This is a genomic window from Atopobium fossor DSM 15642, assembly GCF_000483125.1.
Classification (GTDB): Bacteria; Actinomycetota; Coriobacteriia; order Coriobacteriales; family Atopobiaceae; genus Atopobium; species Atopobium fossor.
The window spans coordinates 276,954-334,624 of sequence record NZ_KI519553.1; the positions used below are offsets into that span (position 1 = coordinate 276,954).

Annotated in this window: 45 protein-coding genes and 1 tRNA gene (2 of these 46 cut by a window edge); 32 read left to right on the top strand and 14 right to left on the bottom strand. The window is 44.2% G+C overall.

From position 1 onward, the window contains the following. From G469_RS08340 to G469_RS0104155, 11 genes are all read left to right on the top strand, one after another. Window positions 1-159: the 3' portion of a VanZ family protein gene (locus G469_RS08340; protein WP_051353755.1), read on the top strand. Its footprint begins 366 nt before the window's first position; the window shows 159 of its 525 coding nt (coding positions 367-525); the start codon falls outside the window, past its left edge; the stop codon is at window positions 157-159. Between the two features lie 154 nt (window positions 160-313). After that, on the top strand, window positions 314-580 hold the full coding sequence (locus tag G469_RS0104110) for a FeoA family protein (protein ID WP_051353756.1): 267 nt from the start codon (window positions 314-316) through the stop codon (window positions 578-580). Window positions 581-617: 37 nt separating this feature from the next. After that, a complete protein-coding gene (locus tag G469_RS0104115; RefSeq protein ID WP_028263966.1) occupies window positions 618-857 on the top strand; it encodes a FeoA family protein in 240 nt (79 codons plus the stop codon). Between the two features lie 10 nt (window positions 858-867). Beyond that, window positions 868-3,504, top strand: coding sequence for a ferrous iron transporter B (gene feoB / locus G469_RS0104120; RefSeq protein WP_028263967.1), 2,637 nt, complete (start codon window positions 868-870; stop codon window positions 3,502-3,504). 241 nt (window positions 3,505-3,745) lie between these two features. Beyond that, window positions 3,746-4,585: a pirin family protein gene (locus G469_RS0104125; protein ID WP_156908404.1), complete on the top strand. Its 840-nt coding sequence runs from the start codon at window positions 3,746-3,748 to the stop codon at window positions 4,583-4,585. 39 nt (window positions 4,586-4,624) lie between these two features. Beyond that, window positions 4,625-6,283 carry a TerB N-terminal domain-containing protein gene (locus G469_RS0104130; RefSeq protein ID WP_028263969.1) on the top strand — a complete coding sequence of 553 codons (1,659 nt, stop codon included), beginning with the start codon at window positions 4,625-4,627 and terminating at the stop codon, window positions 6,281-6,283. Further along, window positions 6,273-7,637, top strand: a complete 1,365-nt coding sequence (locus G469_RS0104135) for an ATP-binding protein (RefSeq protein ID WP_028263970.1) — start codon at window positions 6,273-6,275, stop codon at window positions 7,635-7,637. The genes G469_RS0104130 and G469_RS0104135 overlap by 11 nt, the downstream gene beginning before the upstream one ends. Before the next feature lie 46 nt (window positions 7,638-7,683). Beyond that, complete coding sequence (locus G469_RS0104140) at window positions 7,684-8,709, top strand: hypothetical protein (protein WP_028263971.1); 1,026 nt, start codon at window positions 7,684-7,686, stop codon at window positions 8,707-8,709. Between the two features lie 212 nt (window positions 8,710-8,921). After that, complete coding sequence (locus G469_RS0104145; protein ID WP_051353757.1) at window positions 8,922-9,656, top strand: ABC transporter ATP-binding protein; 735 nt, start codon at window positions 8,922-8,924, stop codon at window positions 9,654-9,656. A gap of 6 nt (window positions 9,657-9,662) precedes the next feature. Then, a complete protein-coding gene (locus tag G469_RS0104150; protein WP_028263973.1) occupies window positions 9,663-12,113 on the top strand; it encodes an ABC transporter permease in 2,451 nt (816 codons plus the stop codon). A gap of 44 nt (window positions 12,114-12,157) precedes the next feature. Continuing rightward, window positions 12,158-14,479 carry a DEAD/DEAH box helicase gene (locus G469_RS0104155; RefSeq protein ID WP_028263974.1) on the top strand — a complete coding sequence of 774 codons (2,322 nt, stop codon included), beginning with the start codon at window positions 12,158-12,160 and terminating at the stop codon, window positions 14,477-14,479. 3 nt (window positions 14,480-14,482) lie between these two features. Here G469_RS0104155 and G469_RS0104160 read toward each other — a convergent pair whose 3' ends face one another. Next, on the bottom strand, window positions 14,483-16,117 hold the full coding sequence (locus G469_RS0104160; RefSeq protein WP_028263975.1) for a DUF438 domain-containing protein: 1,635 nt from the start codon (window positions 16,115-16,117) through the stop codon (window positions 14,483-14,485). 368 nt (window positions 16,118-16,485) lie between these two features. On the opposite strand from G469_RS0104160, the gene eno reads away from it, so the two are divergent. The 3 genes from eno (at window position 16,486) to G469_RS0104180 (ending at window position 19,149) form a co-directional block, all read left to right on the top strand. Further along, window positions 16,486-17,775 (top strand): phosphopyruvate hydratase, encoded by a 1,290-nt coding sequence (gene eno / locus G469_RS0104170; RefSeq protein ID WP_028263976.1) that lies wholly within the window; start codon window positions 16,486-16,488, stop codon window positions 17,773-17,775. Between the two features lie 176 nt (window positions 17,776-17,951). Further along, window positions 17,952-18,650, top strand: coding sequence for a DUF3793 family protein (locus G469_RS08905; protein WP_028263977.1), 699 nt, complete (start codon window positions 17,952-17,954; stop codon window positions 18,648-18,650). A gap of 94 nt (window positions 18,651-18,744) precedes the next feature. Further along, complete coding sequence (locus G469_RS0104180; protein ID WP_028263978.1) at window positions 18,745-19,149, top strand: flavodoxin domain-containing protein; 405 nt, start codon at window positions 18,745-18,747, stop codon at window positions 19,147-19,149. 130 nt (window positions 19,150-19,279) lie between these two features. On the opposite strand, the gene G469_RS0104185 is transcribed toward G469_RS0104180, so the two are convergent. Continuing rightward, window positions 19,280-21,118, bottom strand: coding sequence for an elongator complex protein 3 (locus G469_RS0104185; RefSeq protein ID WP_028263979.1), 1,839 nt, complete (start codon window positions 21,116-21,118; stop codon window positions 19,280-19,282). Window positions 21,119-21,186: 68 nt separating this feature from the next. On the opposite strand from G469_RS0104185, the gene G469_RS0104190 reads away from it, so the two are divergent. From G469_RS0104190 to G469_RS0104200, 3 genes are all read left to right on the top strand, one after another. Then, the gene (locus tag G469_RS0104190) at window positions 21,187-21,975 is read left to right on the top strand and encodes a class I SAM-dependent methyltransferase (protein WP_028263980.1); all 789 of its coding nucleotides are present in this window, start codon (window positions 21,187-21,189) and stop codon (window positions 21,973-21,975) included. 444 nt (window positions 21,976-22,419) lie between these two features. After that, window positions 22,420-23,667: a metal-dependent hydrolase family protein gene (locus tag G469_RS0104195; RefSeq protein ID WP_028263981.1), complete on the top strand. Its 1,248-nt coding sequence runs from the start codon at window positions 22,420-22,422 to the stop codon at window positions 23,665-23,667. Between the two features lie 159 nt (window positions 23,668-23,826). Beyond that, a complete protein-coding gene (locus G469_RS0104200) occupies window positions 23,827-24,957 on the top strand; it encodes a CobW family GTP-binding protein (protein ID WP_028263982.1) in 1,131 nt (376 codons plus the stop codon). A gap of 14 nt (window positions 24,958-24,971) precedes the next feature. On the opposite strand, the gene G469_RS0104205 is transcribed toward G469_RS0104200, so the two are convergent. The 7 genes from G469_RS0104205 to G469_RS0104235 form a co-directional block, all read right to left on the bottom strand. Continuing rightward, a complete protein-coding gene (locus tag G469_RS0104205; RefSeq protein ID WP_084522299.1) occupies window positions 24,972-26,147 on the bottom strand; it encodes a cation diffusion facilitator family transporter in 1,176 nt (391 codons plus the stop codon). A gap of 4 nt (window positions 26,148-26,151) precedes the next feature. Continuing rightward, on the bottom strand, window positions 26,152-26,622 hold the full coding sequence (locus G469_RS0104210) for a MarR family winged helix-turn-helix transcriptional regulator (RefSeq protein ID WP_051353758.1): 471 nt from the start codon (window positions 26,620-26,622) through the stop codon (window positions 26,152-26,154). Beyond that, complete coding sequence (locus tag G469_RS0104215; RefSeq protein ID WP_028263985.1) at window positions 26,622-27,164, bottom strand: glutathione peroxidase; 543 nt, start codon at window positions 27,162-27,164, stop codon at window positions 26,622-26,624. Before G469_RS0104215 ends, G469_RS0104210 begins: the two co-directional genes overlap by 1 nt. A 168-nt stretch (window positions 27,165-27,332) precedes the next feature. Next, on the bottom strand, window positions 27,333-28,160 hold the full coding sequence (locus tag G469_RS0104220; protein WP_028263986.1) for a GNAT family N-acetyltransferase: 828 nt from the start codon (window positions 28,158-28,160) through the stop codon (window positions 27,333-27,335). Between the two features lie 77 nt (window positions 28,161-28,237). Continuing rightward, window positions 28,238-28,313: transfer RNA gene (locus G469_RS0104225), tRNA-Phe, on the bottom strand. An 81-nt stretch (window positions 28,314-28,394) separates the two neighbouring features. Continuing rightward, window positions 28,395-29,684, bottom strand: a complete 1,290-nt coding sequence (locus tag G469_RS0104230; protein WP_028263987.1) for an Mbeg1-like protein — start codon at window positions 29,682-29,684, stop codon at window positions 28,395-28,397. A gap of 8 nt (window positions 29,685-29,692) precedes the next feature. Further along, on the bottom strand, window positions 29,693-29,986 hold the full coding sequence (locus G469_RS0104235; protein WP_028263988.1) for an RDAC family protein: 294 nt from the start codon (window positions 29,984-29,986) through the stop codon (window positions 29,693-29,695). A 102-nt stretch (window positions 29,987-30,088) separates the two neighbouring features. Between G469_RS0104235 and G469_RS0104240 the strand changes: the two genes are divergently transcribed. Both G469_RS0104240 and G469_RS0104245 read left to right on the top strand, forming a co-directional pair. Then, window positions 30,089-31,921: a subtype A tannase gene (locus G469_RS0104240; RefSeq protein ID WP_028263989.1), complete on the top strand. Its 1,833-nt coding sequence runs from the start codon at window positions 30,089-30,091 to the stop codon at window positions 31,919-31,921. 13 nt (window positions 31,922-31,934) lie between these two features. Further along, window positions 31,935-32,690, top strand: a complete 756-nt coding sequence (locus tag G469_RS0104245; RefSeq protein ID WP_051353759.1) for a peptidylprolyl isomerase — start codon at window positions 31,935-31,937, stop codon at window positions 32,688-32,690. Window positions 32,691-32,703: 13 nt separating this feature from the next. Here G469_RS0104245 and G469_RS0104250 read toward each other — a convergent pair whose 3' ends face one another. Beyond that, a complete protein-coding gene (locus G469_RS0104250) occupies window positions 32,704-33,798 on the bottom strand; it encodes a dTDP-glucose 4,6-dehydratase (protein WP_028263991.1) in 1,095 nt (364 codons plus the stop codon). A 135-nt stretch (window positions 33,799-33,933) separates the two neighbouring features. Between G469_RS0104250 and G469_RS0104255 the strand changes: the two genes are divergently transcribed. Then, complete coding sequence (locus tag G469_RS0104255; protein ID WP_028263992.1) at window positions 33,934-34,230, top strand: ACT domain-containing protein; 297 nt, start codon at window positions 33,934-33,936, stop codon at window positions 34,228-34,230. Window positions 34,231-34,244: 14 nt separating this feature from the next. Continuing rightward, window positions 34,245-35,114, top strand: a complete 870-nt coding sequence (locus G469_RS0104260; protein ID WP_028263993.1) for an HAD-IIB family hydrolase — start codon at window positions 34,245-34,247, stop codon at window positions 35,112-35,114. Between the two features lie 64 nt (window positions 35,115-35,178). Here G469_RS0104260 and G469_RS0104265 read toward each other — a convergent pair whose 3' ends face one another. Further along, window positions 35,179-37,464 carry a KUP/HAK/KT family potassium transporter gene (locus G469_RS0104265; RefSeq protein ID WP_028263994.1) on the bottom strand — a complete coding sequence of 762 codons (2,286 nt, stop codon included), beginning with the start codon at window positions 37,462-37,464 and terminating at the stop codon, window positions 35,179-35,181. A gap of 128 nt (window positions 37,465-37,592) precedes the next feature. Here G469_RS0104265 and G469_RS0104270 point away from each other — a divergent pair, with 128 nt between their 5' ends. Beyond that, the gene (locus G469_RS0104270) at window positions 37,593-39,098 is read left to right on the top strand and encodes a S10 family peptidase (RefSeq protein WP_028263995.1); all 1,506 of its coding nucleotides are present in this window, start codon (window positions 37,593-37,595) and stop codon (window positions 39,096-39,098) included. A 70-nt stretch (window positions 39,099-39,168) separates the two neighbouring features. Further along, on the top strand, window positions 39,169-40,128 hold the full coding sequence (locus G469_RS0104275; protein WP_028263996.1) for a glycosyltransferase family 2 protein: 960 nt from the start codon (window positions 39,169-39,171) through the stop codon (window positions 40,126-40,128). A gap of 55 nt (window positions 40,129-40,183) precedes the next feature. Here G469_RS0104275 and rlmKL read toward each other — a convergent pair whose 3' ends face one another. Next, window positions 40,184-42,490 (bottom strand): bifunctional 23S rRNA (guanine(2069)-N(7))-methyltransferase RlmK/23S rRNA (guanine(2445)-N(2))-methyltransferase RlmL, encoded by a 2,307-nt coding sequence (rlmKL, locus tag G469_RS08350; protein WP_084522302.1) that lies wholly within the window; start codon window positions 42,488-42,490, stop codon window positions 40,184-40,186. Window positions 42,491-42,679: 189 nt separating this feature from the next. Between rlmKL and G469_RS0104285 the strand changes: the two genes are divergently transcribed. Beyond that, the gene (locus G469_RS0104285) at window positions 42,680-44,401 is read left to right on the top strand and encodes a phospho-sugar mutase (protein ID WP_028263997.1); all 1,722 of its coding nucleotides are present in this window, start codon (window positions 42,680-42,682) and stop codon (window positions 44,399-44,401) included. Between the two features lie 125 nt (window positions 44,402-44,526). On the opposite strand, the gene G469_RS08355 is transcribed toward G469_RS0104285, so the two are convergent. Then, complete coding sequence (locus G469_RS08355; RefSeq protein WP_051353760.1) at window positions 44,527-45,654, bottom strand: C39 family peptidase; 1,128 nt, start codon at window positions 45,652-45,654, stop codon at window positions 44,527-44,529. A gap of 140 nt (window positions 45,655-45,794) precedes the next feature. Here G469_RS08355 and G469_RS0104295 point away from each other — a divergent pair, with 140 nt between their 5' ends. The 4 genes from G469_RS0104295 (at window position 45,795) to G469_RS0104310 (ending at window position 48,602) form a co-directional block, all read left to right on the top strand. Next, a complete protein-coding gene (locus G469_RS0104295) occupies window positions 45,795-46,241 on the top strand; it encodes a GtrA family protein (RefSeq protein ID WP_028263998.1) in 447 nt (148 codons plus the stop codon). A 19-nt stretch (window positions 46,242-46,260) separates the two neighbouring features. After that, entirely contained in the window at window positions 46,261-46,833 is a 573-nt protein-coding gene (locus tag G469_RS0104300; protein ID WP_028263999.1) for a hypothetical protein, read from the top strand. Continuing rightward, window positions 46,827-47,987, top strand: coding sequence for an EpsG family protein (locus tag G469_RS0104305; protein WP_028264000.1), 1,161 nt, complete (start codon window positions 46,827-46,829; stop codon window positions 47,985-47,987). The genes G469_RS0104300 and G469_RS0104305 overlap by 7 nt, the downstream gene beginning before the upstream one ends. Window positions 47,988-48,167: 180 nt before the next feature. Next, entirely contained in the window at window positions 48,168-48,602 is a 435-nt protein-coding gene (locus G469_RS0104310) for an arginine repressor (protein ID WP_028264001.1), read from the top strand. A gap of 104 nt (window positions 48,603-48,706) precedes the next feature. Here G469_RS0104310 and G469_RS0104315 read toward each other — a convergent pair whose 3' ends face one another. Beyond that, complete coding sequence (locus G469_RS0104315; protein WP_028264002.1) at window positions 48,707-50,815, bottom strand: transglycosylase domain-containing protein; 2,109 nt, start codon at window positions 50,813-50,815, stop codon at window positions 48,707-48,709. A gap of 271 nt (window positions 50,816-51,086) precedes the next feature. Between G469_RS0104315 and G469_RS08360 the strand changes: the two genes are divergently transcribed. The 4 genes from G469_RS08360 to G469_RS09050 form a co-directional block, all read left to right on the top strand. Continuing rightward, window positions 51,087-52,646 (top strand): hypothetical protein, encoded by a 1,560-nt coding sequence (locus G469_RS08360; protein WP_051353761.1) that lies wholly within the window; start codon window positions 51,087-51,089, stop codon window positions 52,644-52,646. A gap of 141 nt (window positions 52,647-52,787) precedes the next feature. Next, window positions 52,788-54,020, top strand: a complete 1,233-nt coding sequence (gene tyrS, locus G469_RS0104325; protein WP_407637651.1) for a tyrosine--tRNA ligase — start codon at window positions 52,788-52,790, stop codon at window positions 54,018-54,020. Between the two features lie 33 nt (window positions 54,021-54,053). Continuing rightward, complete coding sequence (locus G469_RS0104330) at window positions 54,054-55,418, top strand: glycosyltransferase (RefSeq protein WP_028264004.1); 1,365 nt, start codon at window positions 54,054-54,056, stop codon at window positions 55,416-55,418. Window positions 55,419-55,450: 32 nt separating this feature from the next. Next, window positions 55,451-57,671, top strand: partial view of a DUF4422 domain-containing protein gene (locus G469_RS09050; protein ID WP_028264005.1) — the 5' portion only. The gene runs 824 nt beyond the window's last position; 2,221 of the gene's 3,045 nt are visible here — the first part of the coding sequence; the start codon lies at window positions 55,451-55,453; its stop codon lies beyond the right edge, outside the window.

Here is a 57,671-nt window from a genome sequence, read left to right on the forward strand (position 1 = left end):
GAAGGAAGTCTACGTGATATATGTATTGACTTGAGTGGAATTGCGTTTGGTGTTTTTCTTGCCTTGGTGGTGAGGTTTACATATCTAAACACGTGCTCTAAACAAGCGCAGCTGAACTTGAAACATAAAACTAAGTGTTCAGATGAAGTTAGAAAGTAACGTATTTAATTTGTGTGTGAAACAACACATAAAAATTAGTTAACCATAGTTGCCATTAATGTTTAATCGGGTTAACATCAGAACTTAGATTGAGTTAACAAACTTCAACTTTCTTCTGTTGATTTACTATACCGAATGCTTGTTGGGAGCAGATATGAATGACAACCATGCTGATACAGCACCAACTTCTGCTTCTATCGCACCGCAAATGCCCTTGTCGCTCGTCCACGATGGAGAGGCCGTGCATATTGCACGTGTTAAAGGTGGGCAATCTATTCGTCAACATCTTTCGGAGCTCGGGTTTGTAGAGGGAGCTGAAGTCAAAATTGTATCGCGCGTTAATGGCGATGTAGTGGTAGGTGTCAAAGGTTCAACCTTTGGACTTGACCGCAAAATGGCTTCCCATATTTATGTGAGCTAATGCAATTTGTTTATTAAACGCGATGGAAGGAAGGAAAATGCCAACACTTCGCGACGTACATGTTGGTGAGTCTTGCACGGTAGTCAAGCTTGCCGGTACGGGTGCTATTAAGCGCCGCATTATGGACATGGGCCTTACTAAAGGAACTAAGGTTCTTGTTCATAAGGTTGCACCACTTGGGGATCCAATCGAGGTGACCGTACGTGGTTATGAGCTGACTCTGCGCAAGGACGAGGCTCAGGTAATTGAAGTAAGCGACATTGTTGTAAAGGCGTAGGTAGGGAATTATGGCAGATACGATTAATATTGCACTTGCTGGTAACCCTAACTGCGGTAAAACCACGCTTTTTAATGAGCTTACCGGCTCAAATGGCTATGTTGGCAACTGGCCTGGCGTTACGGTCGAGAAAAAAGAGGCTACCTGGAAGAAGAATAAGAGCGTTCTGTTTACCGACCTTCCCGGTATTTACTCCTTGAGTCCTTACTCTCCCGAAGAGGTAGTTTCGCGCGACTTCGTAATTAACGAGAAGCCCGACGCTATTATCGACCTTATTGATGTAACTAATATCGAGCGCAACCTGTATTTGGCAACACAGATTCTTGAGGCTGGTCGTCCTGTGGTCATTGGCCTTAACATGTGTGACTTGCTCAAGGAACGTGGCGATGTTATTAATACCTCTTTGTTGTCTGAGCGTTTAGGTGTAGAGGTTCTTGAGGTTTCTGCACTGCGTAATACCAACATTACTGAACTTGTAGAGGCAGCAATTGCTGCTGGTAAGCAAGGTAAGATAAGCCAGGGCATTAAGCTGTTTACCCCCGAGGTTGAGTCTGCTTTGGAAGCTATTGCATCAGAGATTAAGTCTGATGTAGAGCCCAATACCTTGCGTTGGTATGCCATTAAGTTGTTTGAGCGTGATGCAGAGGCAATCAAGCCACTTGGTCTTTCTGATGAGCGCCTTGCTAAGATTGAAACTCTTATCACCAGCGTAGAAGAGGCTCGCGATGACGATGCTGAGTCTATTATCACCTCTGATCGTTATGAGTGGATTAGCTCTGTTATGGAGGAGTGCGTAGTCAAAGCTCCTGCCCAGCTCACAACTTCCCAGAAGATTGACAAGGTTATTACTTCTCGCTTGTTGGGTATCCCCATCTTTATTGCTGTGATGACCTTTATGTATTGGTTTGCTCTTGTGGCTGTGGGCACTCCTGCAACCGACTGGGTTAACGATAATCTTTTTGGTGACGGTTTCTTTATCTCTGCTTCTGGTTCCAATGCCTATACTGAGGCTAAGGAGGCTTGGGATGGCGAGTTTTATGCTGACAAAGTAGAAGGCTTTATTGCTGCTGCTCAGGAAGCTGGCATAGACACCGAGGGTATTGCTGATGCAGTTGCTGAGAAGGACACCGAAGCTGTTAGCAAGTTTGCTACTGAGGCTAAAGAAGCCGGTGTTGTTGCTAAGGATATTCCCATCCATAATGAGGATGGTAACTTGGTAGACGTTAATGATGAAGTGGTAACCAAGCTTGATGCTGAAGGCATGCCTGCCGATAAGAGCATTGAACTCCAGACTATTGCCAAGATTGATGCAGATGACTTTGTAGCAGCAGCTGCAGGTTCTGCAGAGGAGCCCGCTGCAGAGGACTTTGAAGGTTTTGTTCCTTCTATTCCCGGTGCAGTAGAGGCTTGGCTTACAAATTCTGGCGCTTCTCCTTTGGTTATCTCTTTGGTAATTGAAGGCGTTATTGGTGGTGTAGGTGCTGTTTTGGGCTTCATCCCCCAGATGTTTGTCTTGTTTGTATTGTTGTGCTTCCTTGAGGACTGCGGCTATATGAGCCGTGTTGCCTTTGTTATGGACCGCGTGTTCCGTCGTTTTGGTCTGTCCGGCAAGTCCTTCATTCCTATGTTGGTTTCTGCTGGCTGCGGTGTTCCTGGTGTCTTGGCAACTAAGACTATCGAGAATGAGAATGATCGTCGCATGACCGCAATGCTTGCCACCATGATTCCTTGCGGTGCTAAGCAGCCTATTATTGCACTGGTTATGGGTGTTTTGCTGGGCGGTTCCGATGCCTGGTGGATTGCTCCTATGTTCTACTTCTTGGGTCTTTTATCCATCATTCTTTCGGCCATTATGCTTAAGAAGACTAAGCCCTTTGCGGGCGATCCTGCTCCTTTTGTTATGGAGCTTCCCGATTATCACTTCCCAGCACTTAAGTCTTGGTGGCTGCATGTATGGGAGCGCGTAAGTGCTTACGTTAAGAAGGCCGGTACCATCATCTTTATGGCTGCTGTTGGTATCTGGGTTTTGTCTCGTTTTGGTTGGGCAAATTGGGATGGCGGCAACGGTGGCTTTGGCTTCCTTGAGGCTATGGCTGGCGCACCTGAGGAGTATATGGATTACTCCTTGTTGGCTGCTGTTGGTAGCTGGGTTGGTACCATCTTCATTCCTTTGGGTAACGATTCTTGGCAGGCAGCAGCTGCATCCATCTCTGCACTTATCGCTAAGGAGAATTTAGTTTCTACCTTTGGTGCACTGTATGGTTTGGGTGATGCGGGCGAGAACTCTGTAACCATGTGGAATGGCTTTGCCAATATGTTTACCTTTGGTGGCACATTGCACTTGGGTGCTATGCTGGCATTTGTTGCCTTCAATATGCTCAATGCTCCCTGCTTTGCTGCTATGGGTACTATTCGTAAGCAGATGGACGACGCCAAGTGGTTCTGGTTTGCCATTGGTTACGAGTGCGGCTTTGGTTGGGTAGTTGGTATGATTATTTACCAGCTGTATGAACTGTTTGTCTTTGGCCACTTTGGTCTGTGGACAGTTATTGCTCTTGTTGCTTTGGGAGCCATGTTCTTCCAACTCTTCCGTCCTATACCCAAGTGGGATAAGGCTGACGAAAAAATCTTGGAGAAGCTCGCTTAAGTTATTCTTAAATCGCATATTCCTCGCATCATAGCGGCAACGCTGTGGTGCGAGGTTTTTGTATATGTAGGAACCGTGCGTGTATCGTCTAGTGGTTTGTTCTGATGCGTATGGGGGATATCTCTTGTAAATAGATTGTGCACAATCAAATTATACCTATCAGGGTGATTGTAGTGCAGTTTCTTTAGACGTATCGCAAGTTCGCGGGGTTTCTCGCGAGAATAAAGGGGAGGAACATATCATGAGGACTATTATCAAGAAGGTTCAAGGCTACCATGCAATTGATGGAGCTGGTGTGCATTTGGTGCGTGTACTAGGCGCGGATACTGTGAAAGAGTTTGATCCAATTTTGATGTTGGATTCGTTTGATTCCACCAATCCTGAAGACTACAAAGCGGGATTTCCCATGCATCCGCATCGCGGCATAGAAACCATTAGTTATATGTCTAAAGGCTGGATTTCTCATCGGGATAGCTTGGGCAATGCGGCTTCCATTGGTGAAGGTGAAGTTCAGTGGATGAACTCCGGTTCTGGCATCATTCATGAGGAATTTCCCAATGCGCATGATCGCCTGTTAGGAGTTCAGTTGTGGCTTAATCTTCCTGCTCGGGACAAGATGAGCACGCCAACCTACCACAGTATAACTAACACGCAGATTGCAGAGGTTGCTGTTCAGGGTGGTAAAGTTCGTGTTTTGGCTGGCTCGTTTGAGGGAAAACAGGGTCATCAAAGTGAGCATTTGCCTTTGGATTATTATGATATTCAGCTGGATAAGGGTGCCGAGCTAACCATTGCCACCCCTCAAGATGATTCGCTTATGCTGTTTACTTTGCTGGGGGACGCCACTATTTCTGGCGAATATATTGACGAGAAAACCGCCGTTAAACTGTCTGCTGGAGATGGTGTAACTATAAGGGCCGAGTCCGATAGGGTCCAGGTACTATATATTGCATCCAAGGCCTTGAAAGAACCTGTGGCATGGGCTGGCCCTATTGTTATGAATACCTCTGTGGAGCTGGAGCATGCGTTTGATGAACTTGAGCAAGGAAGCTTTATTAAGGAAGGTTTGAGCGAGAAATAAACATTCTTTTCATACGGATGTACTATACTATACGAACATATGTACGAAAAGAAGCCAACATATCCGTATGATCATTTTGAGTCCGCAGAGCATACTATATCTCGCGCGGTAGATATCGCGCGAGATATTTTAGCTCAGATTACCGCTGGTGAATCAAGTGTTTTTAGCCAGCAAGAATATCGCGATACACCTATTTTGCGTACCGGCAGACAATTGCTGCAGGAACGCGAGAAAGATGTCTTTACAGTACAAAAGTCAAAACAACAGCTAGCAAGATATCAGCCAATAAGACAAGAGCCAACACCTCAGCGCATCTTAGAGATGCGCGGTTTGGCTACCCAGGCAGGCTGGCATAGTTATCATTACGGTGGCTCCAAGCTGTTTTATGAGCAGGCTTTATTTATGGCAGATTTTGAGGACGACTGTGACTACGCCAGTCATTTTTCCTGCTATTACCCCACGTATGAGGATATGAGTAATCTGGATGCGCGTGCGTACTTTAGTTGGCGTACTCAGTTTAGAAAATGCAAGATTTCCAAGGCCCCGCTATCCTTTTTGTTTGTGTATGCTTATGAGCTTTTGTGCGGTGTAGGGGTGGAGTCTGCACAGCAGGCAATGGATATGCTTGCAGTCTTATGTGATGAGTATTGCAAGGACGAAACTAATAAGGTGTTGCAGTCCTATTTGCGTTCATGGATGTTAGACCTTGCACTGTGGCATGGTTTGCCACTTGATTATGCATGCTCGGATTTTGTGCAATTTGCTGCAGTACATCAGTTGCGTGAACTAGAACAAAAACTTGTACAAGGAAAGCTTGAAGCTCCCCAGATTAACGCGTCAAAGTTGTTTGATTTATTGTGTGCAGTTAGCCAGTACCACTTAGAGAAGTCAAAACTGTATGCTACGCATCCACAAAAGCTACAACAGGTGTGCACCTGTGTGTTTGTAAAGATGGTTGAGCATTGTAAAACTCGCAGAAAAACAGGCTACATTGACGGCTTATTTGGTCCACCTGTTCGTGATCCATATGCCATGTTTTCTGGAGCAATTTTTTATACACCACAAGCCCATGAAAATCAGGTAATTGTAACTCCATGGCATGTGGTGTATAGCTGTCGTAACGGTCGCTGGACTATTTCTAAGCCATGTAAAGTGCAAACACGCAGCAGTGAGCTTGGTAATTTACTGCATGAGATAGATGCGGTTTTGCGAGAAGCCCTAGGGGATAGCACATCGCTTAAGCCTCGAGAAATTCCAAAATATCAGCGTGGATATATTACTCAGGAAATTATTCAGCTTGTTAACGAGAAAAAACGTATAGAGGCCGCACGCATAGTTATTAACAAGGACTCTTTACATAGTATTCGCACTAATGCAGCTCAGACGCGTGAAGCATTGCTAGTGGATGAAGAGCGTGAGTTTATAGCAGAGTCCGAGCTATCCGCAAAACATATAGAAGAACCTACGCCAAACACAGGGATTCTCAGTAATTGGCAAAAAGAGCTTCTAGAATCTGTGTTAGAAAACAAGCCAATGCCGCAAATACAATCAACTATTATGCTTTCGGTTGAGGTTGATCGTATTAATGAACTGCTGTATGAGCAGGTATATGATGCTGTTTTAGAGTTTGACGGACAAGTTGTGAGTTTGGTAGAGGACTACCGTAAAGATGTAGAGGAGTTTGTACGTGCCAACTGATTCAGTTCGTGTGCCTAAGCGCATTGCAGGTGTTTTGATAAATTCGCTTAAGGGTGGTGTTGTACCACGTGTGGGCTTACCGTATATCACGGTTGGTCGTAAGGATGAGATTACAGCCTTATTACGCGATCTGTCTATGGTGGCAGATGGTGGCGCATCGTTTAGATTTGTGGTTGGTCGTTATGGTAGCGGTAAGAGTTTTTTATTACAGACCATGCGCAATCATGCCATGGGTAATAATTTTGTTGTGGCGGATGCAGACTTATCACCAGAGCGTCGTTTACAGGGTACGCGTGGCCAGGGTTTAGCTACGTATCGTGAACTCATTTCTAACTTGTCTACCAAGACGCGTCCTGAAGGCGGGGCTCTTACGCTTATTTTGGACCGTTGGGTTACGGGTGCGCAGTCAAAGGTAATTGCTGCAGGTACGCTTCCAGAGGATTTAGCTTTTGTAGAGGAAGTTCAAAAAACTATCTATGCTTCATTGTCTGATCTGCAAGAAATGGTACATGGTTTTGATTTTGCTAAGCTTTTATCGGCATATTTTCGTGCTTTTATGGACGGGGATGATGAGGTTAAAGCAAATGTTATTCGTTGGTTTCGTGGTGAGTATCGTACCAAGTCTGAGGCTCGTGCAGAATTAGGTGTGACGGCCATTATTACGGATGATGACTGGTATGACTACATTAAGCTGTTTGCTTGTTTTTTGCGTGGCGCTGGCTATGAAGGTTTATTGGTGCTGGTAGATGAACTAGTTAATCTGTATAAGATTCCCAATGCTATTTCACGACAATATAATTACGAGAAGATCTTAACCATGTATAACGATGCCCTACAAGGCCGTGCTCAGTATTTAGGCATCATCATGGGCGGTACGCCACAATCTGTAGAAGATAGGCGTCGTGGCTTATATTCATACGAAGCTTTGCGTTCTCGTCTTACACAAGGGCGTTTTGGCAGAGAAGGTATGTCCGATTTGTTAGCTCCTGTTATTCGTTTGATGCCACTTACCCCGGAGGAGCTTCTGGTTCTTATCGAGAAACTCGCAGATATTCATGCTGATCTTTTTGGTTATGAACGTCGCTTAGATGAGGCTCAGCTCACAACATTTTTAGAGATGGAATTATCTCGTGTGGGTGCGCAAACGCATATTACGCCTCGTGAAGTTATTCGTGATTTTATCGAGATGCTCGATATTATGTTCCAAGATCCATGTGTGACGGTAAAAAATTTGTTAGGCGATGAGTCCTTTGGACAGCACAAAAATCTGGAAGTAGAAGCTACTGGTACAGTTGCGAGTGCACCGAAGGATAATGATGAAGGTTCATCTCAATTTGCCGAGTTTACTTTGTAGGTAATTCTGAGTAACTCATCTGTATGTATGCCAAAAAGGAATAATTATGGGGTTTTTAATCATATCTTTGAGTTTTGGCGTTGTTGCATTGCTACTTTTTTTATTGACAATCTATATCTATTTGAGAATTGCAATAGCCGTAAGAACAGAAAGAGATTTGCCCAGATGGATTTATGTGATTGGATCAATCCTGAAAGGAAGATTCAGTCACATTCAATTTGATGATGTTACTGATTCGATAGCATTGAAAGAGGCTACCTTATCCATTTTGAATTTTATTTTGGCAAATATTGTTGTTTTCGGCGTAGTATTTTATGAAACACATCACTTTTCAAAAGCACTTTATACCTGTTTAAAGGCTGAGTTTGGTATTGCTATTGTGGTAATAATACTGAGCCGTGTTATTAAATTGATCACTGGATTATTTAATCGTTCGAATAAACCGATATATTATTATTCTTCATCAAATGCTGTACTTGGTACCCAGTCTTTTGCATGTTTTTTCTTAGTGCTCTTCATATCTTTGACCGGATTTCCTTCAGAACCAATCGAAGTTCAAGTAGATAAAACTAATGTCATCATTGGGGAAACAAAGGCATCTGAGCTCTTGTCAGAAGGGTTTACTTTTTATGAAAAGACAGCTGATAGCGAGATTGTAAATCAACGCAATGATCATTTTTATTACGGCAAGCTTTTAGAAATCTTTCGTGACGGTAAGTCCTATGGTTTTATGAGTGTTACACCTACAGAGAAAGACTCGGATAGCTTAAAGAACTGTGTCATAACATACTATGAGATTGATGCTAATAGTAAGCAATTATCTGAAGTTACATTCAACCATACAGATTTGTCTCATCTTACCATCCAAGATTTTAGAACTAAGGATATAAAGGATATTTTTTCGTTAAATCCTGTAGATTCTGAAGAAATAAAAAATGACACTCTTTTCAGTCTTACGATGCAAACCGCAGATTATGAGCTATGGAAAAGATATAGAATCGAGGCTAATTTTAATCCAGATGGAACTGCATATCGTTACGGTGCAAGAGCACAACATGCACAATGGGAGTAAACTTTATAACAATCGGGCAGAAGATAAATAATTATTTTTTTAATCTACCTTATCTACCGACCTCTCACAGCACTGTATGTACGGTTCCATATACGGTGCTTCCTTAGTTTTCACATATTTTGTTTAAAAAAGATACATATATCTAACTTTTAACAATATACTGGTTGTATAGTTTACTTATGGTAACTTTTGCAACGGTATAGGAGCTCGATATGAACGCACGAGCAACAGTGCAAGCAAGTGAAGCAAGCTTTATTTGTGCGAGCGATGTGTGCAAGAGCTATGGTCAGGCGGATGCAAAGGTATGCGTATTGTCTGGCATTAATACCACCATCAATCATGGTGAGATTTGTGTACTGTTTGGCCCTTCTGGCTCGGGAAAGTCTACGTTTTTGAACCTTTTAGGAGGTTTGGAAGCAGCAGATTCTGGCTCCATTCAAGTTGGCGATCAAGACATTACGCAGCTTTCTTCTAAGCAGCTTGTGGAGTATCGTCGTAAAGAACTTGGGTTTATCTTCCAGTTTTACAACCTTATTCCAGACCTTACCATCCGAGAGAACATCGAGGTGGGAGCTCATGTTTCCCAAGCACCACTGCCCATAGATGACTTGCTGCATAACTTGGGCCTATGGGAACACCGAAACAAGTTTCCTAACCAGGTTTCTGGTGGTCAGCAGCAGCGTTGTTCCATTGGTCGTGCCTTGGTAAAAAATCCCCGACTGTTGTTGTGTGATGAACCTACGGGTGCTTTGGACTATAAGACCTCTAAGGAAATTTTGCAGCTTATGGAGCAAGTCAATCGTCAATATGGCTGCACCATGATTATAGTTACGCATAACGATGCTATTAAACGCATGTCTCATCACATTCTCCGTTTGCATGATGGCTGCATTGTGGAGGATCAGATGAACACTCATCTTGTACCTGCCATGGATTTGGAATGGTAGGGTCTTATGTCACCACTTATTAAACGTCTCCCGCGAGATTTTATACACAATTTAGGTAAATATTTGGGATTATTCTTTTTAATCACCGTTACCATTGCTATGGTATCCAGCTTTTTAACGGGTGCGAGCTCTATTCAAAAACGTATTGCTCAAAATCGTGCCACCGCCAATCTTGAGGATTTTTATGTAACAACGCAGTTCAAGATTCCAAACGATGTTATTACTAAGGTGCAAAAGCATCGTTCTGGTTGTACCTTGTATGAGAACTTCTATTCCGATGTGCAGTTCACAGCTCCAGGTGCACAAAAGCAAACCACTGCACGTTTATTTAAAAATCGTACAGACTTTAATATGGTTACCTATGTGGAAGGTAGAGCCCCGTCACAAGATAACGAGATTGCTCTTTCTCGAACCTATTGCAACAACAATAATCTCTCTGTGGGAGATACCATTCAACTGAGTGGTCGTACGCTTACTATTACGGGATTTATGAGCATGCCGGATTATCAGGTGCTGGTAAAGAAGAACACAGACCTTATTTATGATGGTGTAACTTTTACGCTTGCTCAGCTTACTGACGAAGCATACGATCAACTATCAAAAGCTCAGGTTTATCGCTATTCTGTGGTGTTGGATAATACGTCCATGGTTTTGAGTGAGCGTGTAACGTATGAGCAGGATGTGGCAAAACTTCTTAACGACAACCATGTCTTTTTGACTGAATTGATAGATAAAGAAGATAACAACGCTTATAGCTATGCAGATAAGGACTTTGAAAGCGACCAAAAAAGCTGGGCTGTTGCAGGTACAATTTTGCTGGTTGTGGCATCATTTGTCTTTGTAGTGCTTACTAAGGCAACCATTGTGTCCGAAAGTGCCGTTATTGGAACATTACTGGCTTCAGGCTATCGTAAGCGTGAACTTATTGCGCACTATATGGTGTTGCCTACACTAACGGGGTTGTTGGCAGCAGGGATAGGTAACATCATTTGTTACAGCGGCTTTGCTAAGAATATGACTCAAAGCTATTATCGCGCATATGACATTATTAATTTTATGCCGCTTTTTTCGGTAGAGATATTTGTTTTTATGACGGTCTTGCCAGTGCTTTTGCTCATGATCGTGAGCTTTATTGGTATTGCCATCAGTCTTAAGGCAACGCCTCTACAGTTTTTGCGTCAAGAAATCCGTCATCGTTCTCGCGGTAGTAAGCTTGTGTTTCCAGACTATTGGAAGTTTCTGCGCCGTTTTCGCATGCGTATTTTAGTGCGCAATACATCACAGTTTCTCATTCTGTTTTTGGGGATTGTATTTTCAAACGTCTTACTGCTCATGTGTTTGTGCACGATACCACTGATGGAAGAGTATTCTGCTCAAATGTCTAAGATGGTGCCCGCGCAGCATGTGTATACGCTTAAAGAGCCTCTGGAAATTGATGTGACATCTGCACAGGTGGATGCTGCTTCCGCTCTTAATGTGCTGCATAAATATGAACATCCAGAAGATGAGCTCAGCAAATCTCGGTACCTCACTCTGCTCATGCGCGCATCCTTGCTGGAGTCTGACCCCTATGTTGCTGCGGGTCATCCAGTAAATATGTATCACAACTCAGTACAGGCTATCGAGAAATCCGAGAAGTTTGCTGTTACAACGCTTGATGTGCCGCGTGCAATTTCTGGCAAGAGTGAAGAAGTTACTGTATACGGCATTGACCTTAATTCTGATTATTGGAAATTTGACGTATCTGGTGGCAAGATCGTGGTTGGTCTTGGTTTGGCACAAAAGTGTAACCTCACTCGAGGAGAGCAGTACTGCTTTACCAATCGCTATACAGGGGATACGTATATGCTTTCTCCTGATGTTATTGCTGGCAGTCAGACGGACATGAATGTATACATGAGCCGTACTATGTGGTGTGAGATATTTGATAAACCAGTTGATTACTTTAATGGCTACGCTTCTAATAAACCCCTGCTATTAGATGATTTGTATCTAGTGGCGGAGACTACACCTGGACAAATGGCATCTGCGGGTGATCAAATTAACCGTTCCATGGGTAGTGTGTTGTCTATGCTTATGTGGGCTGCCATTCCAGTATCCGTGTTGCTTATCTTTCTTCTCACTAAAACAATTATTGAGCAATCCGCACGGTATATCTCTTATATGAAGGTATTTGGGTATACCGAAAAAGAAATTCGTATGCTTTATATGCATCCCATCACGTTTACTGTATTGGCATCTGAGCTGCTATCTATCCCTGTAATCATTGTGATTGTGAATGAAATTATGCATCAACTATTGGCCGATTATGCAGGTAATTTTCCTCTTAATTATCGACCAGAGCTATTGATGCAGGTCTTCATAATTGGTATTGCAACCTATGTGGTAGCCGCTGCCATTCATGTGTGGAATATCCACAAGGTCAGTTTGGCTGAGGCACTCAAGGTACAGGAGTAGTATAATACGAACAGATGTACTGTTTTGTTCGTGAGGAGTTACACATGTCAGATGTGTTTGAGCGCTACGCTCCTTTTGTGCGTGACTTTATCTATGAGCATGACTGGGAGTCATTGCGGGCAATTCAGCTGGCTGCAGCAGACGCCATTTTTAATACAGATAGTAATGTACTACTTACTTCTTCTACGGCTTCTGGTAAAACAGAAGCAGCATTTTTTCCCATCTTAACGCAGTTGTGGGAAAATCCTCCCACCTCGGTAGGGGCAATCTACATTGGTCCACTCAAGGCATTAATTAATGATCAATTTTATAGGCTAGAAGAGCTTTGTGCACAGGCAGATATTCCCGTTTGGCATTGGCATGGAGATGTTTCTGCTTCTCATAAAGCCAAAATGTTTAAGCACCCATCTGGTGTACTGCAAATCACGCCAGAATCGCTTGAGGCAATGCTTTTACATAGGCATGCTGCAATTCCAGCGCTGTTTCATGATTTACGGTATGTGGTCATAGACGAAATTCATTCGCTTTTGCGCGGGGATCGTGGTATGCAAACATTGTGTTTGATTGAGCGTCTTTCTCGTTTGGCTGGTGTTAATCCACGACGTATTGGTTTATCGGCTACTATTGGCAATCCTCAATCTACAGCTTCGATTCTTTCTGCTGGTACAGGGCGTCAAACAATTATTCCACGCGTAGTTGAGCCAGGACAAACCTGGCTCATTTCTATGGAACATTTTTATACGTCCGGTTTACAAGCTACGCAGCAAGGAGGGGGAGTGCGGCAAGCACTGGACGGAAGCTTGCATATAGAAGCATTGATAGAAGAGCCTGGAAAATCTGAAAAAATTATTCCAATTTCTAATACTGATATTGCAATGGATGCGACTGACGATGCGCCTACCAATGCAGACCCGGGCATTGGCTATATTTTTGAGCACACTCGAGGTAAAAAATGCCTTGTTTTTTCAAACTCTCGGGAAGAGTGTGAAGCAATAACAAGTACCCTACGCTCATATTGCGAATACAACCATGAGCCAGACAGGTTTCTTATTCATCATGGTAATTTGTCTTCCAGTTTTCGTGAGAGTGCAGAAGACTTGATGCGCGATGATGAAGTAGCGCTTACTACCTGTACTACTGCTACACTTGAGTTGGGTATTGATATTGGCCGCTTGGAACGCGCATTTCAGATAGACGCACCCTTTACGGTCTCTAGTTTTTTGCAGCGTATGGGTCGTACAGGTAGACGTGACGTGCCACCAGAGATGTGGTTTGTTATGAGAGAAGATCAACCAGAACCCCGTAGCCTAATGCCTTCAACAGTGCCCTGGAAGTTATTGCAAGGCATTGCTTTGGTGCAGCTGTATCTGGAGGATCGTTGGGTAGAGCCAGCGCGAGAAGGGCGATTACCTTATAGCTTGCTTTATCATCAAACCATGGCAACCCTTGCTTCAGCTGGAGATATATCGCCAGCTCAACTTGCTAGTCGTGTGTTAACACTTTCCCCTTTTGCAAACGTGAGTACAGACGATTATAGGCTGTTATTGCATCATTTATTAGAAACAGAACAAATCCAGCAAACGGAAGAAGATACTCTCATTATTGGGCTGGCTGGAGAGCGTGTTACTAACAATTTCCGTTTTTATGGCGTGTTTGTAGAAAACGAAGAGTATACCGTTCGTAGTGAAAGCCAAGAACTGGGTACTGTGGTGCTACCACCACCTACAGGAGAAAAACTTGCTATTGCGGGACATGTTTGGTTGGTAGAAGAGATAGATCACAAGCGTAAACTTATCTACGTAACTCTCGTAAAAGGCAAGGTGCCTGCTTACTTTGGTGATGTTGCAGGAGATATAAACACGCGTGTTTTGGAGCGGATGAAGCAAGTCCTTGTGGAGCAAAAGTCATATACCTATTTGCGTCCACAAGCACAAGCTCGCTTGTTACAGGCCCGTTCTGTGGCTCGTGCAGCGCATATCACTCAGGAGCCTTTGATTCATTTAGGTGGAGATACTTGGGCGCTATTTCCTTGGCTGGGCAGCTATGCCTTTTTAGCGCTCGAGCGGATTATCAAACGTAAACTCCCTGCATATCTAGGCATTAAAGGGATAGATACCTATCGTCCGTATTACATTCAGTTCAGAATGAAAGCAACTCCGGAGGATTTTTTTGATGCACTCTCCGAAGTTGCTTCTACAGATTTTGATCCTATGGAATTACTCTTTGATTCAGAGCTTCCTATTTTTGATAAGTACGATGAATATTTGCCAAAAGAACTCGTGCGCAAGGGTTTTGCTTGTGGCGTACTGGATATTGAGGGAGCATGTACGCGTATTATGCAGTGGGTAAACACCGAGCTCGTCTAGCTCTTATTCCTGTTCTTGTTGGGAAGCCTCACGACGCTCATCTGCACCTCGGCGATTGTCTCCTTCTATAGCTTGAATAGGAGCAATATCCTGTGTGGTTTCAAGGGCACCGAGGTAATTGCCATCCTGGTCACGTACTGCAAAATAACGGATATAAAGAAACTTGCCATGCAAGTGAATCCAAAACTCATAGGAGTCACGTGCTCCGCTCTTAAAGTCGTCAAAGACCTGGTGTACCATCGCTTGACTACGGGGAGGATGGCAGTCATATACATCACGACCAAGACAACTCATAGGACGAGGAAAGGCGCGGGTATCGCCATGGCTAAAATAGCGGGTTTTGTCGTCTGCATCTACAAAAGTAATGTCTAGAGGAATTGTGTTAAGAACAGCGTCAAGTTGTGCGGCAGTAAACTCACCAGTAGACAGTTTGATTTTCTCGACAGTTGTAGCTGTTTGAGCTTCTGCTGTAGAAGTATCACGATTCTTTTCCATCTCACGTACAGCCGCATCGGCTAAATCCATCGCACTTGCTCGCCATTTTGGAGGTTGGGCAATAAACGCCCAGCCGTATTCTTCCTCCTCGTTTGCAATTTGAGTCCAATCGCGTGCTGTGAGCGTTTCTAAAGATAGGGGAATGAGTACATTTTCTTCTTTACTTACCATGGATTCCATACCATCAACGGCTTTAGTTAACGGTGTGGACACGAGTTGAATAAAGCATTTAGCGGGAACCAATAGCGCACGTTCAGAGCTGTGACGTGCGGCAACAAGCGCTTCTCGGACTTCATCATCCTTAGCCCACATGACTTTGGAAGGGCCAGAAATGTCATTTTTTTCCAGGTAGGGGAAGAGAAGTTCTTCCTTGCGTTTGTAATGAATGGATACAGGAGCAAGAAGTTCAATATCATCTACTATTTTTTGTGCAAGCTGAGGATCACGTACATCTTCACTCATGGCGTTTGTTTGCTCAATATCTGCACGTACTTGGGTGATAAGTTCAATAATCTTCTTGTTTTCTTCGCGCATGGTGTGTACGGGATGACCAGGTTTTTCTTCGGGCGATCCAGATAGCGGAGCACAGCTTATAGCACCCTCAAATAAGCTTGCATGCACATCGCATAACTGTTGCACGCGTTCAACAGGGGTGCCCCCAGCAATAAGAGCTTGCTCTGCTTCAGCAATTTCTGAGCCAGTTACATTGGCAAAAGCAGCAGCAAAATCTTTTTGTACCTGGTCGAGGGATTCTCCCTTATCCAGTCGTTCAAGATAAGAACTGAGAAGTACTTTGCGCTCTGCAGCAGAAGCGGGTTTTGAAAAAATGAAGTCTTTAGTGGTAGCCTCTTCCGCGGTCTTATCTGTGAGTATGTCTATCCGAGCATTTACAGAGGAGGCAAGCTGCACGCCATCTTCGTCTAAGACGGTAAAGCCAGCAGTAATAAAAACATCAACAACATCAGACAGTTTGAGTTGCTTGTACTCGCAACCGCGAGGGATAGTCATAAAACGACCCATAGATTGAAGACGTCCAGGCTTGGTAATTTCGTCAAAACCAATATGAGCCATAAGTTCTTTAACTTCGGGATACTTCTTGCATATATCGTACACGGATGATGCAAGAGAAATAGTTTTATCCATAGATGCTCCTTAGGGTCAATGACTTGCAAGGCTGCGCTTGCCATGAAACTAGTCTCAGTTTACGAGCAGTATTTTTATCAAATACTATGGGCGCCCAACGTTTACATTTTCTCACAAAGATTCTGTATATCCTACCTCTATAGGGGTATTAAAGAAACGGCATACATAGGGGAGGAAGGTGCAGATAAAAGCCATTGTGCTCACACCAGCACAAGAAGTTTTTCACATTTTTAAAAAAGATACTGTACAAAAGTTAGTCATGGTGTACTATACGGATTATAAAAAATTAAACAACGGTGACACTTTAATGCGATGGATGGCAAACTGCAGGTAAAACGCAAGTCACCGGGTAAAGAGGCGATATTTTTATGAGCGAAATCATTGATGTTCTTGCACGCGAAGTACTTGATTCCCGCGGCAACCCTACCGTTGAAGTGGAGGTCCTTTTGGAGGACGGCGCTTTTGGTAGGGCAATGGTTCCTTCTGGTGCATCTACTGGTGAGTTTGAAGCGGTAGAGCTGCGCGATGGTGATAAGAGCCGTTATCTTGGCAAGGGTGTTCTTACTGCTGTTGCTCACGTAAACAATGAGCTGCACAGTGCCATTGTTGGTATGGATGCAAACGATCAGCGTGCTGTGGATGCAGCTCTTATTGCTGCAGATGGCACTGACAATAAGGGTAACTTTGGCGCTAATGCAATCCTTGGTTGTTCGTTGGCTGTTGCCCGTGCTGCTGCTCAGTCTGCTGGTTTGCCTTTGTATGCTTATTTGGGTGGTGCAAACGGTCATACTCTGCCCATCCCCATGATGAATGTGCTTAATGGCGGTGTTCATGCAGATAATAACGTGGACTTCCAGGAGTTCATGATTATGCCTGTGGGTGCCCCTAATTTCCGTGAGGCTTTGCGTTGGTGTGCTGAGGTATATCACACTCTTAAGGATGTTCTTAAGGAGTCTGGTCTATCTACGGGTGTTGGTGACGAGGGTGGCTTTGCTCCTAATTTGGCTAACAACGCGGAGCCTTTTGAGTACCTCATGAAGGCAGTGACTCGTGCTGGCTTTACCCCCGGTAAGGACTTCATGTTTGCTATGGATCCTGCTACCAGCGAGGTATATGACAAAGAGCGCGGCGTATATGTGCTTAAGGGTGAAGGGCGCGAACTTACAAGTTCTCAGCTGGTGGATTACTGGGAGGAGCTTGTTAACAAGTATCCCATTATCTCTATTGAAGATGGTTTGGCCGAGGAAGATTGGAATGGCTGGATTGAGCTTACCCAGCGTTTGGGTAAGCGCGTGCAGCTTGTTGGAGACGACCTATTTGTAACCAACACCAAACGCCTCGAGAAGGGCATCGAGGTAGGAGCTGCAAACTCCATCCTCATTAAGGTTAATCAGATTGGTACGCTTACCGAGACACTCGATGCAATTGAGACGGCAAAGCGTGCTGGTTATACCGCGGTTGTATCTCATCGTTCGGGCGAGACTGAGGATACCACCATTGCTGATTTGGCTGTTGCAACTAATGCAGGCCAGATTAAGACTGGTGCTCCTTGTCGTTCTGATCGTGTGGCTAAGTACAACCAGCTTCTGCGTATTGAGGATGTGCTTGAATCCTCTGCAGAGTTTGGTGGTAGCAAGGCATTTTATAACCTGCGTTAATTTGAGTTAATTCGTTTACCCCTGTCGAATCAAGATTAACTCCTCTCCTAAACGTCTTGAGTTCGACCACTTTGGCGCCGGCGGTGTTCCTCCTTCCTTCACCTCCGGCGCTCTTTTTGTACCTATCCGTGGCAATGCTGTGTTGTAGTTGCAGCATTTTGGGTTTGGAGGTTTGCGTGAGCGGTGCCAGTATTTTGAACGTCCGTGGTGACTCAGAGTATGTGTCTTCACTTGCACCCTATGAACCCATGTTATGCCACGCTTTCATTTCTACACTTGTTCGCTGCGCTTCCGGTGTTATTGCAAAAGTAAAGCCTGCGGCATTGTTTAACTTTAGGCCTGAGGCGGCATGTTGCATGTGGCAGGGTTCATACCTGCGAGCAAAAACTTGTGAACTTTTCCGCGTCTCTACGCGAGAAATTTCTGCCTATGGTGTGTCTCTTATGACGGTTGGTAGTTGTCGTGGTCGCGTAGCCATTGTGGCATGGCGTCCTGAGTTGGTGGACAGTCTCCTACAAGATGTAGACATTTGTACATTTTTAGACAAAGCGGGCTATCCAACCACCTCATCTACAGCACTTATGCGTGCTTTTAGGTCACGTCTTGCTCGTTATTATTACGCAAAGTCTGCAAAGCAATCTTCAAAAGATATATCTGTTGAGTTTCCACATGAGATGGGTGTGGTGTTTGGATATCCGCTTGAGGATGTGCTGGGTTTTATACATAAACAACCCCATACCTGTAGGGGTGCTTGGTGTGCGTATGGAGATGCTGAGCTTGCACGACAACGGTTTATGCAGTTAGCGCGCTTTGAAGGAGCTTGTTTAAAGCGTTTTAGATCAGGTAGCAGCCTTGTGGAACTTCTTGCTAGATAGATTGCATAGGTATATTCCACAAGTTCATGCAGGCACATTGCAAAGTTGTTAGACGGCAAAAAGGAAAGCCGACTACATAAAAAAGGAGGAAGTTATGAGTAAGGTAGCAGTTGTATTTTGGAGCCAAACCGGCAACACTGAGGCCATGGCACAGGCTTTGGCACAGGGTGCCGATACCGATGCGATTGATTACAGCGATTTCTCTAGTGCTAAGGTTGCTGATTACGACGCATTTGCATTTGGTTGCCCCGCTATGGGTGATGAGGAACTCGATCCCGATTTTGAGGAGTTGTGGGACGAGTGCATTGGTGAGTTTGGCGACAAGCCTGTTGTGCTGTTTGGTTCTTATGACTGGGGTAGCGGTGAGTGGATGGACAGCTGGAAGGAAAATGCTGAGTCTGCTGACGTAAACGTGATTGACACCATCATTGCTAACCTTGAGCCTGAGGGTGACGTTTTGGATGCTCTTCGCACTGCTGGCGAGAAACTCGCTGAGTAGCGAGTTCTTGTACACTGCCTTTTGATGTACTACTTGTACATACTTTTGGAGTAAAAATTATGAGATAAGCCGTCATTCTTGGAATGGCGGCTTATTTTATAAGCGTTGCATATCCCGTAGTGGTTGGCTGCTACAGCATCTTTGTCTGATATAACCCTGCATCTTTAAAGCCTTGTGCACGATAATAAGCACGAGTGCCAATGGAACTAATTACATTCAGGCTGGTATATCCTGCTTGTTTGGCAAGCTTGCTTGCGTGGACGAGCAACCTTTGACCCAATCCCTGATGTTGTGCCGAGGCACCTTCTGTGCCTAATGACAATGCTTGACCATATACATGTAATTCTCTAATCATGGCCTGTCCAGGTTGTGCCAGAAGCTCGTTAATGGCAACATCGCAGTTTCCAGCTTTGAGTTTTTCCCAATGAGGAAGTGAGAGTCTACAAAAACCAGCAATCTTATTGTCTGGTGTGACCCACTGCAAAAAATGCTCATCACTTACTGCAGTGATATATGCATAATCTTGCAGCTTGAGTTCATGTGCGCTTACGTGTTGCTGATTAATTTCTCTAAAGCGAATTTCCTGCACCTGTGATGCTAGGTGTTTAGTGGATAGTTGTTGTTCAACCATTTGGCGTAGGTTTGTGTGTTTGTTTCCTACCAGGATATCTGTAGAGCTAATATCGCGAATCATACGAGAAATACGTATATAGGTAGGAGCAGTTAGTACGTCATAAACCAATACTTCTACCAACTCGTCTTTTGAGTAGGGTTTCCATGCGCCTGCATCGTATTTTTGAACAAGCTGTGTTCCGTCTACCAGTGCACAAGGGTACAGCTTAATCTCGTCTGGTAAATAACCTGGGTCAGATACAAAGGTATTGAAGTCTTGCTTGTCTGTCTGTGGCGTTGCGCCTAACAGATTAACCATAAGATGCGAGTGAATCTTGAATCCATAGAGACGGATGAGTGAGAATGCGCGTTTAATTTGAGCAGTACTCATCTGTCGTAGATTGGCGTTAAGAATATCTTGATGTGTACTTTGAATACCAATTTGGATTTTGGTACATCCGAGCTGTCTAAACATCCGCAGATTATCAGGAGAGATAGTGTCCGGACGGGTTTCTATAACCAGTCCAACCACACGGCAAGCTGCCGTTTCATTATTGTGTTGCTGACGCAGAAGATCTGCGAGCGTGGCATCCATATATGACCATGCCTCTTGGTGTGGTGCGCTTGTATCGTATAGCTTGTGGAATGCTTGATTGTAACTAGCGCTACCTGCATTAACAGCTGCTTGCTGTGTAGCAACAAAGTTAGAGAGCGCTTCTTCTGTATTTTGTAACCCACAAGAGTGATACCAATCCATGCGTTTTTCTATACGTGCTGGAGAGTTGGGCCATTCATTAAGCGCACGGAACAGTTCGCTTACAAACCAGTATTGGTAGCGTGCAGGATAGTCACTCCAGGTTCCCCCCAGCACAATGAGTTCGACTTTATCGGTAGAGTGTCCCATCTGATGCAATGCGCGTAGGCGTGCAGCAACTTGTATATAAGGATCAAAAAACGCTTGTTCCGCACGTTGGCAGGCAGGCTCATTGGCAATATAGCTTTTGGGCATACGTAGGTCACAAGGGCAATAGATACAGTTGCTGGAGCAGGTGTGTGGCCGTGTAATAACGGTAATGGTGGCTACGCCAGAGGCTGTGCGACGGGGCTTCATACGTACCGATTGCACAAAGCGTGATTCCAGTTCTGGTGTAATACCCCAGGAGTTCCATAACTCTTTATTTTGATCTTTGACCTGCAAAAAATAAGGCAGCACCGCTCGTTTAGGAATCTGTTTTCTTTGGGTCTGATTGGCTTTGCTGCTATGAATGCGCAGCAAAGCTTCAAGTTGATGAGTATCAAGAGCACCGTTAGGTTTATTACGGAGCTGTTGGAGTATGTCTAAAATGAGTTCATTCATACTCGCATTATACGCAGGGGTTGTGTAACTTGCCTATCAGGACACGTAAGCTGGGGTAAAATTCACGTATGAATAGTTCTTACAACACCTCTTGTAGCGTACAAACTGCTCGTCAGCTGAGTTGTATTACCTCTGAGTTCTACAGGCAGCAGGCTCAGAGTTTTTCTGCTACGCGTCAGGCACCTTGGCAAGGATGGCAGCGCTGTTTGGATGCTATGCCACTTTTTAGTGCAGCAGATAATCCCTCCATACTTGATGTGGGATGTGGCAATTTGCGCTTTGCACGTTTTTTGATACAACAAGCAAAAGTTGCGCCTACAGCATATTTTGCGGTGGATAATTCTGAGCTATTGGTACAAAGTGGAACTACAAATATACAAGCTATTTTTTCCAAAGTGGATATAGTAGATAACTTATTGGATGGAACATTAGCTTCTCATTTGAATATGCCGAGCTGTGATCTTGTTGTCTCTTTTGGTTTTATGCATCATGTACCAGGAGCACAAAATCGAATACAACTTTTAAAAACACTGCTACATAAGGTTAAATCTGGTGGGTATCTCTGTGTTTCATTTTGGCAGTTTATGCATAGTCCAAAGTTGGCAGCAAAAGCTTTGCAAACAACAGCGATTGCCCTTACACAATTGCAACTTGATGCTCATGCATTAGAGGAAAACGACTATCTTATAGGCTGGCAAAATCAAACAAATTCTTGGCGTTATTGTCATCACTTTACACAAAACGAGCTTGAAAACCTTCTTGTTCATATGCGTCCTCAAGCCCGCGTGTGTGCACAGTTTAATGCAGACGGTAAAGAAGATAACTTGAATCATTATGTAGTGTTACAACGTTTGTAGTAAGCATCTGGACATACCCAATGAGATGTTTGTTTGGCTACAAAAAATATACATGTATGTGTATAAAGAATCGTATTTTTATGTAAATCTGAGACCTGCAAAAGAAAATATATGTTCACTTATTCATATTTGAGTATACTAGTACTCGTAAGTTAACTATAACTAACTTAAATGCCTCAACATAAGTAAAAAAGTAGGAGTCTATCTGTATTTATTTGAAGTTTCGTAAGGCTGAGCTAAAGCTCAAGCTTCTTTAGTATTGGCAGACCACATGGTATGAGGGGCCCCGCATCGAATGTTGTAACAAGATCAGCTCCATGTGCTGAAAGCAGTTATTCGATGTCTCTACCTGGTTCGCATAGCGTTACTAGCACCACCTGTTCTACCTGTTTTACCGGCACGTATATTTTGTCAGTTATACAGAAAGGATTTGGAGGAAGCATTATGGCTAAGTATGCAATTGCGGGAGGAAAACTTGTTGATGGCACCGGTACCGCCCCCGTTGAGGACTCTTTAGTTCTCATCGATGACGATAAGATTACCTATGCCGGCAAGTCAACCGAGATTCCCGCTGGCTATGAGGTTATCGACGCCACAGGCAAAACTGTTATGCCTGGTTTGGTCGATACACACTTGCATTTTTCAGGTAATCTAACCGATAACGATAACGACTGGGTTATCGAGAGCGTTGCTCAAAAGCAGGCATGTGCTGTTAAGCAGGCATACGATGCATTGAGTCACGGTCTTACTTCGGTAGGCGAGATTGGTCGTAACGGCATTGCTATCCGTGACCTTGTCAACATGGGTGTTATGAAGGGTCCCCGTATCTTTGCAACTGGTCTTGGTTTATGCCGTGTTGCTGGTCATGGCGATTCGCACCATCTACCCCTACAGATTTCAAAGGATTCCCATCCATGGGGCTTCCAAGCGGATGGTCCTTGGGAGTTGCGTAAGGCTATTCGTATGCGCTTGCGTGAGAATCCCGATGGAATTAAGATTTGGGCGACTGGCGGCGGCATTTGGCGCTGGGACTCCGATCGTCTGCAGTTGTTCTGCACGGAAGAGATTAAGGCAATTGCCGATGAGTGCCGCATGGTAGAAATTCCTTTGTGGGCGCACTCGTATAACAACTTTGATGCGGCATATGACTGCGTTCGTTTTGGCTGCACTCAGCTTATTCACGGTTTTGAGCTTGACGACAGGACCATGAATCTCATGGCCGAAAAGGGCACCTTCTTTACTCCTACCATTGGTTTCTTGCCAACTTGGTATTCCACCTATCCACCTGAGTGGACTCCTGAACTTGACAAGTTCCCAGGTGAAACAGTTGTCGAGAAGGGTCTTGAGCGTACCTATGCTAATCTGCGTCGTGCATATGAGCTTAATGTACCTCTTACCATTGGTTCCGACTCCTTCTCCTTTGTTACTCCTTATGGCTACGTTACTATTGACGAAATGTATGCTTTCGTCGAGAAGGCCGGTATTTCTGTTCTGGATACCATCAAGGCTGCTACGCTCAATGGCGCTAAAATGCTTGGTCATGAAGATGAATTTGGTTCTCTTGAAGCCGGTAAGTCAGCTGACGTCCTTGTCGTTAAGGGTGACGTTGTAACTAACCTTCATAACCTTACGCCCGATAACATGGATATCATCATGAAGGAAGGCGACATTGTTGTTAAGGACGCCCTATAAGGTTGTTTTTTAGGGTTTTTACTGGACCTCGATGTCTTTAGCGTGTCGATGGGGCATCGAGGTCTGGTTGATTTTCCTTTTGCGATAATTCGCATTGGCGATATACAAAGTATTCATTTATTGGGCTCTTTGATTACATTCAAAGAATAAGGGGTTCACATGACCGATACAAAAAATGTCAAAATCGCTCTTATTACGGGCTATCTCGGTGCTGGGAAAACTACGGTACTCAATCGCATTCTTGCTAATAGCGAGGGTGTTCGAGCAGCTGTTATTGTTAATGATATTGGTGAGATAAACGTGGACGCTAGTCTTATTAAAGAGGGAGGCCTTGCCGATGGTGACGAGGTTATTCCACTGACTAATGGCTGTTTGTGCTGTACCCTGTCCGATGATTTGAACCTTCAGCTTGGTGATATAGCTGATTCGGGTGATTTTGATTACATTTTTATTGAGGCGTCTGGCATCTGTGAACCTATTCCTATTACTTATACTCTTTCAACTTTTTGCAATCAGAGCAAAAAGACGGATAAGCATGCTCATCTTGAACTCGATAACATTGTGGCAGTGGTCGATTGCGCTCGCATGTATGACGAGTTTAATGGAGGTAAGGCACTTCTTTCTGATTCTATTGAGGAAGATGATCTTGAGAATTTGCTTATTCAACAAATTGAATTTTGCTCCACCCTCATCCTCAATAAGAGTGATTTGGTTACCCCAGAGCAGCTACGTGAGCTTAAAGCTATTATTCGCGGCCTGCAGCGTGATGCAGTTATCGTTGAGGCAGTAAGGGGAGAAGTCCCCATGAGCGAGCTTGTTAACACTAATCGCTTTGATTTTGATAAGGCCTATCGTTCTGCTGTCTGGATGGATGCAATGGAGCATCCAGAAGAGCACGATGACCCCGAAGTTTTAGAATACGAGATCTCAACTTTTGTATATGACCGCCGCCGTCCCTTTGATGTTGACCGCTTCAATGATTTTGTGAGCAGTTGGCCAGAAAGCATCATCCGTGTAAAGGGAAAAGTCTGGCTAAACTGCGATTTTGATATGAGCTATGTGTTTGAGCAGGCAGGAAAGCAAGTTCAACTTTACGAGAATGGCATTTTCTATGATTCATTTTCGGAAGAAGAGAAGCAACAAATACTTCTTGAACATCCTGAATTGCTTGAAGACTGGAGTTCCGAATATGGTGACCGCATGACTAAGCTCTGTTTTATTGGTCGTCATATGGACAAGGATGAGATTATAGCCAAGCTTGATGCCTGTCTTACTGAGTGGATACACTAGGTAAGAATGCAGCTTTAGTCACTGGTGTCTACATCAAGCACAGCACTAATGCGATATGTGGGAAATGCTTGTTGGACCTCGCTGATGATTTGGTCAAAAAGTTTTTGGCGGTCAGAAGCTCCAAAGTCAATAATGATGTCAAAACTCATGCGTTTCTCGACTTTATCTAGATGGAAGCCGTGCATTTGAATGACATTATCGTGAGCCATGACTAATCGGGTGACTTCAGAACGGATTTGTTTTGCCTCATCATCAGTAGTGTTTTGTGAATATATTCCTACAGCTGCAAGAATAACGCGACCATTAGTTTGTTCGTATACATCATGCTGGATTTTACGCGTCAGTTCATCGATTTGCGCCGCACTTTTTGTGTCAGCAAGCTCTATGTGAATGGAGCCGATGAGTGATGTGGGACCATAATTGTGTAAATCAAGGTCATATACACCTAAAACACCCTCTGCAGACCGAGTTATTTCCTTGATCTGACGCGATACATCCGCATCAATGCGCTCGCCTAAAATTTGACTGAGCGTCTCGCTGAGCATGTCAAAACCTGCTTTAACAATGACGCCTGCAATGAGCAGGCCAACCCAGGCGGTTAGATCAATGCCATAGCCTAGGTACATGAGGGCAGCAAACAGTGTGGATGCGGTAAGAACAGCATCAAAGAGTGCATCAGAACCCGAAGCTACTAATGAGTCGGAATCAACCCTTTTACCAGTGCTTTTAACGTATGTTCCAAGCACTAACTTAACAACAATGGTGCTTACAATCACAATCAGAGTAGGTATGCTATAGGAAACCTGTGTGGGTAATGATAGCGTTTTACCAGACTCAATAAGTGAGGTAATGCCTGCATAGAGCACAATGAGGGAAATGATTGTTGCCGTAAGGTATTCAATGCGTCCATATCCATAAGGGTGAGCTTTGTTTGCGGGACGTCCTGCAAGCTTAGTGCCCACAATAGTAATAACAGAACTTAGTGCATCAGATAGGTTGTTTACGGCGTCAAGTGTAATAGCAATAGAGCCGGACAAGGTGCCTACAAATGCTTTGACTACAGCAAGCAGTATATTTGCCGCAATGCCCACAATGCTCGTTCGTACAATAATATGCTGACGTACTTGAGAAGAAAGACTCGAGCTAAATGCTGCTCTCGTCTGCTCTTCTGCTTTAGTTTGTGCTGCCATACGCTTATTCCTCAATAGAATGAGAAGCCCGCACGCTTGCAAGAACTTTATCGAGTAGGCGGCGGAGTTCTGTGGCTTCGCTTACTGTGATGTCAAAACAATTACCCATAGCAGCAGGAATCTCTTGAGCTTGTTTCTTGAGGTCACTACCAATTTTGGTGAGTTCAACGGTAAGCACTCGCTGATCTTGTACGTCATGATCACGCTTAAGTAAACCCTTTGTCTCCATCTTGCGCAATAAGGGAGTAAGGGTGCCAGAGTCTAAATAGAGGCGTTCCCCTAAAGATTTTGCTGTGGTCTTTTTGGTTTCCCAGAGCACCATCATCACAAGATATTGCGTATAAGTAAGGCCAAGCGGCTCCAAAAATGGTGTATAGCGACGCACCACTTCTTTAGAGCTGGCATAAAGAGGGAAGCATAGTTGATTATCTAGTTTGAGCATCTGCTCTGTGGGGATATTTGTAATATCAGGCATTAGAGTTGAGCCTCCACCGCTGCTTTTACCTCAGTCATATGTACTGTAGGCTCAAAGCGAGCAATCAGATTACCTTCACGATCAATTAAGAACTTGGTAAAGTTCCACATGATGTATGCCTTATCACCAAATTTCTTGTTATTGACTGCTGCAAACTTTTCCAGGCCTTTAGCTTTAAGTCCCTTACCAAATCCTTGGAAGGGCATTTGAGTTGCAAGGGAAACAAAGAGAGGGTCGGCATTCTCACCGTTTACGTCAATCTTCTTGAATTGAGGGAATTCAGTACCAAACTTCATGGTGCAAAATGCATGAATCTCATCATCGGACTCAGGAGCTTGACCTGCAAATTGGTTGCAGGGGAAGTCGAGAATTTCAAAGCCTCGGTCACGGAATTCTGAGTACATTGCCTCGAGGTCTTCATATTGAGGGGTAAAGCCACAACCTGTTGCAGTGTTTACTACCAGCAAAACCTTATCTTTATAGTCAGAAAGAGTAGTAGTGGTACCATCAGGATTGGAAACAGTAAAATCGTAAATAGCCATGGAATATTCCTTTCTTTGTGATGACACAGTATTAGCGTGTGCCTCTGTTTGTTGGTTCTATTTTAGTTGTGTACAACCTAATTGTGTACAACTTTTTTGTGAAAGAATAATTCCATCATTTGTTCAAGGCTTTAGAGTGAGTGGACCAAGACTTCCGTTACTACCTTGTTAGTGGGAGGATCCGTCCGAAAGCACACCATAGTTTGCAACAATCTTAAAACCAATTTTGAGATATACGCTTGCTGCAAGGGGATTATCAAAATAAAGTACTAGGTTTTTAAATCCAGCCTCTTTGCAGATTCGACAAAGTTGTTTGACCGTGTAGGTTGCAAGACCACGATTCCGATATTCCTTGAGTGTTGCCACGCCAATAATCATGGCACCAAAGGAAGATACCGCAGAGATAGAGGCGGTAGATACAAAGACGTTGTCCATTTTTGTGGCAAGTGCAATACAACCATGGACAAGAGATGCACACTTTTTAGAGATAAAATATTCGCGTTCTTCTTGAGGAATGCTTGCAAAGTCAATTCCATCAGCTGCACAAAGTAGGCGATGAAGTTGAGCAAAGTCTTTTGCAGTGGAAAGTTGATACAGTTCTGTATGAGGGTAAGAATCCTGCTGGGTATGAAATTCATCACAATTGAGCGAGGCAAGCTCTAAGGTACGTAAGGAATAAGCATCGAGCTGTTGTTGCAAGTTTTGTAAAAGTGTAGGGTTGCCATTGATATATTTAATACCAACATGTTTCTTGCTTTTGATGACTTCTATGATTTCCGCAGTATGCTCGATTGGTGCATCGTAGGAGATGACCATATTTTTTCTTAAAAGCATAATGATGGAAGTTCCAAAAGCATTAGCAATCTTCCATGTTTCAAGCTCTTTTCCGATTTCATACATATGTAAGTTGGAGAGAAGATATAAGTTCAAATCTGGATGAGTTTTTAAGAAGCCAACAAGTTGAGCTTTGTCTTGTTTGCTACATTTTGAAATCATGGCTTACCTCCAGACTCTATAAATGGCACTAGGATAACAAAAAACCTCCTACCAAAAGGTAGGAGGTTTGAAAGTTCTGGTGGCGGGGAAGGGAATCGAACCCCTGACACGAGGATTTTCAGTCCTCTGCTCTACCAACTGAGCTACCCAGCCATGCGCTGCTTTAATGTCAGCTCAATAAATATAGCAAACTCAGGCAGAACGTCAAGTCTCATTTTTGTTTTGATGCAAAACTTATGTCTTAGGTATCCAAACCTTTTCAACGAGTTTTGCTGGGACAGCAACGGTAGCAGCACGACGCTTACGTTCTTTATACTCGTTCATCTCCTCAATAGAAGGAGGTGTAGGGGAGTTAAGAATTTCTTCGTAGTTTGCTGATGGAACAGCAATTTGCTGTAAGGACTGCGCAATTGTTTTGTTAAGTGGCGCTAATGAATCAGAAACTATCTGACCTATAAGGGCTTTAATAAATTCAAAAATGACGTCCTTATCGGGATCTTCAAGAGCATTAACCGCCTCCCAAATTCTGCGTATACCATCGGCGCCAGTATTGGCAAGCTCATTGGTGGTAGTAGCGCCACAGGCTTCAATGCAACCAAATAGCATGTCGGCAAAGTGTTTACGTTCATCTTTTGTGCGTTTTTCGACAACCTCGTTGAGAAGTACGCATACATGCTGTGCGGCAATAGATGGGGTATTGCTATATACGAAGTGTGGACCTAATACCTGCCAGGTAAAGGCATCGTGTTGCATGATATCTGCATCTGATGTTTGTGCGTGGATAACCTGAGGGGTGGCGGCATGGTGCATAAGACCACTTACAATGCAGTACTCCGGTGTGAAAAGGCTAGTTTTATTAACGAGTGCTTCAAGTTTGGAGAAGGGGACAACATCTTCCAAAAACCCTGGTGCATCATTGCACCACAGCTTGGTTATGCGCTTTTGAGTTGATGTATTTGCCATAGCTGTGGCATAAGCAGCTAAGTTACCGCCCTTAGAATGGCCTCCCACTTGCAACTTTCCAGAAACACTAACGGCAATGCGAGACAGGTACTCTACTGCATCAGTCTGAGCAGCCACCGTTTGGAAGCTAATATTGAGGTCTTCTCGCCAGCCATGAATGGTTCCGTCAGTACCACGGAAGGCAACGTAGTAACTGCCGTTGGGCAATGCAAAGCTCACGGCACCAAATTGTTCTTGCGTCTGAGGATTGTCTTTTTCCTCATAAAAACCAACTCGTACATTTTTAAAGCGTTTAGATGCGGCTGCTTTTTGAAGTAAAAACGAGGTATAAGTGGATACAAATCCGCTCGCTTCATACAGTTGTTCTTTACTGTGGCTGGCAAAGTACTTGGCACTTACGTCTTGGAGGGTATCTGATGGTGTTGGGGCATCCATAGGTGCGCTACCTGCAAGATCCAGATAGGATAGCTGGGACAAAATAAGATTATCCACTTCATTAAAGGGAGAGCCAGCAAAGCTCACCTCGCCAAACCAGTCCAAATAATCAAGTATATTTGCCATGATAGTGACTAATCCTTAAGCCAAAAAATCTTACCAGTAGTGGGGTCAAATTCAACCTGCTTGCCGCGTTGCTCAAAGTAGTCCCGCACACGTCGTTGAGCATAGGTTAAATCATACTCACCATCTTTATTGCGTGGACGGTCTGGGTCGAGGTCGTTTACCTTGATTTCAATACTACATGTTTGCTTGCCACAGGCATCGTGTAGGTGAATCTTGGGGGTACTGTCTGTGGTATGAGTAGACGCGTCATTTGCAAATTGGTGGTTAAGATCAACTACGTCACCTATTTTAATTATGTTCATAGAAGTCTGCTTTCTTGTGTGTTTTCTCGCCAAATTTATCTGTAAAAACTTACTAGTAGACTATTATATTTTGCAATACTTTCTTGCAACGAGGAGTACGTTATGAGCGTATCCACAAACGTATCCAGGCGAAGTTTTATCTCACTTGCTTCTGCTGGTGCCTTAACAGTACTTTCTGCCTGCTCAAAAGGCAAAAATAAGCCTTCAAACCCAACGTCTGCAGAGACGCGTGATCTTAATAAATATGCCGCTTTGGCTATCAATATGGACGCATGGAACTATGACGAGACAAATGATGTATGGTGGCAAAATAGTTTGCAATACTGTTTAACACCTGCCACCAAAACCTATGAGCGTTTGGCAATTTACGTTCCAGGTCCTTTCTTTAAGGGCGAGAAAAACGGCAAAACGTATACCTGTACCGTTAACGCAGAGGCTCAGGTAGGCAACTTCAAGGCTTCCGAAGCTCCCGTGGTAATGCCTCTTAATCCGGTTAGCTTTACAGGGCAAAGTGCGCCTACAGCCTATTCCTTTGATGGCTTAGCACCTTATATGTCGGCGGGCTTTATTTATGTATATGCAGGATTTCGAGGCCGTAACAATGGCTACGATTCGGATACCAATGCTTCATTTGTTGGTGGCGCACCTTGGGGAGTAACTGACCTTAAGGCTGCCATCCGCTTCTTACGCTACAACGCAGAAAGTTTACCTGGTGATTTAGAGAAGATCGTTCCATTTGGTGCAGGTTCATCTGGCGCTATGGCTTGTATTTTGGGTGCTACGGGTAATGCAAGCTTGTACGATGATTACCTAGAAATATTAGGCGCAGCAACATATGACGCAAGGGGTAATAATCTTTCTGACTCGGTATATGCGGTACGTGCCTGGTCACCTACCTTGGCACCACTTGGATGCGATGGTGCATATGAGTGGTACTGTGGTCAGTATGCTAAGGACGGCACTCGCTTGGAAGGAACTTGGACAGCGGCGCTGTCTGAAGACTTGTCTCGTGCATTTGCCGATAATCTCAACTCGTTGGGACTTACTAATGATGGTAATGCGCTGACCTTGGAAAATACAGCAGGTGGTGTGTTTGCAGATGGTAGCTATTATCGCTATCTGTTGGGATTGGTGGAAGATGCGGCATCTGTATTTTTGAGTACTGTTAGTTTTCCGTATACACCAGCTAATACACCGTTAGGCTTGGGTGGTTTTCCAGGAGATGGCAATCTTAAAGCAGATGAGGCAGATGTTATTGCCCGTGCTGCTGCTGGTGATGATGGCTCAAAAACAACTCCCATCACCTATGCCTCGCGCAACAATTACATCAAGGAGCTTAATGCGGACTATACCTGGATAAGATTTAATGAGCGCACTAATAAGGTAACCATTACGGATTTAGGAGCGTTTATTTCTCATATGCGTGCGGCTTCTGCAGATGTGTGCGCGTATGATGGTATAGCGCGTGCAACTACGTTTAATCAGCTGTTTGGTAATGCACAGTCCGATGCCTTGCATTTTGATGGAATGGTTTTGTCTGAGCTTACAGAAAATCAAAATATGTATGCCCAGCTTGCAAACTGGAATGACTCAATCATAGAAACCTGGAAGGCAGATCTAGAACAAACGGATGATTTAAAAAACGATACTGTGCATCGTATGCAAATGAGTGATCCTCTGTACTATCTGTCTGGTAACTACGGAGGGTTTGGTAAGGCAAAAATTGCTCCTTACTGGGAGATTCAAACAGGTCTATTCCAAAGCAATGTAAGCTTTACCTCCGAGGCAAATCTAGCTGCTGCACTTAAAGCTTATGATAGCGTAAAACAAATGACGCTTACACCAGTGTGGGGTGAAGGTCTTTCCATGAGCGAACTGGGCATAGACCCAATTGAAGGGTTCATAGCATGGGTCAATGCTGGCTTTACAAAGTAGAAAGTAGCACACAATGGTAAAACACGAAATCAAGTATTCTGAAGCTTTGGCAAACTTCCAAGCACAGCGGGATTCTCGCACTGGACTGGATTTTGTTATGTGGATGATGGCAATTATTGTGTCTTTGTCCCTTATTTTTTTGTGTGCCTGTTCTTCTGGCCCTAGCAATACAAATTCAGATGCCACCCCTCCGTCAAGTACAGAGCACGCGCAAACTTCTTCCAATGCGCAAAGTGGTCTGTATACTCCAGCTGCGGACGACATCTACGCTACAGGCATGCATCACGCCCGTATTGAAGTGGCTAATTACGGCACTATTGAACTGGAACTTAATGCAAATGCAGCACCCATTACGGTGTCAAACTTCTGTCATTTAGCCAATGATGGGTTTTATGATGGTCTAACGTTTCATCGTATTATTAAAGGCTTTATGATTCAGGGTGGAGATCCTCAGGGTAATGGTACGGGTGGCTCTTCTCAAAATATTAAAGGTGAGTTTTCCGCCAATGGTGTAGTAAATCCTATTCAGCATAAGCGCGGCGTTATTTCCATGGCACGTTCCAATGCAGTGGACTCTGCAAGTTCTCAGTTCTTTATCATGCAACAGGATACCGCGTCTTTAGATGGTCAGTATGCAGCATTTGGCCAGGTAACAAATGGTATGGATGTAGTGGATGCTCTTTGCGATAAAGTCCAAGCACAAGATGGTAATGGTACTGTTGCTTCTGCTGACCAACCTGTTATCACAAAGATTACTATTACGGACTAGTTGTAGGGTGCAATTAATCAATCCACCTTATATCAAGAACATCCTTGAGCTGCTGTACACTTTGTGTGTGGTAGCTCTTTTTTGTAATATGTTCCAGCCAGCTTGCGTTTTGCACATACCAATTAACTGTGGCGAGAAGCTCATTATATATGTCACAGCGTGCATGCCAGCCAAGCTCTTGCATTGCCCGAGAACTATTGCTTGCATAACGCAAGTCATGATTCTTTCTGTCAGTCACATGCGTGATAAGACTCCTGGAGATGGCAGGATCGTGCGTAAGCATAGCAAGCGCATCTATAAGTATTTCTGCTAACGTGAGATTGGCAAGTTCTATGCCGGAGCTCAGGTTGTATGTTTGACCCGATTTGCCGTGCATGGCTGCGGCAATAATACCTGCTACATGATCTTTTACACACATCCATTCACGGGTTTGTAAACCGCTACCGTATAGAGGAACTGATTTGTGGCTCAGAGCGCAGCTTAGTACTACGGGGATGAGTTTTTCGGGGAACTGATGAGAGCCAAAAGCATTACAACAGCGAACAATAACTGCGTCTAGGCCACAGGACAATGTATCTTGAACGATTTTCTCGGCAGCGAGCTTGCTTTGTGAATAGGGACTGGTTGGTGTGCAGGGATACTCTTCCAAAACTGGTGTTTGACCAGATGAAATAGAACCATACACTTCATCTGTGGATACATGGAGCATGCGACATGGATAGCCTGCCTGTATTTGTTCATATATGCACTCAGCAATGATTTGGGTGCCTTGTATGTTAGTGCGCATAAAGCGGGAAGCATCTACTAAGGAACGGTCCACATGACTTTCTGCTGCTAGATGAAAAACAAGCTGTGGAGTAAAGCGTGTAAAGAGCTTGTGCAAAGCAAGGGTGTCACAAATATCTACTTGTGCAAAATAGAGATGTTGACCAGCATTTTTGTCAGAAGCTATATCTAACAAGTTTTCTGGATTGCCTGCGTAGGTTAGAACATCAAGCACCACTACAGAGGCATCAGGCTGTTGAGTCAACAACGTTCGAACCAGATGGGAACCAATAAAACCGGCTCCTCCGGTTACAAAGTAGGTTGGTGTGGTGTGTTGCTCCATATGGCTTTGCATCCTGGTTCATAGCAAGATTTGTGTTATCCGCACAATACTGCAAAGTTAGTTACTTGTACAATAAAATACAGGGCAACCGTTAACGTATGACCTACAAAATGCAACTAAATGAAGGGCAAACCCATGTTGGATACTTCTTCGTCTCAAACCGAGCATGCCATTATTAGTGTTCTTGGTGGCGATAGGCCAGGTATTGTAGCTGCAGTTTCGACTGTGTTAGCTGAGCATAAAGTTAATATTCTTGATATTTCTCAGACTATTTTGCAAGGCACATTTACCATGACCATGTTGGTTGATTTAGAGAGTGCAGATAGCGATTTTGCCTGCATTCAAGATGCGTTGACCAAGCTCGAGAGTAGCCTGGGTGTTCAGATTTCTATGCAGCGTGAGGATGTATTTAAGTTCATGTATCGCCTGTAGGGAAGTGCACATTCATGAGTTTGCAAGCCAATCCGTACAGCCTTATGGTTTTCTCGGATATGGATGGAACCTTTGTATCTGACGACAAGAACGTACCAGTCCATAACCTAGATAGTCTGACGGAGTTATATCATGCAGGTGGATGTTTTGTTCCATGTACAGGCAGACCAATGTCTGGTCTGTTGCCCTTGTTGTTAGAGCATCCCAGCACACAGTACGCTATTTGCAATAATGGGGCCCAGGTGCTTGAGGTTACACATAATACTGCTGGAGTGCAGTTAAACTCTTTGCACGAAGTAAATTTGGGACATGAACGCGCACATGAGCTTATGGATGTATTTGAACAGCTGGATGTTATTGTGGACATTTTCACAAAATCTCATGCTCTAGAGGCTCAAACCGATAGTGCACATTTGCACGAGTTCATTCATGATCCTCATGTGTTGGTATTGGCAAGGCAGTTGCGTAAGAGCGTAGATGTCGCCACCTATCATGAGCTCGTAGATGCCTGTGATACTGTAGCTCGTATAAGTGTAATATTCCGAGATTCCAAAACTGCGCAGTTTGTGCGTGACTTTGTTGCGCAAGATGCTCGCCTGGCCTGCGTAAGTTCTGCAGATTGGAATATAGAAATTTCTGATGCGAGTAGTACCAAGGGAGCAGCCCTGTCTTGGCTGTGTAAGCATGTGTCTCAAGATTTGTCTTACTGTGTTGCCTTTGGCGATTCCTTTAATGATGTTTCCATGCTTGAGGTTGCTGGCAACGGAGTTGCCATGGCAAACTCTATGGATGGTGTATTTCCATACGCAAACACTCGTCTTGCTTGGACCAACAATGAAGCTGGTGTAGGTAGGTATCTCAATCAGCTGTTGACAGATTTATAAAAGACGACCGCCTTCCAATGGGAAAGTGGTCGTTTGTATGGTTCAATCTGCGTCCTCGTACGTTTTACTCTTCGTTATCTTCACTGGCTTCGTAGTCAGAAGAGCTGTCATCCTCATCGTCTTCATCCAATACCAGTGGAGCAAAGCTTGCGGTATCTCCACCAACAAGCTCATTTGTTGCATGAGCAAAGTTTTCGGAGCGATCGTCTTCAACGGCTGCGGAGAAAATATCGTCATCGTCATTGACAGTTGTTGCAACGACTGCGTCCTTCTTTGTGGCTACAGTAGGAACGTTAGTAAGTTTGCGCTTAGTCTCTGTAGGATCAAAAGGCTTGCGAGTCAGCTTATTTCCCTGTTTAACCTTGGAGAAGAGAGGAACGTACTCAAACAAAACGTTCGAGCCTTCCAAGCCATACCAACGAGCGGGAGAACCGCATAAACGACGAATGAGATACTTAAACGTAATAACACGCTGGTCAAAACCTGAAATGTCAGTTTCGGGAGAGAGCATTTTGCGCAACAGGCAAAAACGGAAGTCACCCACCTTGGAGTGCTCACGATAGATAGAGTATTTGTGCTCTTGAGGGGCCAGCTGACCAGAGTTCATGAGGTCCTCAACAATTTGATAGAGATAGGTATTAATACGCTGATTAACCCTAAAACCTAGACGAATTTGCACCTTAAAGAGGAAGTCTGTGCCAAAATTATTGACGACAAACTCACGTGTGTAAGGCTCGTCGGTCACCTGTACGTTGAGGAAGTAGTAGGCCTTTGCGCGTTTGGGACGCTTGTCTAAGATGGAGTACAAAATATCGCGATCCAACTTATCGAAGGACGAATCGTTGGTCAAAAATACCAGGTTATCTGCGGTCATAGGATAATCATCATCATGAACTAGGTCATAAATCTGATCCAGATAGCTCTTGACAGGTAGGTAAACAGACTGCGTGCGTTCTACTGCAGTGCCGCGACGCCAGACATACATAACTACAAAGAGCGAGAAACCCAGCAAGACAGTTACATAGCCGCCATGGAAAAACTTTGTCAGACTGGAGAAGAAGAACATAAGTTCAATAGCACCAAAGATGATGACAAAGATTATTGCAGAGGGCATCTGACGGAGATTTTTGCTGATGTAGGTAAACAACAAAATAGTGGTCATGAGCATAGTTACGGTAATTGCTAAGCCGTAGGCTGCTTCCATATGACTAGAGCTTTGGAACAGCAAAACTACACCAATGCAACCAGCCCACATAATGTTGTTGACCAAAGGAATATAAATCTGGCCCTTGGTCTCGGAAGGATAGTTAATCTTGAGATGGGGCATGAGATTAAGACGAATTGCCTCAGACACAATGGAATAAGAACCCGTAATAAGAGCCTGAGAAGCAATGATTGCTGCAAAGGTAGATAAGATAACGGCAAAAGCGCGTAACTCTTCCGGCAGCATTTGGAAGAAGGGGTTTAAGTCGTTGATGGAAGCCAACATGGCATCACTGCGATGAGCTAAAATCCAAGCACCTTGGCCCAAGTAATTAAGGATGAGACATACCTTTACAAAAGGCCAACTCACATAAATGTTAGGCTTACCAACATGACCCATGTCAGAATATAAGGCTTCTGCACCAGTGGTACACAAAAATACGTTACCTAAAACCATGAGACCAGCATGGTTAATGGAGCCATCAAACAAAAAGACAAGTCCGCGTATTGGGTTAAGGGCGCGCAAAATACCAAAGTCTACGGTTAGATTGAGGAAGCCCGTAATACCCAAATAGAGAAACCATATAGTCATGATGGGGCCAAAGGCCTTACCAATGGTTGAAGTTCCGGCTCGCTGCATAACAAACAAGGCACACAAAATAGCAATGGTAATGGCTACAACGATGGATTGATTGTCACCAATCAAATCATAAATAGGGTCAATAGTTCTAAGACCCTCAATGGCTGTAGTTACTGTAACAGCAGGAGTAAGAATACCGTCTGCAAGCAGTGCAGCTCCACCTAACATGGCGGGAATAATTAGCCATTTAGCGTTGCGCTTAACCAAGCTGTATAGTGCAAAAATACCACCTTCGTTGTGATTATCGGCACGCATGGCTACAAGCACATATTTAACGGTCGTAATAAGCGTGAGCGTCCAGATAATAAGAGAGAGTGCACCCAGCACGGTATTCTCGCTCATGGTAGCTAAGCCACCGTTGCCAGCCATAATGGCTTTGAGGGTGTACATGGGGCTGGTACCAATATCGCCGTATACGATGCCTAAGGTAACCAGAATCATTCCTGCCGATAAAGGAATGGAGTGTGATTTGCGCTTCTTTACAGAGGCGGTTTTACAAGCTTGCACTATTGCTCCTGTTGACAGTTCTTTTAGGTAATTTCTCATTGTAGTTCATGTCATAAGACTTTCAAACGCACTCAATGGGTAAAGTAGGGGACAAGAAAGTTTACTTGCAATCTCTTAAGGAGCACTGTATGTCCGATACTCAGGAAACCTCAGCTACAAGCTCTAAAAAATCAGATGAGTTTCGCACGGTCCCGGCAGATTTGCGCCCTGCTGTTCCCGAGGCAAAATCTGCTCAGCTCACATGGTCTGCAAATGGCAAAACTATGGACTATGTCGTAACAGCTGGTCATCTAGATGTGCGTGAGGATGCGGGTGCTCTGTTAGCCCAGATGTTCTCTATTAGTTATGTGGCACTTAAGGATGGCAAGATAGATGCTTCTCGTCCAGTAACCTTTGCTTTTAATGGTGGGCCTGGGTCTGCTTCTGTACCGGTAAATTTTGGTGGTATTGGTCCTGTTAGGGTAGAGACAAACGGCGTAAAGCATGTGGGTAATCCTGAGGTTAAAGATAATCCCTATACCTTACTTCAACAGTCCGATTTGGTATTTTTGGATGCTCCTGGTACTGGTTGGTCTACGCTTGCAGAAGGGGTAGATTCCAAGAAGATTTTTGGTATTGACGGAGATGCATCTGCCTTTGCTTGTGCTATTCAGGAATGGCTAGAGAAGAATAATCGCTGGGGTAGTCCCCTTTATTTATTTGGTGAGTCCTATGGCACCATTCGTAATTCTCAGCTGATGCGCCTTTTGGGTGAGCAAGGTGTGCATATCACTGGCGTTGTTATGCTTTCTGCCATTTTTAACTGGGTACAAACACTTCCTGGTGAAGATTTGTACTATCTAGGTATGATGCCTACTTACGCTGCTACCGCTCAGTTTTTTGACAAAGCTGGCGCTAATGTGGATGAGGATACGTGGTTTGATCGTGCCATGGACTTTACTGAGGACGTTTTGGCTCCCGCTTTACTTAAGGGAGATCGCTTAAGCGCGGAAGAAGAGCTGAAGGTGGCAGAACAACTCGCCGACTTTATTGGTTTGCCTGCTAAATTTATTGCAGCTAAGCACTTGCGCATTGATTTGGAAACCTTCCGTGCTAGGTTGCTTGAGGATGAAGGAAAGGTGGCAGGTCGTTTGGACACACGCTTTGCTTCTGATTCCTATCATCCTGCACAGACATCTAGCGAATTTTTGGCTATTGAGGATGCTGCCTTGGATGCCATGGATGCGCCTTGGAATGTAGCGCTTCGTACTTTCCTTCGCGAGAAGGTTGGCTATGTTGCACCTACGCGCTATTTGGGCAGCAATTACCTTACTATTGGTGTTAACTGGGATTGGAACCATGCTAGTGCTGGTACCGATGCTAAGGTTGGTGCACCTAACGTAAGCTTTGATATTGCAACGGCACTTCGCCGCAGTCCAACTACTAAACTTGCTATTTTGGGTGGGCGCTTTGATGCCGCTACAACATACTGGAATGTTGTACATGATATGAGCACACAGTTCCTCTCGGATGAAATCAAACAAAATATTGAATGGCATCGTTATGGTTGTGGTCATATGGCTTATGTAGATGTACCTACATTGGTTGCTATGTACGATGATCTTAAGAATTTCTACGAGACGAACGCTGAATAAGACAAGGATTCTAGCAAGATATAATCAAACACATAGCCTATCCATGCCCAAGGTGAAGAAGAATGTGGTTATGAACACACAGCCCAACCTGTGGATTGTCATTCCTTGCTATAACGAGCAAGAGGTCCTGCCACTTACAGCGCCACTTTTTTTGAAAGAGCTTACACAGCTTATTGGCACAGGTAAGATCTCTTCTGCTAGTAAAATTTGCTTTGTCAATGATGGATCTACTGATAAAACCTGGGAGATTATTACTGCTCTTGCACAGGAATATGAGCAGTATGAAGGTATTTCACTCTCCCGTAATCAAGGGCAACAACATGCACTTCTTGCTGGCTTGATGGAAGCTCGTAAGCACTGTGATGCGTGTATTTCTGCGGACTGCGATGGCCAGGATGACATTCATACTATTTCTAGGATGGTTACTGAGTATTTGGCAGGTTATGACGTAGTGTATGGTGTTCATTCCAAACGTGAGGCAGATACTGTTTTTAAACGTATGACAGCAGAGGGTTACTATAAGGTGCTTGCTGCGTTGGGTGCGGACATTGTACTTAATCATGCGGATTATCGTTTGCTGAGCGTTCGCGCACTGGATGGTCTTGCCGAGTTTAATGAAGTCAATTTGTTTTTGCGTGGACTAGTGCCATTGATTGGCTATAAGTCAACTACGGTTACTTACGAGCGATCCAAACGCATGGCAGGGGAGGGCCACTATCCGCTTGCTAAGATGCTCATGCTTGCTTTTGATGGTATTACCAGTCTATCCACCAAGCCAATTCACTTCATTGTAGTATTGGGCATGGTGTTTAGTCTGATGGGACTCATAGGTAGTATTTGGGCAATCGTAAGCATGTGTATAGACTATGCAATACCAGGGTGGGTAAGCATTATTTGTTTTATCTGTCTATTTGGTGGTTTACAACTTATGGCCCTTGGTGTTATTGGTGAGTATATTGGCAAGATTTATCTTGAGGTAAAAAGTCGTCCTCGTTTTATTATTTCTGAACGTACCTGGGATAATTTATAAATCAATACGTACTAAATCTATTGGCAGAATAGGCGGGATTGGGTATCCCGCCAGCTTATGCCTTCTTGTGATTACTGCGCCTACCACCATGATTGCTATGAGAATGTGAGTCCTTGGAGCTGGGAGTAGACCTTCTTACCAAATAGCAGTGATGGATTTTGCTGTTGCGCTCAAAATCTTCTGGAATGGTTTTCTCGGTAATATCCTCTAACTTGACGCCAAATTTGGTAAGTGCCTCGACGTCGGGTTTAAAGTTACGCAGATTACAAGAAAAGACGCAAACGCCTGTCTTACTGAGCATACGAGAAAGTGAAATAAGAAGCTCCACATGGTCACGTTGAACATCCCAACCACGTTTGCGCATACGCGATGAGTTGGAAAAAGTGGGAGGATCACAAAAGATAAGATCATAACGGTTGGTGCTGTGACGCTCACTATCAATCCATTGAAGCACGTCCGCCTGTACGAACTTGTGGGTGTCTTCGGTAAAACCATTACGACGCATATTGCGCTGTGCCCAATCTAAATAGGTGCGAGACATGTCTACGGTGGTGGTATTGCGTGCGCCCCCATCTGCGACATAGCAGGTTGCGCTGCCGGTGTAAGCAAATAGGTTACAAAAATAGCCATGCTCAGGAACTTTTTTGGCAAGCTCGCGTAGCATGTTGCGCGTATCACGATGGTCTAAGAACAAGCCTGTATCGAGGTAGTCCTCAAAATTAACCTCAAAAGTTAAGCCATTTTCATCAATAAGGCGACCATGACGACGTTGATCATCCTTTTGCTCATTTTGGGCATACTGCGAGCCACCTTTAGAGTGCTTGCGGGTTTTGACGTACACATGAGTTGGGTCAATGTTACAAATCAATGGAGTAAGCGTAAGCATGTCCAGTAGACGTTCATGTGCACGTGTGGAATCAACGGTTTTGGGAGCTGCATACTCCGCAACAACTGCCCAACGCTCAGGGGCTTGCAGTACACCACCACGATGGCGAGGAAGACCCTCATATAAATCAATGGCAGCAGCATAGTCTGGTAAATCTGCATCATACACACGATAGCAGCTTACAAACTCGCGCTTCGCCCATTTTTTGCGAAGCTTGTACATTTTGGTAAGGCGGGCAGAAAATTGGCTCGAACCCTCCATAAGCACAGCTACCTGCTTATTATCACCATAGGTGACGAGGGGTAGGTTGTGTGTATGCTGGTGTAAATCATAGCTGCGAATGGATGCCTTGTCCTGACCCAGCAAAATATCAATATGCTCTGTAGCGTCCATAGCAAGTGCATCGTCCAGTGTTTGAGTGCTGTCCACAGCGCTCAATGACACATCTTGGGGAAGCGCTGCAGCAATACCACGAGCAACACTGAGCGCGCGAGCTTCTATGGGTAGCTCTTCTGCAGAGAAGAAACTTAAGTCACAAACGCAAACAGCAGAGTTATTTAATTTGCTGGCGGTTTGTACTACGGCAGAAGTACTAACTAGCTGAGGTTCATAAAAAATGCCTGCAACACGTACAGTTTGGCGGGTAGCAGATTCCCAGCCGCGGCGATCATCTGTACCAATGAGTGTCAGTGAAGTATTTGCAGCTTTTTTTGCACGTTCATCTGCTTCTGTTAGTAGTTTTGTCCATGTGTTGGAATCGTGGCCCAACCATCCCTCAAAGCCCCATTTACTACGTAATAATCCAGGAGCGCGATCAAGGGCTTGAGCTGCGGCTTCCGCAAGAATGGTGCCTGCTCCGGTGTATACGCTAAGCAAAGTTGGGTTATCGTGACGACAAGCGCGAAACCAGCCGGCTTGCGCCAGTAGCGCAGCAGCGTAGTCTGGGCGTAGAGGTGCAATGGGTTGACGTGCAGATTTACCCATTTCATAGCCACGGCGAAAGAGAGGGTTTCCAGAAAGGTCAATACCAACCATGGCGGTTGTATTACGCAAGCGCAGTGTAATACGTAAGTCTGGATTGGTGGGATCGGTGGTAAGGCGAATTGCTTTTTTTGCCAGCATACGGTCAGAAATAGCATCCTTGGTGCGCAGAGCAATAAATTGTGTATTGCGCAACTCTTCATTCATGCCGTGAGCATTAACAGCAATAGTGGCGGTAGTAGGAATATGCTCTTCCCAAGGTAGCGTACTAATGCCTTCATAGAGTTGGTTTGTATCGGCAGCGTCTATACGTGCCAAAATAAGCGTAATGCGAGAAGCCAAACGTGACCATAAGCACACACGATATGCATTGGATAATGTGCCTCCAAAGCTCACCTGTCCCATAAGAGGACGTACTTGCTCGCAGCCTAAAGATGTGAGTTCTTGTGCCAGAAGCTGTTCAAAGCCCTTGGGACATGTTGCAATAAATTCCATCGGGACACCCTTCGCCCGTCGCCTAAATGATGGTTAAAGTGTATCCGAAGCGGAGGTAAATCTGAGTATTTACATCTGCCGCTGACAAGTACGATGCATACGGCTAACATTTATTAAATATAATACAGGTACGTAACGGCGCGCTGCGCCCTTGTTTAGCGTCTATCCCCACAGTAAGGAGACGTTCTCATGGATCAGAGCATCAAGAACACGGTGAATCAATGGTTAGATAACCTCACCGAAAAAGATTTAATCGACGAGCTCAAGACATTGATTGCTGCCGATACGGATGAGTTGTATGACGCATTTTATCGTGGTCTGGAATTTGGTACTGCTGGTCTTCGTGGCACCATTGGTGTAGGTACTAACCGCATGAATGTGCACGTAGTTGCTCAGGCAACTCAAGGTGTGGCGGATTATTTACATGCTCACTACACCAATCCTAGCGTTGCTTTGGCACGCGATTCTCGCAATAAGGGTGAAGAGTTTCAGCGCGTAGCAGCCGGCGTTTTGGCTGCTAATGGTATCCACGTATATGTGTATCCTCGCATTGAACCTGTTCCTACGCTGTCTTTTGCGGTGCGTCGTCTGGGCGCGAGTGCGGGCATTGTGCTTACTGCAAGCCACAATCCTGCAAAGTACAATGGCTACAAGGTGTATAACGAGAATGGCGGTCAAATTGCCAATGAGGCTGCGGATGAGATTAGTGCAGCCATTGCTCACACACCCATGTTTGGTGCTGTAAAATGCATGAATTTTGATGAGGCATTGCAGCAGGGGTTAATTGAATGGACACCCGAGTATGTACTCGATGATTTTATCGCTGCTATTAAAAAAGTTTCTGTCCCCGGCTTTAAGGCATCCGATGGTTACAAGGTGGTATACACTCCGCTTAACGGTACGGGCATGGAGTGTGTAAGTCGCATTCTGTCCGAGATTGGCGTGAGTGATGTAACAGTTGTACCTGAGCAATCCGAGCCCAATGGTGATTTTCCCACTTGTCCCTATCCTAACCCCGAGTTTCGTGAGGCACTTGATTTAGGTCTCAAACTTGCAGATGAGGTCAAGCCTAATTTATTGGTAGCAACTGATCCAGATGCGGACCGCATGGGCACCGCTATTCCGCATGCCGGAGAGTACAAATTGCTGTCTGGTAACGAGATGGGCGTGCTCCTCATGGACTGGCTTGCTACCATGGCTCAACAAAACGGCGAGGATGTTTGTTCCAAGGTTGCTGTGTCCACTATTGTATCCAGCTCCATGTGTGATGCTTTAGCTGCCGATAAGGGCTTTGAACTGCGTCGTGTTCTTACGGGCTTCAAGTACATTGGAGACCAGATTGATCAACTTACAGCGGCAGGGGAGTCTCATCGCTTTTTGATGGGCTTTGAGGAATCCTACGGCTACTTAGTTGGCACTCATGCACGTGATAAGGATGCCATTGTTGCAACTATGTTGTGTGTAGAGATGGCCTCTTACTATGCTGCTCAGGGTATGGATTTGTATGAGGCTATGGAAGCTTTGTATCAGAAGTATGGATACTATCTTAATGGTACCGTTAATGCTAACTTCCCTGGTGCCGCAGGTGCTGCTCATATGGCAGAAATTATGGATAGTTTGCGTGCTAATCCTCCTGCAGAGATTGGTGGTTTTAAAGTTACTGCTATAACAGATTTTGCCACCGGTCCTCAAATGCCTCGGATTTCTGGTCTGCAAAAGGAAGAGGCTCAAACCCTTCCTTCCTCTAACGTTATTGAGTTTGCGCTTGAAGGCAATAATAAGGTCATTTTCCGTCCTTCTGGCACCGAACCCAAGGTAAAGGCCTATCTGTTTTCTAAGGGCTCAACTCGTGCAGAGTCCGAAGCTGTTCATGCAGCCTTGCAGGAGGCTTCCGAAAAGCTCTTGGCATAAGGTACTTAACATAGAATAAAAAATATTCCGTTCTCAACTGAGAGCGGAATATTTTGTTTTGAGCATAAAGGTTGGTAAACAACTACAAAGTTACTAGGTGACCTACTGAGTAGAAAGCATTGCTTTTACTGTTTCTTCTCGGCAGAAGAGTTGGAATTTGAGTCGTTCGACTCCTTAGATTCATTGGAGTTATCCTGAGAACTTTCTTCTGTGGGGTGCATAACCATAATTTTGTTGGACGTGTATCCCAAAATGGTTTGTACAGCCCAAGGACGGCTGCTCACAATACTGCTTATGGGGTCATAGACATTGAGCGTACCATCTGCATTAAGACCTGCTAAAACTACATAGTGTTGATAGTTGGTAAAGGTTTTGTCGTTCACCAAGACAATAATGGGGTGGTTGTTCTTAAGCGAAGCAGTGATTTCTTCTATGGAAGCATCAACGGATTCTGCAGTAAGACCCAAATCCTTAGCCTTATCGCTAAAGAACGTAAGATCAGTAAACGCGTCACCCGTGGCGTAGTTGTTATCTGTTGCCAGCTTAGCAATGGTGGCAGGTGTCTGATCATTTTTGCCCGTCAAAGACATGTATGTCATGGCAAGAGCGGTGGGACCAGATCCTGTTACGCCTAGAGGGCCATTTGCATAGTCTACAAATCCCCAGCGTGTATCATATGCGTAGAGCAGAGGAACAGTATCTTTGGTAACGGCATCGGAATAGGTTTGAGCTTCTTTGGCTGCAGTGGGAACCTTTGCGACAAAATCTACCGCTGCTGGATCTTCCAGCGCAAGCTCAATGATGCGTTCATTAGAGTATTTATCGGCGCTCTTGGCAATGGATTTCCAGCTTTCTCCTATAGAAAGCTTTCCTTCCAAGCCCTTGTTGAGTTCTTCAGAAATACCCGCAGCAATGCCATTTTCATTTTGTGTGGCTTCTACAGTTGGAGCATTTTTGGTGGTGCAGCTGCGCACACAACTCGAAATTCCCACAATAAGCATAATCAAAACAATGATGCCAGCACCTAAGATAGCAAGTACTCGTGGGTTGTAACTACCAAAAATACTGCGTCTATTTAAATCAATCTTCTGTCCGCGCAGTGAGTATTCTTGTGGATTACCATTGCGTGGAGTGCGTCCCGTGCCAGAAGAAACACCAGATGATTGCCTACGTTGACGCTCTGACGTGTGTGCCTGACGAGCTCTGCGCTGAGACGCCGGCCTTGATGAGCGAGGTTGTTGTGAGTACGGCATATAGCTCCTTCGTTTAACCAACCAGGCTGCATGCAGGTTTACATGCTTTATTGATACTGCTTAATATAGCGCGGATTACCAATAAGCGCACGTGTATTATGCTATTGATGCGCTATAAAACGATGGAAGGTATTTCCGCAATGAATAAGTTGTTGGCACAAATTGTAAAGTTTGGCATTGTGGGTGTTGTGGCCACCTTTGTAGATTTTGGCATTATGATTGCCTTGCATGAGTGGTTGGGTATAAATCCCATTTTTGCGTCGGCCATTTCTTTTACGTTTGCTGCTATTTTTAACTATCTTGCTTCCATGCGTTACGTGTTTATTCATCGAGAAGACCTGTCAAAAACGCGCGAGTTTATCATTTTCTTTGTGTTATCTGTTGTTGGCCTGATTCTTAACTCACTTATTATGTGGGCTGGTGAGTTTGTCTTTACTGCTGTGGGTGTCAACTATGCCAATGGTCCCTACTATGTAGGTGTAAAGGTGGTTGCAACTGGTCTTGTTATGGTATGGAATTTTGTATCTCGTAAAATTTGGCTTGATGCTAGTTCCTCAAACGAGGCTGGCGCCCCTGTAGTTCAATAAACAGTAAAAGTTTTGTATTATGCAACTACTTTCGTACATACAGCAAAAGATTCGCGCATGCATAGCGGGTGCACTAATAGGTGCACTCATAGGTAGTATCGCCTGTGTGTCTATTGGTGCTGTTCCTTTGCCATCCGGCAGTTCTTTTGAATTGTGTGTATATGAGGTACAAGCTGCTGTTCCATTTACCGTAAGTCCTCGTGAGGTAGCGAGGGATTTTACAACCTTGCGTGCACAAAAGCATTTTAAGCAAGCATGGATGGTACAAACTCCTGCATGGATGTACATGTATTCCAAGCACGATGGCTTGGTCTATACCCTTATTGGTGCAGACTCTATTCAGCAGCAAGAGCTTGCTCAAGAACAGCTCGCAGAGTATGCAACCCAGTTTTTTAGTAAAACCTATAGTCCAAGTGATGGCAGCTATAGGTTGGTGCAACAACACTCAGAACGTATAACTGCTGTAGATGCTGCAAGTATTTTGGCACCTATCTTTTGTGCGTGGGTAGTGACTTTTGCTCTTGCAGGTGCTGCTTTATGTGTTGCGGTTGCTCTGTATTTCTCACATCAAAAGGAGCAAAGCGTATGTTGATATATGTTTATACTGCGCTTCTGAGCTGTGTCTTTGTTGTGAGTGCAAGCATGGGACAACGTACTAAGCAACAGCAGTGGGCTTTGTGGGTTCTAGCCTTTTTGATTATGTGGCTTCCTGCGGCTGTACGTCTCAATATTGGCGTGGACTACTCTCGTTTTCAGGGTTATTCCGAACTCTATACTATTTACGGATCTGGTAGCTCAATTGTGCAGGGAATGGATATTGGCTTTATTGTACTTATTCGTGTGCTGTGGATGGTAAGTAAGTCCTCGCAAGTATTGTTTGCGGTAACCTCTGCCTTTATTTATCTGCTAATTTTGCGTGCAGTTAAACGTCTTTCTATCCATCCTGCATTGAGCATTACCCTCTTTTTTGTAGCAGGGTTTTACTTTGAAACCTACAACATCATAAGACAATGGATGGCACTGGCTTGTGTATTTAATGCACTGGAATGGATTGTTCCACAGACAGGCATTCAAGTTATTCCCACTCATAAGCACCATGATGATAAGAAAACCAGTGAAGTAGAGAATATCTACAGTGGCTTTACCTGTTTTATGCGCTATGCAGCATGGGTACTCTTGGGGGCATCATTTCATGTAAGTGCCCTTATATTCTTATTGCTTTGGCCTTTTTATTTTTTGAAGCTTAATTCCAAACGTTCGCTTGTTCTTTTGGCGGGACTGTTTGTTTTGGGATTTGTGGCCAAAAGTACAGGCAAGATTGTGCTTTCTGGTACGCGTTTTGGCCGCTATTTGTACGACGGTGCTTCGGTCTACGCTGCTGTATCTCCTCATTGGGACAGCATTATTGTTATGAGCATATGCCTCGCCTTTATGGTGTGGCAATTACGAGACAAGCGTGAGCTTGATCGTTGGGGTAATACAATGCTGCTTTTAGCTGTGCTGGGTTGTGCCTCGGCTCTAGCTGGATTGTATATGCCATTTATTTTTGATCGCATTGCTCGTTATTTTGCACCCTTTATCCTGCTCGAATTGCCTTTTGCTGTCATGCAAGAAGAGACAGAGTATAAACGTTATGCATATATTCTTGCAATTATGGCATGTTGGCTTCTGGCAACATTCATTCGAGTATACTTTGGCGGGCAATTTGGTGTTTTGCCATTTCAAAGTATATTTTTCAACGCTTAATGCAATAAAAATAGAATTTATGTCAATTCAGGGTATAAATTAGACACTTTCATAGAATTTTTTATTGCATCTGCATACATTTTTGATAGTGTTTTATGCGTTAAAAAGATAAATGACTACGAAACAGTAATCAATTTGGAATATCCAATATTTAACTGTTTCAATGAGGAGTTGTTATACATGGTAAAAAAGCGAAATAGCAGGCAAGATGCCATTCGTGATATTGTACGAAGTAAGTCTATTCGTACTCAGCGTGCCCTTGTACAGGAGCTCATGAATGATGGCTATAACTGTACGCAGGCAACTGTTTCCCGTGACATTGCAGATATGGGCCTTCGTAAGCTTCCTGAGGGTATTTATGTTTTGGCAGAGGACTTGCATCTGCAACGTATGGTTTCTGAGTTGGTACAGAGCGTTCGTCGTGTAGATAATCAAGTTTTGATTAAAGCTCAGCCTGGCACTGCTCCTGGTATTGCAGCTGCTATTGATGCAGCAGATCTTCCAACTGTTGTTGGTTCTCTTGCTGGCAATGATACTATTTTGGTCGTTACAGATGCTGCTAAAACAGGCGCAGACTTTGAAGTATTGGTAAATAAGCTGCGTAGCGCTCAGTAAAATTTACGCTGTCATAGCCAAGAATAAATCCCCCGTTTTGTTTTTGCTACAAGACGGGGGATTTTGTTGTACATTGGCAAAGAAACATGAGCTTTTAGATGGGTTTATCGACCATCTCCTGTGTCTGCATCATCAGGAGGATTAGCCCCAGAGTCATCGGGTGCAATGGGGGAGTCAGCCTCGTTGTTTGGCGGCTCTTGTGGTTGAGGCTCTTCTGGTTGCTGCTCCTCAACTTCTGTTTCCATAGTGGTCTCTGCAGTAGTTTCCGGCGTGTTAGGTTTTTTATTCTGTGCAAAGGACCATGAACTAGCTGGTTTATAGCTAGGAGCTGGACTTGAAGTAAATTCCTGGCGCGCAACGCCACCTAAGGTCATATCTATATAACGACCAAAAATGGGGCAGGATGTGTTTGATGGATGGCCAGGAGAGCCATGTACGTAAATAGTCTTTTCTTCACGGAAGCCCGTCCAGACAGCAACAGTGGTTTGGGGTGTATAGCCTACAAACCAAAGGTCGCGGGCATTTTCTGTAGTGCCTGTCTTGCCAGCAATAGGCTGATTCACATTGCGAGAATAACTACGTACCGCTGTAGCGGTACCGCTATTTACAACACCTTGAAGTACTTGCGTAGTTGCATATGCTACTTCACCAGAAATGGCTTGCGTTGCCTGCTCTTTGTGTTCATACACGGTGTTGTTGTTACGATCTTCAATCTTGGTAATAGCTACAGCATCGCGATGAATGCCATTATTTGCCAAGGTTGAATAAGCTTCTGCCATTTGCAGGGGAGGAACACCAATGGTACCCAAGGTAATAGAAGCATATGAAGGAATATCAACCTTAATGCCCATACTTTTTGCTGTACTAGAAATACTTGCGCCACCAATTGCTTGTGCAACTTGTACATAGCCTGTGTTGGAAGAAAGCTCTGTTGCACGTGCAAAAGAGATGGTGCCGTAATTAGTATTGCCATAGTTCTGGACTCGCCAGGTGGGGGTTACCTGGATGGGTGAATTACAGTTAAGGTAGGTTTGTGGATTAAAGCCTTGAGAAATAGCTGCAGTGAGCGTAAACGCCTTAAAACTCGAACCAGGTTGGCGGCGTGCCTGAGTTGCCAAGTTAAATTGGTTGGTGTCATAGTCACGGCCACCAACCATAGCGTCAATGTAGCCGTTTTGATTATTGATTGCCACTAAAGCACTTTCCAACTCACCGTTACCAATGGCATCAAGCTGTGCTTGGACGGCCTTCTCGGCAGCATCCTGTTTGTCAGGGTCTAACGTGGTGTAAACCTTTAAACCACCCTGGTAGATGGTTTTGACATCAAAGTCTTCCGATAAAAGTGAAGCAATGTAGCTGGTAAAGTAGGGATACTTACCCTTTTCGCTGGTAACGGATTGGCCACGACTAAGAACAATATCTTCTTGGGATGCTGCATCGTACTCTTCTTGTGTAATATCGCCAGCTTTAAGCATACGCCTTAAAACAACATTACGACGGGACTTAGAGTCATTGGGGTTAACCGTAGGATCATACGCAGTAGGAGAGTTGGGGATACCAACAAGCGTTGCTGCCTCTGCAAGCGTGAGTTCATTGGCATGTTTATTGAAGTAGGTAATTGCAGCTGCTTCAATGCCGTATGCACCTTGACCATAGTAAATGGTATTGAGGTACATCATGAGAATCTGCTCTTTGGTATAGGTCTTTTCCATCTCTACGGCAATGTAAGCTTCACGCACTTTACGTTTGACCGTCCTATCAAATTGTTCGTCAGATAAAACGGTGTTACGTACGAGCTGTTGAGTAATGGTGGATGCACCCTCGGAGCCACCGGAAGCATTGGAAAATATTGCACGCATGATGCCATAGGGGTCTACACCATTGTGCTTGTAAAAACGGATGTCTTCGGTATCTACCGTGCCCTTAATAACGTAAGGGGAAACATCTTCCATGGTGACACTTTTACGGTTTTGCAGGTAGAAGTTTGCAATGACATTACCTTTAACGTCATATACGGTAGTTGGTTCTGCAACTAGGTATGCGTCTGCAGATTTATAGTCTGGCAAGTCTGTAAGCCAAAAGGCCATGAGCGAACCCAAAGAGACTGCTAGCGCTAGACCAAGCAGACCAATAAAACCAAAGACGCCAAGTACACCAAAGCCAAAAGCATGTGTTTGAGCATGCCTATGAGCTCTACGTGTGCGAACACCCATTAAAATCCTCCTCTAGTTCGCCCATTGGAAGATAGCCTGTGCACACTTGTGACAGGATGCGAACGTAAGTAACACTTAATTGTGAACTATCTTGCCCCATAAAGTACTTATCAACAAAAAATGTATTTGCATTACCTGGTATTTTACAGCTAACTTCACAGGCGTATCACACTCGAGACGCTTAGGTTACACTACTGTAAGTTTGTTCTTTCTTGTAAAAAGCAATTGTGCTGTATAGCTAAGCAAAAAAGCGTATCTAAAAGGAGCGCGTATGGACATGCAAGGCAAGCAGCTAACTTGGCAAAAATACTTTCGTACGCTGGGCGTAGGAAGTGTTATTGCGTTATGTCTTGTGGTATTCCCCTTACTTGTCATCTCTATTTTTAATCATTCCTATGCAGATGACTGGCATTATGGCGTATGGGCGCATCTTGCCTGGCAACAATCAAATGGAAGTGTGTTGGCTGCAGTAACAGAAGCTTTTCGGCAAGTTGGAGTTGCGTGGTTTGAATGGCAGGGTACCTATTCAGCTATTTTTTTGATGGCACTCCAACCTGGTGTTTTCTCGGAAAGTGCTTATGTGGTAAGTGCATGGATTGTTCTTGCCCTGCTGATAAGTTGCACGTTTTATTTTGTGCGTACAAGTATGCGAGTTTGTTTGCATGATGATAGTTATGCGTGGCTTAGTGTGGGATCCGTGCTGCTCATGGTGCAATTGCTGTTGCAGCCAAGTCCGGTAGAAGGCATTTTTTGGTATAACAGCGCCATTTATTACACGGGATACCATGCTCTTTTGTTGCTACTCATTGGCGTTATTGTTAAGACGATGACTGTCGAGAAAACTCGGGTGTTTGTTGCTCGAACGTTTATGGCAACGCTATTGGCACTCTTCATTGCAGGAGGTAATTTTGTAACGCTCCTAGTGGCACTCGAGTTGGGAATTGCTGCAACTATTGCTGCGATTGTAAGGCGAAGCTCCAAGCTCATTGGTTTGGCGGTACCTACTATTGCGCTCGTATTGGGAGCTATCGTAAGCTTTTCTGCTCCAGGCAATGAGGTGCGACAGGTAACACAATTTCCAGACACCAAACTAGGAGTAGTGGATACTATTGTGCAATCTACCGCTGCATCTATACGTTGGCTTATGGAATGGTCAAGCGGCTTTGTGCTTATCATGCTGCTATTTTTACTTCCTCTTTTTGTATATATACTGCACAAGAGTGGTGCTATACAAAAAACTAGTTTTGCCTGTCCGGGTTGGGTAAGCGTGGGCAGCATGGCGCTATTTGCTTCTAGTTTTACGCCAACGTTTTATTCCATGAGTACAGCAGGTCCTGGGCGTGTACAAAATTGTCGTTTTGATTTGCTCATCATCTTGCTGGCAGTAAACCTTGTGTGGTGGACGGGTTGGGTACTGCATAAGCGCTGTTCAGAGGCTACTGAGGAGTCAAGTGTAAACGTACATACTCAGCCGATTTTATCGGCAAAAAAGACGATAGGTATTTGTGCAGGTATAGGACTTATTTTTATAGTTTGCTTGGGAACCGTATACATAGAGGATTCCTATCGAGAAAAACTATCGAGTTTGTCTGCTTTGCATTCCCTAGTAACTGGTCAAGCTCAAGCATATGAAAGCCAAGTTTCCAACCGTATGTATTTGATAGAAACCTCACATGAACAAGAAGTTGAGGTGCCGTTTTATCGTAATGTGCCTCATGTGTTGCTTATGGGCGACATCAAAGACAACATGGATAATTACATCAATTATCGCTTGGCTCAATGGTATGGAAAAAAATCAATCATTGGATATTCACTGCAAACAAAAAAGTAGGTAGTAGTGTTTAGTTGCGGTTTTATTTAATCACGTAAGTTGTAGATACATGTTGTGTGTTCGTGCGCTATTCTTTAAAAATGAAACTATGGACGTGTAGTTTTTCTGCACGTCTTTTTTGTAAGGTAAATCATATAACCCATGGAGGGTAGAGCATTGCTTTCCGTTGATGAGCAACTTAAGGTAATTACTTCTGGAACTATGCAGATTGTTCCTTTGGATGAGCTAAAAAAGAAGCTCGAGAAGGGCACTCCTCTCAACATTAAGCTGGGCGTAGATCCAACCAGTCCAGATTTGCATTTAGGTCATGCGGTACCTTTGCGTAAAATGCGTCAATTTCAAGATTTGGGACACAAAGTAACGCTCATTATTGGTAATGGCACCGCTCTGATTGGTGATCCATCGGGTCGTGACTCCACTCGTCCTCCTCTTACAGAAGAGCAGGTAGAAGAAAATGCCAAGACATATGTAGCTCAAGCAATGAAGGTACTTGACCCTAACAAGACCACTATTGTGCACAACGGTGAGTGGCTCAAGCCCATGCAGCTTTCTGACATGCTGGGTCTTATGAGTAAATTTAATGTTGCGCGAATCCTAGAGCGCGAGGATTTCCATAACCGCTATACCAACGGCATGTCTATCTCTTTGCATGAGTTCATTTATCCCGTCCTGCAGGCATATGATTCTGTGGTGATTAATGCGGACGTAGAAATGGGCGGTAACGATCAAATCTTTAACTTGCTTGCTGGTCGTGACCTCATGCGCGCTCAAGGCATGGAGCCTCAAGTTGCTCTGACTATGCCCTTGCTTGTTGGTCTTGACGGTACCAAAAAGATGTCCAAGAGCTATAAAAATTATGTGGGCTTAACTGATCCTGCAGATGATATGTATGGCAAGCTTATGTCTATTGCAGATGAACTTATTCCCATGTACTTCCGTCTGTGTTCTACACTTCACGTAGATGAGGTCGAGAAGATTGATGCTCAATTTGCAGATGGTACCGCTAACCCTTATGTCCTTAAGCGCATGTTAGCACGCAATATTTGTGATTTGTATCACGGTGAAGGTGCTGGTCAGGCGGCAGAAGACACTTTTGATGCAACCTTCAAGCGCAATGAGGTGCCCCAGGATATAGCTGAGTTTGCTTTAAGCGTTGTAGAGACAAACGATGAGGGTATGGTATATCTTGCTAAACTGATGATGGACGTTCAAATTGCAACGTCTGCTGGTGAGGCTCGCCGTCTCATTGACGGTGGCAGCGTCAAGATTAATGGTGAGGCTGTGGCCCCTAAGTGCTACAACGTAGTTCCAGAACTCTTCTCTGAAGGTACCACCATTCAGTCTGGCAAGCGTCGTTGGGCTCGATTGGTGTAGTGTTTGACGTGCAGGTATTACTCGAAGGATAGCATGGTTATTGCATTTCAATACTGGCGATATGGCATAGGCGGTGGAGAGAGGGTAACAGCTGCTCTTATACAACGTTTTGTTGATGCTGGACATACGGTACTTCTTTTTACCGATATTGCACCTAGTGATACCGATCAGCCGCTTCCTCAAGGCGTGACTCATTATGTGTTTCCACAAACGCCAGAAGAGCGTGCCTCTTTTTTAAAAAAGCATTTTAAAGATGCACAGGTTGATATTTGTATCTATGGGTCTTGGATTTCTCCATTTGCAACACAGGATTGCAAGACAATTGTGCAGTCAGGTGTCAAGCTGGTGTACATGGTGCATGGTTCAAGTGCCTATTTTATTGATAAGGCAAATGGTAATGAGCTTTTGCAGACCATGCAAAGCTGTGCTGAGCTTGCACATGCAGTTGTTTGTCTGAGTGAAGTTGATAAGCTCTTTTGGCAGGCATTTAATTCCAATGTATTTTGCATTCCCAATCCGGTTAATGACTATATACATCCTTCTACTACCCCGCGCGCACAGCATGGAAGTACCGTTGTATGGGTTGGACGCTTAGATCCTGTAGAAAAGTGTCCCGAATACGTTATTCAGGCGTTTACTCATACCCTACGCCAAGTACCACATGCCCAACTGTATTTAGTTGGAGGAGGAAGTCAAACATATGAGGCTAACTTACAACAACTTTGTAAACAATTAGGCATTGCAAAAAGCGTGCATTTTATTGGAGAGACACCCAATGCTGCTCCTTATTTGGAAAAAGCGGATGTCTATTGTCTTACCTCTCCAACTGAAGGATTTCCACTCGCACTTACTGAGGCAATGTACGCAGCACTGCCAGTGGTAATGTTCCGTCTGCATAACCTTCTTATAACAGCTCACTGTGAAGAAGGTGTAGTGCAAGTAGATTTTGGGGACACACGTAGTCTTGGCGAGGGTTTAGCACGAGTGTTATGCATGGATGACGCAACATACAGCTGTATGAGTGCCTCTGTGCTTGCGCAAGCTGTACGCGTATGTTCTGTTGATTTACATCGGGCTTGGCAGCAAGTTTTTGAGTCTGTTCAACAGTCCGAACTTGCTAATAAGTTGGATAAAGCCATTAAAAGCAGCGATAATACATCCTTGCAGATACAACAAATGTTAGAGGGCTATCGACGTTTATCGGATAGTATCAAACAAAAAGATTGTTATATTTCTGCATTAGAGCAAAATCAAACTGAGCAAGGAAAGAAACTGGAAGAATTACAGCAAGATTATACTGCTGTAATAAATTCAGTATCATTCAAAGTTGGAAGAAAGGTAACTGCTTTTCCACGTTTTATTCGTTCTAAGCTATATAAATCTGATACGAAGCATTAAGTATCAAGACACACAAACTCGGAGACATGCTCATGGCACTTATATCTCTTGTAGTACCTGCCTACAACATTGAGAAGTTCATTGGTCGTTGTTTGACGAGCCTTAAGAATCAGACGTTTAACGACTTTGAGGTCATAATCGTTGATGATGCGAGTACTGATGCTACTGCATTGGAAATTGAAAAAGTCATTTATGGCGATAGTCGTTTTGTAGTGGTTCGTCATGAGGAAAACCGCGGCTTGCATCTTGCCCGTAAATCTGGCGTAGCAGCTGCTAAAGGCACATACATTATCTTTATTGATGGCGATGATGAGCTGGCAAGTGAAACGCTTGAACGCACAATAGAACGCATGCGTAAAACACCATGTGATATTTTGCATTTTGGTATTAAGGTAATATCTGAAGAAGAAACCCTTCCAGAGGAATATTTACTGCACGATGATAACAAAGCTGGTTTTCCTCGTATTGAAGGTAAAGACATCATTCATAAAACATATGATGAGACCTATGGTTTTAGTCTTGACTGGCGCGTAACACATCGCTTGTTTAATGCACAAATTGTAAAAGAAGCATTCTCAGAGATGCCCGACCTGTGTTTGTATAGGGCCGAGGATAGTTTTGAATCTTTGATCATTACTTCCAAAGCTTCTTCAATAGAGTTTATGGATGAGTATTTAGGTTATCTGTATTATTTTGGACGTGGCATAACGGGAGTCTCCGAAATTGATCTTTTAGATTTCGAGAAGCACTGCGAGCAGATGGCCTCATGTATTGCTGCAGGTAAGCGTTATGCTCAGCAACATCCTCATGCTATTCCGCAAGCATGTCTTGATGGCTTCATGTATCAAAATACCGTGATTATTGCTAATGAATGGCGTGATCGCGTTGCTCGAGAAGATAAAGAAATTGCAACAACAACTATGGTGCAGAACTTTGGCAAAGCACAAATAAATACAGAGCTATGGCGTTTTGTGCGTGATCGAGCCTATGATTTTATTGCAAAAGGCATTCTTCCAGAAAATGCTGACATTTTATATCTTTTTTATAAATTGGCACAAGATACCAGCGGCACTACGGATGACGTAAAGATACTGCGTCGTATGAATTCTATGCAGCGTGTTGCACAAGGCCATATGGAGCAGTTGCGTGGTGAGCTTAAGAAGCAGGAGTATGCAGCTCAAGACCTACGCATTTTTGTTACTACTCACAAGCGAGTAGACCTTCCAGAATCACCTGTATTTCAGCCAGTGCAAGTAGGAGGTCTTCTCAAAAATTCTGGCTCTCGTTTTGTGGATGCCTTCCATGATGATGAGGGCGAGAATATCAGTGAAAGGAACCCTCTGTACTGTGAAATGACAGTTCAGTATTGGGCATGGAAAAATGCCATGGCAGACTACATGGGATTTTGCCATTATCGCCGTTACTTTAATTTCTCGGAAATTGAGTATGAAGAAAACCCATATGGCGAGGTGATGGATAGCTTTATTGATGCTAAGACCATTGCCAAATATGGTTTGGATTCAATAAGCGCTCGTAAGTGTATTGAGGGCTACGATGTAATTACAACTGGTTTCCACGACCTGCGTAAAATGCCCGGCGACTTTGCAACGCCTTATGAGCAGTACAAGGCAGCGCCTTTGTTGCACATTGAGGATATAGATCTTCTGGTAACTATTATTGGTGAACTTCAACCCGATTACTTGGAAGATGCAAAGGCATTCTTTACGGGATATGAGAGCTGCTTCTGCAATATGTACATCATGCGTGGGCAGATTTTCTCTGACTACTGTGAGTGGATATTTCCCATTTTGGAGAAATATTGTAACGAAGCCAATATGCAGCATTACAGCAAGGAAGCTCTGCGCACGCCTGGTCACTTAGCAGAGCGTTTGTTTAATGTTTATTACAAACATGCAATGCGTACAAATGCCGGCTGGAAGACTAAACAACTTCAGTGCGTTCACTTTGAGCAACCCGATAAGACCTATGGCCTGCAGCCTATTGTGGATATGTGTTCTGATGCGTTGGGTAAAAAAATCGTTCCTGTGGTATTTGCTTCGGACAATACCTATGTTCCCATGTTGTCTACCACGATGTATTCCATGTTGTGTAATGCTACTCCGTCTAATTTTTACGATATTGTGGTGCTTGAGCGCAATATTGACGGTGCTCGGCGCGAGGCTATCCAAAACATGGTTGCCAATTTTGGTAATGCGTCGGTGCGTTTTTACAATGTCTCTCGCATGATTCGCG

Bases quoted from the DNA above. Each gene is read 5' to 3' on its own strand.
- G469_RS0104245 (WP_051353759.1), top strand. From the start codon at position 31,935: ATGGTAAAACACGAAATCAAGTATTCTGAAGCTTTGGCAAACTTCCAA.
- eno (WP_028263976.1), top strand. From the start codon at position 16,486: ATGAGCGAAATCATTGATGTTCTTGCACGCGAAGTACTTGATTCCCGC.
- G469_RS0104240 (WP_028263989.1), top strand. From the start codon at position 30,089: ATGAGCGTATCCACAAACGTATCCAGGCGAAGTTTTATCTCACTTGCT.
- G469_RS0104310 (WP_028264001.1), top strand. From the start codon at position 48,168: ATGGTAAAAAAGCGAAATAGCAGGCAAGATGCCATTCGTGATATTGTA.
- G469_RS0104145 (WP_051353757.1), top strand. From the start codon at position 8,922: ATGAACGCACGAGCAACAGTGCAAGCAAGTGAAGCAAGCTTTATTTGT.
- G469_RS0104160 (WP_028263975.1), bottom strand. From the start codon at position 16,117: ATGGATAAAACTATTTCTCTTGCATCATCCGTGTACGATATATGCAAG.
- G469_RS0104305 (WP_028264000.1), top strand. From the start codon at position 46,827: ATGTTGATATATGTTTATACTGCGCTTCTGAGCTGTGTCTTTGTTGTG.
- G469_RS08355 (WP_051353760.1), bottom strand. From the start codon at position 45,654: ATGCCGTACTCACAACAACCTCGCTCATCAAGGCCGGCGTCTCAGCGC.
- G469_RS0104300 (WP_028263999.1), top strand. From the start codon at position 46,261: ATGCAACTACTTTCGTACATACAGCAAAAGATTCGCGCATGCATAGCG.
- G469_RS0104255 (WP_028263992.1), top strand. From the start codon at position 33,934: ATGTTGGATACTTCTTCGTCTCAAACCGAGCATGCCATTATTAGTGTT.
- G469_RS0104270 (WP_028263995.1), top strand. From the start codon at position 37,593: ATGTCCGATACTCAGGAAACCTCAGCTACAAGCTCTAAAAAATCAGAT.
- G469_RS0104285 (WP_028263997.1), top strand. From the start codon at position 42,680: ATGGATCAGAGCATCAAGAACACGGTGAATCAATGGTTAGATAACCTC.
- G469_RS0104180 (WP_028263978.1), top strand. From the start codon at position 18,745: ATGAGTAAGGTAGCAGTTGTATTTTGGAGCCAAACCGGCAACACTGAG.
- G469_RS0104140 (WP_028263971.1), top strand. From the start codon at position 7,684: ATGGGGTTTTTAATCATATCTTTGAGTTTTGGCGTTGTTGCATTGCTA.
- G469_RS0104315 (WP_028264002.1), bottom strand. From the start codon at position 50,815: ATGGGTGTTCGCACACGTAGAGCTCATAGGCATGCTCAAACACATGCT.
- G469_RS0104235 (WP_028263988.1), bottom strand. From the start codon at position 29,986: ATGAACATAATTAAAATAGGTGACGTAGTTGATCTTAACCACCAATTT.
- feoB (WP_028263967.1), top strand. From the start codon at position 868: ATGGCAGATACGATTAATATTGCACTTGCTGGTAACCCTAACTGCGGT.
- G469_RS0104260 (WP_028263993.1), top strand. From the start codon at position 34,245: ATGAGTTTGCAAGCCAATCCGTACAGCCTTATGGTTTTCTCGGATATG.
- G469_RS0104115 (WP_028263966.1), top strand. From the start codon at position 618: ATGCCAACACTTCGCGACGTACATGTTGGTGAGTCTTGCACGGTAGTC.
- G469_RS0104155 (WP_028263974.1), top strand. From the start codon at position 12,158: ATGTCAGATGTGTTTGAGCGCTACGCTCCTTTTGTGCGTGACTTTATC.
- G469_RS0104215 (WP_028263985.1), bottom strand. From the start codon at position 27,164: ATGGCTATTTACGATTTTACTGTTTCCAATCCTGATGGTACCACTACT.
- G469_RS0104110 (WP_051353756.1), top strand. From the start codon at position 314: ATGAATGACAACCATGCTGATACAGCACCAACTTCTGCTTCTATCGCA.
- G469_RS08360 (WP_051353761.1), top strand. From the start codon at position 51,087: ATGGACATGCAAGGCAAGCAGCTAACTTGGCAAAAATACTTTCGTACG.
- G469_RS0104275 (WP_028263996.1), top strand. From the start codon at position 39,169: ATGAACACACAGCCCAACCTGTGGATTGTCATTCCTTGCTATAACGAG.
- G469_RS0104200 (WP_028263982.1), top strand. From the start codon at position 23,827: ATGACCGATACAAAAAATGTCAAAATCGCTCTTATTACGGGCTATCTC.
- rlmKL (WP_084522302.1), bottom strand. From the start codon at position 42,490: ATGGAATTTATTGCAACATGTCCCAAGGGCTTTGAACAGCTTCTGGCA.
- G469_RS0104230 (WP_028263987.1), bottom strand. From the start codon at position 29,684: ATGGCAAATATACTTGATTATTTGGACTGGTTTGGCGAGGTGAGCTTT.
- G469_RS0104220 (WP_028263986.1), bottom strand. From the start codon at position 28,160: ATGATTTCAAAATGTAGCAAACAAGACAAAGCTCAACTTGTTGGCTTC.
- G469_RS0104250 (WP_028263991.1), bottom strand. From the start codon at position 33,798: ATGGAGCAACACACCACACCAACCTACTTTGTAACCGGAGGAGCCGGT.
- G469_RS0104125 (WP_156908404.1), top strand. From the start codon at position 3,746: ATGAGGACTATTATCAAGAAGGTTCAAGGCTACCATGCAATTGATGGA.
- G469_RS0104195 (WP_028263981.1), top strand. From the start codon at position 22,420: ATGGCTAAGTATGCAATTGCGGGAGGAAAACTTGTTGATGGCACCGGT.
- G469_RS0104205 (WP_084522299.1), bottom strand. From the start codon at position 26,147: ATGGCAGCACAAACTAAAGCAGAAGAGCAGACGAGAGCAGCATTTAGC.
- G469_RS0104185 (WP_028263979.1), bottom strand. From the start codon at position 21,118: ATGAATGAACTCATTTTAGACATACTCCAACAGCTCCGTAATAAACCT.
- G469_RS0104330 (WP_028264004.1), top strand. From the start codon at position 54,054: ATGGTTATTGCATTTCAATACTGGCGATATGGCATAGGCGGTGGAGAG.
- G469_RS0104130 (WP_028263969.1), top strand. From the start codon at position 4,625: ATGTACGAAAAGAAGCCAACATATCCGTATGATCATTTTGAGTCCGCA.
- tyrS (WP_407637651.1), top strand. From the start codon at position 52,788: ATGGAGGGTAGAGCATTGCTTTCCGTTGATGAGCAACTTAAGGTAATT.
- G469_RS0104150 (WP_028263973.1), top strand. From the start codon at position 9,663: ATGTCACCACTTATTAAACGTCTCCCGCGAGATTTTATACACAATTTA.
- G469_RS0104190 (WP_028263980.1), top strand. From the start codon at position 21,187: ATGAATAGTTCTTACAACACCTCTTGTAGCGTACAAACTGCTCGTCAG.
- G469_RS0104210 (WP_051353758.1), bottom strand. From the start codon at position 26,622: ATGCCTGATATTACAAATATCCCCACAGAGCAGATGCTCAAACTAGAT.
- G469_RS0104295 (WP_028263998.1), top strand. From the start codon at position 45,795: ATGAATAAGTTGTTGGCACAAATTGTAAAGTTTGGCATTGTGGGTGTT.